This window comes from Tatumella sp. JGM94, from assembly GCF_018257595.1.
In the GTDB taxonomy this organism is placed as follows: domain Bacteria; phylum Pseudomonadota; class Gammaproteobacteria; order Enterobacterales; family Enterobacteriaceae; genus Tatumella; species Tatumella punctata.
On record NZ_JAERJN010000022.1, the window covers coordinates 1 to 57,671 of the forward strand.

The following is a 57,671-nucleotide window of genomic DNA, read 5'->3' on the forward strand; positions in this document are numbered from 1 at the left end:
AATGCGATCCGTGCCCTCAGTATGGACGCTGTGCAAAAAGCCAAATCCGGTCACCCGGGTGCCCCGATGGGCATGGCTGATATCGCCGAAGTATTGTGGCGTGATTTCCTGAACCATAACCCGCAGAACCCGTCATGGGCTGACCGTGACCGCTTTGTGCTGTCTAACGGCCATGGCTCAATGCTGATTTACAGCCTGCTGCACCTCACGGGTTATGACCTGCCGATCACCGAACTGGAAAACTTCCGTCAGCTGCACTCCCGTACCCCGGGCCACCCGGAATACGGCTATACCCCGGGCGTGGAAACCACCACCGGTCCGCTCGGCCAGGGCATTGCCAACGCGGTCGGTTTTGCGATTGCTGAACGCACTCTGGCGGCCCAGTTTAACCGTCCGGGTCACCAGATTGTTGACCACCACACCTACGTCTTTATGGGTGACGGTTGTATGATGGAAGGGATTTCTCACGAAGTCTGTTCACTGGCCGGGACCCTGAAACTCGGCAAACTGGTGGCGTTTTATGATGACAACGGCATCTCGATTGACGGCGAAATCGACGGCTGGTTTACAGATGATACCGGCATGCGCTTTGAGGCCTATGGCTGGCATGTGATCCGCGGCATCGACGGTCACGACAGCGAAGCGGTACGCCAGGCTATCGAAGAAGCCCGCCGCGTCACGGATAAACCGTCGCTGCTGATGTGTAAAACCGTGATTGGTTTCGGTTCGCCGAATAAAGCCGGTTCTCATGATGCTCACGGTGCACCGCTGGGTGATGAAGAGATCGCGCTGACCCGCAAACAGCTGGGCTGGAACTACCCGCCGTTCGAAATCCCNATCTATGCCGCCTGGGATGCCAAAGCCGCCGGTCAGAAAAAAGAACAGGACTGGGACAGCAAATTTGCCGCTTACCGTCAGGCATTCCCTGAGCTGGCGAAAGAGTTTATCCGCCGTACCTCAGAACAGCTGCCGGAAAACTGGCAGGCAGAATCACAGAAGTATATCGAACAGCTGCAGGCTAACCCGGCGAATATTGCCAGCCGTAAAGCGTCGCAGAATGCTATCGAAACCTTTGGTAAGTTGCTGCCGGAATACCTGGGCGGTTCAGCTGACCTGGCACCAAGTAACCTGACCATGTGGTCCGGCTCAACACCGATCAACGAAGATGCGGCCGGTAACTACATCCATTACGGTGTCCGTGAATTCGGTATGACGGCTATCGCCAATGGCCTGGCACTGCACGGGGGGTTCCTGCCGTACACTGCAACTTTCCTGATGTTTGTCGAATATGCGCGTAATGCCGCACGTATGGCCGCACTGATGAAAATCCGTCAGATCCTGGTCTATACCCATGACTCTATTGGTCTGGGTGAAGACGGCCCGACCCATCAGCCGGTAGAACAGATTGCCAGCCTGCGTACCACCCCGAATATGAGCACCTGGCGTCCGTGTGACCAGGTGGAGTCTGCGGTGGCCTGGAAATATGCTATCGAGCGTCAGGACGGACCTACGGCTCTGATTTTCTCCCGTCAGAACCTGACCCAGCAGCCGCGCAGCGCAGAGCAGCTGGCAAACGTGGCCCGTGGCGGTTATATCCTGAAAGACTGTGACGGTCAGCCGGAACTGATCCTGATTGCCACCGGTTCAGAAGTCTCCCTGGCTGTGGCGGCGGCAGATAAACTGAGTGCCGATGGCCGTAAAGTGCGGGTGGTTTCTATGCCGTCCACCGATGCGTTTGATAAGCAGGATGCCGCTTACCGCGAGTCAGTACTGCCGGCGGCAGTCAGCGCCCGTGTGGCCGTGGAAGCGGGTATTGCGGACTACTGGTATAAATATACCGGGCTGAACGGTGCGATTGTCGGTATGACCAGCTTCGGCGAATCCGCCCCGGCAGAGCAGTTATTTGCTGAGTTCGGTTTTACGGTTGACAATGTGGTGGCTAAAGCCAGCGCCCTGCTGTAAACGGTAGTCTGACGATCGGTTAAATATCACAGCATGGCAGCGTTCTGTCATGCTGTTTTTTTTTAGCTACACTAAAGGCTGACTGTGCTTTTTATGCACAATCGGTGGCTAAAAATGTGAAGCTGATCTAATTATTAGAATTGCAGTTGATCTCAGTCATTCCCGTGCCGCATGCCATGAACTATTCTCAGCTGAAGCGTTTCAGTTGAGCGATTGCAACGGCGAATGAACCGACAATGCAGTGGTAGTTAAACTGACAGCAGTGACGTGAATCACGGTTAACGTCACGGCAGGTAAGGGTAATCCGGGTAAAATGACCATCAGAATTGCGATAAATGGTTTTGGGCGTATTGGCCGTGGCGTATTACGGGCCTTGTATGAAACTGGCAGACATACGGATATTTCCGTGGTGGCGATTAATGAACTGGCCGACAGCCAGGGTATCGCCCATTTACTGAAGTATGACACCAGCCATGGTCGTTTTGCCTATGAGGTACGGCTGGAAGATGAAGTACTGAAAGTAGGCCGTGACAGCATTCGCTTACTGCACCAGCCACAGATTTCAGGGCTGCCGTGGCGTGAACTGGATATTGATATTGTGCTGGACTGTACCGGTAAATATGGCAGCCGGGCCGACGGTGAAGCGCATCTGGCGGCCGGGGCAAAAAAAGTGCTGTTTTCTCATCCGGGAGGCAACGATCTGGACGCAACCGTGGTTTACGGTGTCAACCATCAGCAGTTGAAAGCCGAAGACCGGATTGTCTCTAATGCTTCCTGTACCACAAATTGTATTATCCCGGTGATTAAATTACTGGATGATGCTTTCAGTATCGTATCGGGTACGGTAACCACTATTCATTCATCGATGCACGACCAGCAGGTGCTGGATGCGTATCATGACGACTTACGCCGTACCCGTGCGGCCAGTCAGTCGATTATTCCGGTCGATACCCGGCTGGCGGCCGGGATCACAAGGATACTGCCGAAGTTTGCCGATCGCTTTGAAGCCATCGCGGTACGGGTACCGGTAATCAATGTGACGGCCATCGATCTGAGTGTTACGCTGGAAACACCGGTGACAGCAGCACGGGTTAACGAAGTGTTGCACAACGCTGCGCAGGGGATATTTCGTGGTATAGTCGATTACACGGAATTACCGTTAGTGTCGGTTGATTTTAACCATGCTCCCCACAGTGCTATTGTCGATGGCACCCAGACGCGGGTCAGTGGTAAGCACCTGGTGAAAACCCTGGTATGGTGCGATAACGAATGGGGCTTTGCTAACCGGATGCTGGATACTACGTTAGCAATGTCTGCAGGTAATTTCAGGTAAGGCGTGATAGCGCCTGGCAAAACTTATGAGAGTTAACGAGAGGATTCACCATGTCTGTGATTAAAATGACCGATCTGGATCTTGCGGGTAAACGTGTACTGATTCGTGCCGATCTTAATGTGCCGGTAAAAGACGGGAAAGTAACGTCTGATGCCCGTATTCGTGCATCATTGCCAACGATTGAATCTGCCCTGAAACAGGGGGCTAAAGTCATGGTTACCTCTCACCTGGGACGTCCGACCGAAGGTGAATACAACGAAGAATTCTCCCTGTTGCCTGTGGTTAACTACCTGAAAGATAAACTGGGCGACACCAGCGTAAAACTGGCTAAAGATTATCTGGACGGGGTTGAGGTTCAGCCTGGTGAACTGGTCGTTCTGGAGAACGTCCGTTTTAACAAAGGTGAGAAAAAAGACGACGAAACCCTGTCGAAAAAATATGCCGAACTCTGTGATGTGTTTGTGATGGATGCTTTTGGTACGGCACACCGTGCCCAGGCCTCGACCCACGGGGTGGGTAAATTTGCCCCTATCGCCTGTGCCGGCCCGTTACTGTCTGCAGAGCTGGAAGCGCTGGGTAAAGCAATGAGTAATCCGGCCCGGCCGATGGTTGCAGTGGTCGGTGGTTCAAAAGTCTCGACCAAATTTGATGTATTACAATCACTGGTTAACATTGCCGACACGGTGATTGTCGGTGGCGGTATTGCGAATACATTTGTGGCTATCGACAACAAAGTGGGTAAATCACTGTACGAGCCTGAGTTTGTCGATGCAGCGAAAAAACTGCGCGACCAGTACGGTATCCCGGTACCGACCGATTCCCGTGTAGGGACTGAGTTCTCTGAAACGGCTCCGGCCACGGTTAAGCGCGTCAGCGAGATTAAAGACAACGAAGAAATTATGGACTTCGGTTACGAAACTGCCCTGGCGATGGCTAAAATTCTTAAAGAAGCCAAAACCATCCTGTGGAATGGTCCGGTCGGCGTGTTCGAATTCCCTAATTTCCGTAAAGGAACTGAAATTGTTGCCAACGCTATCGCTGATAGCGATGCATTCTCTGTGGCAGGCGGCGGTGATACCCTGGCGGCAATCGACCTGTTCGGTCTTGAAGATAAAATTTCTTATATTTCCACCGGCGGTGGTGCTTTCCTTGAGTTTGTCGAAGGCAAAAAACTTCCGGCGGTTGCGATGCTGGAAGAGCGCGCAAAACAGTAATTCAGCAGCAGATGTGGCCGTCAGGCCACATCGATTTTTCCCGATTGACGGGCTTCCGTATACGGCCAACGAAACAGGACAATGTTATGTCTAAAATTTTTGATTTCGTAAAACCCGGTGTAGTTACTGGTGAAGATGTTCAGAAAATCTTTAAAGTTGCCAAAGAAAACCACTTTGCTCTGCCTGCGGTAAACTGTGTGGGCAGTGACTCAATTAACGCGGTACTTGAAGCCGCAGCGAAAGTAAAAGCCCCGGTCATTATTCAGTTCTCTAACGGTGGTGCTGCTTTTATCGCCGGTAAAGGCTATAAAACTGACAAACCGCAGGGCGCATCTATTATGGGTGCGATTGCCGGTGCCCATCATGTGCATCTGATGGCTGAAGCTTATGGTGTGCCAGTGATCCTGCATACTGACCATTGCGCGAAAAAACTGCTGCCGTGGATCGACGGCCTGCTGGATGCCGGTGAAGCGCACTTTGCCAAAACCGGTAAACCTCTGTTCTCTTCCCATATGATTGACCTGTCAGAGCAGTCACTGGAAGAAAACATTGAAATCAGCAGTAAATACCTGGCCCGTATGGCTAAAATGGGTATGACGCTGGAAATTGAACTGGGTTGTACCGGCGGTGAAGAAGATGGTGTCGATAACTCACATCTGGATAACTCGGCTCTGTATACCCAGCCGGAAGATGTCGACTATGCTTACCAGAAGCTGAGCGCAATCAGCCCGAATTTCACTATCGCAGCCTCTTTCGGTAACGTGCACGGTGTTTATAAACCAGGTAACGTTCAGCTGACACCAAAAATCCTGCGTAATTCTCAGGACTATGTCAGCGAAAAACATGGTCTGCCGCACAATGCACTGAACTTTGTCTTCCATGGTGGTTCAGGTTCGACCCCGGAAGAAATCAAAGAGTCTATCGGTTACGGTGTCATTAAAATGAACATCGATACTGATACCCAGTGGGCTAACTGGCACGGTATTCTTGAGTTCTACAAAAAGAACGAAGGTTACCTGCAGTCGCAGTTGGGTAACCCGGAAGGTGCCGATAAGCCGAACAAAAAATACTATGATCCGCGTGTCTGGTTACGTGCCGCCCAGAGTTCAATGGTGGAACGCGTAGAGCAGGCATTCAGAGAGCTGAACGCTATCGATCGCCTGTAAATCGAGACTGTTATCGGAAAGCCCGCCGCCCGGCGGGCTTTTTTATTTCTGTCATCCGCGCGGCAGCAGGGGCTCACCTTATCCCGGGGCCAACGGGGCGGACTGTATTGCTGTACTTCCGCCGCCTGCCTCCGGCCGGTAAAACCGCGGATTATCAGCCTGGCGGCCACGGCCGTCGGACCGGTAATATCAGGTAACAGTGTCTTAAAAATCACCGTTCAGCGGTTACCGGATTTGGCATTCAGCCATTTATTGTTTACCCTTTGCGCTGAGCAGCTGGTAAATCAGCTACCCTTGATTCACTCAGGAATTTTTATTACAGGATTATTTGATGCAAGACATAAACGTCGTAGATAGCATTCATAATGCCGGCAGCTGGCTGGCACGTAACCAGGAACTGTTGCTGGGTTATGTCGTCAATATTGCGGCTGCCATTGCCATCCTCTTTTTTGGTTTTCTGGTTGCCCGCGTGGTATCAAACGCCCTGAACAAAGTTCTGCTGGCCCGCAGTATCGATCAGACGGTGGCCGACTTTCTGGCGGTACTGGTACGTTACGGTGTTATCGCCTTTACCTTAATCGCCGCCCTTAGCCGTGTCGGTGTACAGACCGCCTCGGTAATCGCTGTACTGGGTGCCGTTGGTCTGGCGGTGGGCCTGTCATTACAAGGTTCTCTGTCGAACCTTGCGGCAGGTGTATTGCTGGTTACCCTGCGTCCGTTCCGTGTCGGTGAATACGTGGACATCAACGGCGCTGCCGGTACCGTACTGAGTGTACAAATCTTCTCTACGACCCTGAAAAGCAGTGACGGGAAGATTATTGTGGTGCCGAACGGCAGCATTATTTCCGGCAAAATTATCAACTACAGCCGTGAGCCAATGAGCCGCAGCCAGTTTATTATCGGTGTCTCTTATGATGCAGATATCGACGAAGTGTTTTCGGTACTGCGCAAAGTGGTGGAAGCTGAGCCGCGTGTAATTCAGGATAAACCGATTGTGGTTGCCCTGAACGAAATGGGGGCGTCAACGCTGAATATCGTTGTTCGTTGCTGGACCACCTATAACGATCAGACCCAGACTTACTGGGACCTGATGGCCGGTTTCAAACGGGCACTGGATGCAAATAATATTGGTATCCCTTACCCGCAAATGGATGTACATATCGTGAATAATTCTGCGCCGGCTATCGACGGCAAACAGTAATTATGATGATGGCCTGCCGCCAGTTTTCTGGCGGACAGGCCCGCCAACTCCCCCCGGATTATTATTTTTTCTAATTATCGATAAGTTCTTTCCATTTCCTTTTCTGCCCGGAAATCGCCAGACTCTGCCCATTCATTAATCGGAGTTTGTCTATGTTATTCTATTTACAGGGAATTACCCTCGGGCTGGCACTTATTCTGCCACTGGGCCCGCAGAATACCTTAATCCTTAATCAGGGAGTTTTACGCCGTTATGCACTGATGGCTGCCAGCTTCTGTATCCTCAGTGATGTGCTGCTTATCTGTGCCGGTATTTTTGGTGGCAGTACAATTCTGCAGCAATCGCCGCTGGCATTGCAGTGTATTACCTGGGCAGGCTGTGCTTTCCTGCTGTGGTATGCCGCCGGTACACTTCGTCAGGTGTGGCGGCCTGTGGCTGAAAGCGCCGGACAGCCCCCGCTGGCACAGCAACGCGTTAAAATACTCTTAACCTTAATTGCCGTCACCTGGCTGAATCCCCATGTCTATCTGGATACCTTTGTAGTGCTCGGGAGCCTGGGCAGTCAGGTTCCGGCCCCGTCACGTATCTGGTTTGCGCTGGGGGCAGTGACGGCATCGGTCGTCTGGTTTTATGCTCTGGCATTACTGGCCAGCGGATTGTCACCGTTACTGAAGCGTGGCCGCCCCCGGCAGGTGATTAATTTGCTGGTGGCCGGGATGATGTTTTATCTGGCACTCCGCCTGGCTGCCGAAGGTCTGCTAATGCTGCGGGCAGACAGATAACAGCAGTGCCGCAGAACTTTCCGTATTCCCGTGACTCCAATCAGTTATCACTGCCTGTATTCACGGGCTGACATCCACAGACAGGAGCCGTATTGTGAAATTACAGTCGCTGGTTATCCCGGCTATCTTCGCTGCAGGGGTATCATCCCTGCCGGTTATTGCGGCCGAATCGCCCGATTCACCCCATATTGCGGTGACCGGTCAGGCGCTGGTAAAGGTCAAACCTGATATGGCTACCCTCAGTATTGATGTCCGGGTGACCGACAAACAGGCCGCACAGGCGAAAAAACAGGCCGACCAGCGGGTGGCGCTCTATTTCGATTTTCTGAAGAAAAACGGTATTGATAGTAAGGACATTGATGCCGCCAATATCTCCACCCGCGCGCAATATGATTACAGCAAACAGGGAACAGCACAGTTGACCGGTTACCAGGCAGAACGTCAGGTAAGCGTAACGGTGCGTCATATAGACAGGCTGAATACGCTGCTGGAAGGGGCCCTGAATTCAGGGTTAGATGAAATCCGTGCTGTCACCCCGGCAGTCAGCGACGCGGCACGTTATCAGCTGCAGGCACGGGATGAGGCGATAAAAGATGCTATCAGTCAGGCACAGGCGGTAGCCAAAGGTTTTAATGCACAACTGGGACCGGTCTGGAGTATCCGCTATCATGCTCAGCAACCTCAGCCACAGCCGGTAATGCGCTTCTACGGACTGGCAAAAGCCAGTGCAGAGACTAGCCCGGAAGAAACCTATCAGCAGCAGAGTGTCAGTTTTGATGACCAGCTAAGTGTCGTCTTCGAACTGAAACCGCAGCAGCCTGCGGTTCCCTGACTGAGCCTCTCCGGTGGCCGGGGCTGCTCAGTCAGCAAATTCGCCCTGGCGTAGTACGCCATGGCCGTGTTCCAGTAATGCATCCGTCACCCGGCGCATTAAACGGCTTTCCGGAGCGAAACGGTGCCAGTACAGCATCCGCCGCTGGAACAGGCCGGGGGTTAAATCCACCAGTTCACCGCGCGCCAGCTCGCCGCCGATCTGTAAATGCGGGATCATACAGCACACCGAGCCCTGCCTGGCCAGCTGAACAAAAGCCTCTGATGAATTGACAATATGGCAGGGCACACTGCCGGGAGGCAGGTCGAAATATTGCTGCAAAAACGCCTGATGCATATCATCCAGATGATCAAAGGCCACCGCCGGTGCTTTTAACAGGGCCGGGCGGGTAACCCCGTTCGGGAAATAGCGTCTGGCAAATTCAGGTGAAGCAACAAACAGATAATCCAGTGCCCCCAGTTGGTCAACCAGACAACTCGGCAGTGCCTGTGGCTGGATACTGACAGCACCGACCACCTCGCCGCGCCGCAAACGTTCCTGGGTACGGCTTTCATCTTCCACCTGTAAATTCAGCCGGACCGGTGAATCGGCCAGTACGTCTTTCAGTGCCGGCAGCAACCAGGTCGCCAGGCTGTCAGCGTTAACCGCAATCGACAGTAATAACGGAGTACTGCTGCCGCTTTCGTCTGCCAGCCATTGTTCTTCCAGCATTTCTACCTGATGCAGCAGGGCCAGTAATTTCTGGCCTTGTTCTGTCGGACGGGGCGGGACAGTTCTGACCAGCAGCGGCTGACCAAACAGGTTTTCCAGCTGTTTAATGCGCTGTGACACCGCCGACTGGGTAATGCAAAGCTTTTGTGCGGCACGCTCGAAGCCCCGTTCGCGGATAACGGCATCCAGTGCCTGAAGTGTTCGGTAATCGGGGCGTTTCATGGTTATTTTGCTCTCTGCTGCAGGGAGAATGCACCCTGTATTATTATGTTTGCCATGGTCAGTCAGCCGTAATGCCTGAAAAATCAGCCAGCTGGTCTGCAAAGCACGAAATCTGTCAGTAACACTAATTATTTTCCTGTAGCTTGTTTTATACTACGTTAACCAACAGAGCGTACAGGGTTAAACATATCATGAGCCAGGATGAACTAAAAAAAGCGGTAGGCTGGGCAGCGTTGAAATATGTGCGGCCGGGCAGCATTGTCGGTGTTGGCACCGGCAGTACGGCAGCCCATTTTATTGATGCATTGGCCACCATTAAACATGACATTGAAGGTACGGTTTCCAGCTCAGAAGCATCGACCAAAAAACTACTGGCTTATGGTATCCCGGTACTGGATCTGAATACGGTTGACCAGTTATCGATCTACGTTGACGGAGCCGACGAAATTAACCCGCAGATGCAGATGATCAAGGGCGGCGGTGCAGCCCTGACCCGTGAAAAGATCATAGCGGCAGTGGCGGATAAATTTATCTGTATTGCTGACAGCTCCAAACAGGTGGATGTACTGGGGCACTTTCCGCTGCCCGTCGAAGTGATCCCGATGGCCAGATCCTATGTCGCACGGCAGCTGGTGAAACTGGGCGGGTTACCAGAGTACCGGCCAAATGTGGTCACCGATAATGGCAATATTATTCTCGACGTTCACAACCTGAGTATTGTCAATCCGCGTGAACTGGAGATTAAGATCAACGCCCTGGCGGGGGTGGTGACCACCGGCCTGTTTGCTGCCAGAGGTGCCGATGTGGCGCTGATTGGTACCGACGCCGGAGTGATCACCCTGAATAAAGACGACTGAACGTCGTCTTTTTTTGTTGCTGCTTTTCAGTGATTTATATCACATTTCTGTTATTACCAGATTAAATATGCTTTCTGACAGCCAGAACAGAGACCGTTGTTACTCTGATCTGCTGCCTGTTGCGGGCAGGCAATAAACCGGCGCAATCGTTTTCTGTTGCCCGCAGCGTAATATTTGTTATTTTGACAGAAGAAATTCTTATATTCGTATCAACATCATTAACCATAAGGTCGGGCAATGGCAAAGGTATCACTCGAGAAAGACAAAATTAAGTTCCTGCTGGTGGAAGGTGTCCATCAGACAGCACTGGATAATTTACGGGCAGCCGGTTATACCAATATCGAATTTCATAAGGGCGCACTGGACACGGAATCCCTGAAAAATTCGATTCGTGACGCGCACTTTATCGGGATCCGTTCGCGTTCACAGCTCACTGAAGAAGTGTTCGCGGCTGCCGAGAAGCTGATTGCCGTGGGATGTTTCTGTATCGGAACTAACCAGGTTGATTTGGATGCTGCCGCTAAACGGGGTATTCCGGTCTTTAATGCACCGTTCTCTAACACCCGTTCAGTTGCTGAACTGGTGATCGGTGAATTGCTGTTATTACTGCGCGGTATTCCGGAAGCCAATGCCAAAGCCCACCGGGGTATCTGGAACAAAAATGCCAAAGGTTCCTTTGAAGCGCGCGGTAAAAAACTGGGGATCGTCGGTTACGGTCATATCGGTATGCAGCTGAGCGTGCTGGCCGAAAGCCTCGGGATGAATGTGTTCTTCTATGACGTGGAAGATAAACTGCCATTAGGTAACGCCACCCAGGTGAAGAAACTGCATGACTTACTGAATATGAGCGATGTGGTCAGCCTGCATGTGCCTGAAACGCCGGCAACTCAGAATATGATTGCGGCAGCCGAACTGGCGGCGATGAAAAAAGGTGGCCTGCTAATCAACGCCTCACGGGGCACGGTGATCGATATTCCGGCCTTATGTGATGCGCTGGCCAGCAAGCATGTTGGCGGGGCAGCGATTGATGTCTATCCTGTTGAACCGGCCACCAACAGCGATCCTTTTGTGTCACCATTATGTGAATTCGACAACGTTATCCTGACTCCGCATATCGGCGGCTCTACAGAAGAAGCTCAGGAAAATATCGGTGTCGAAGTTTCCGGTAAACTGATCAAATATTCTGATAACGGATCAACACTGTCAGCGGTTAACTTCCCGGAAGTGTCACTGCCGGCCCACGCGGCCAGCGCCAGCCGTTTGCTGCATATCCATGAAAACCGGCCTGGTGTACTGACAGCCATCAACCAGATTTTTGCCGAACAGGGTATCAATATTGTCGGGCAGTATCTGCAAACCACCCCGTATATGGGATATGTGGTGATTGATATTGACGCGCCGCAGGATGTGGCCGACAAAGCACTCGAATTAATGAAAAACATTCAGGGTACTCTGCGTGCCCGCCTGCTGTACTGATCCGCTAAATCCGGGGGGCGTTTAGTCCCCCGGAATCCTGCTTTTTCCGCCCTTAATCACGACCATTGCCAGATATTGTCCGGGGTTATCAGCGCCGGTAGCGGGATATCCCAGTGTTCCGCCGGCAGAGCGGTAACCTGCTGGCAGCTGTGAGCAATCCCCACCGGTAAACAGCCATGCTGTTGCCAGCGCTGCAGCGTCCGGTCATAAAAACCACCGCCCATTCCCAGCCGCTGTCCTGTCGCATCAAAGGCGACCAGCGGAACCAGCATCACGTCCAGCTGATCGAGGGTCGCCAGCTGGCGGATATCTAAAGGGGGCTCATCAATTCCCAGCCGGTTCTTTAGCAGCGGGGTCTCCGGCAGGTAGCGGAGAAATAACAGCTGTCCGGCAGAAAAAGGGTGCAGTACCGGCAGATAAACCTGTTGTCCCTGCTGCCAGAGCTGCCTGATTAATGGCCCGGTATCCAGTTCACCATCAAATGACAGAAACAGGGCAACTTTCTGCGCCTGTTGTATCGGCGGGAAAGCCATTGCCCGGCAGGCAGCCGCCTGTGCAGCCTGTTGCTGCTGTTCGCTGCTCAGGGCCTGACGTAAACGGCGAATTTCGGCACGGATCTGTTGCCGTGCAGCAACCGGAGAAAAAGAACTCACGTGACTGTCCGTAGTAATTATGGAAACGTTAATCCAGCACAGGGCTGGCGGTGGGAAATAACCATGACAGTGCAACGGTTATCTGTAAACAGACTACTACAGATTAGAAATAACCGGCAATAAAATAACCGGCAATAAAATATAACCGGATAAATAACAGGGGATAATACCGGACAGATAAAATACTGCCGATTAATTAAGCAGGAAAAAAACAATGCCGGAACAGGTGAAAAAAACTGTGTCGCATTGTGTTAAAAGGGGAGATCTCCGGGATGCCGCTGCAGGCTGTAACCCTTGAACCCTTGGTTCAAGGTGAACATGTCGTCATTATCATCAGGCTTCCCGGACGGACCGGGCATGCTCACAGTTAATGAGGCGCCACATTCTGTTTGGTATGAAATATCGGCTCAGGGGACTGGCCCGCTCGCAAACATCCCAGAGAAAATTTACTTCATGAATAGTCTAGCACAGGATTCATAAAGTGTTATTCGAATTTCGGTCCCTGATGGTCGGTAATCCGGCCCTGCTCGACTAGTGCCTGTTCAATAGTCTGCTGCAGCATGCGAATACGTTGTTCCATATTCGACGCGTAATCACGGGTTTTATTTTTTTCCTGTGCTAACTCATGACAGATGTTTAGCGCAGCAATAAATACTAATTGCTCAGTATTGTTCACCCGGGTGCGGACCTTCAGGTCCTGTAAGCGCTGGTCAAGGTCAGTTGCTGCCGCAGTGAGTGCTTCCTGCTGTTCCGGCGGACAGTTAACTCTTAACGAACGACCAAATATTTGTATATCTACTGGTTGCGCAGACATGCCACCTTCCTGACTGATTACATTACCCGCATCCGATGCTTTATCGGGGAACGGGGGCCACTATATAGACCTGAATTATAACTTACAACCCCTTTTCTGGAATCCTTCAGGCTGCTAGTGGTAGCATACCATGAACTTAACTTTCCAACATTGATGAATAACTATGTCCTTACAGAACGCACTACCTTCTTTCGACGCCTTATCTGCGACATTATCGTCACAGGGCGTAGGTATGACCGCCGCAGAAATGCACGGTTTAATCAGCGGCATTATCTGTGGTGGCAATCAGGATCACAGCTGGAAAACGCTGGTTCATGACCTGGCGAACGACGGCATGGCCTTTTCACAGCCCCTGTCGCAGCCGTTACAGCAGTTACATGACTCGGTTCAGCAAACCCTCGAAGATGACGGCTTTATGTTCCGCCTGTTAATGCCGGATGACAGCAATTCCACTGTTTTTGAACGTGCGGATGCGCTGGCCGGCTGGGTAAATCATTTCCTGCTTGGCCTCGGTGTTACCCAGCCTAAACTGGACAAAGTGACCGGCGAAACGGGCGAAGCCATCGATGATCTGCGTACTATCGCTCAGCTGGGCTACGATGAAGAGGAAGACCAGCAGGAACTGGAGCAGTCACTCGAAGAAGTGGTGGAGTATGTGCGGGTTGCCGCGGTACTGTGCTACGAAACATTTAATCGACCGCAGCCATCTGTGCCTGAAATACAGAAACCCACTTTGCATTAATGAAATCCCGGGCGTAAGCCACGCGGTAACAGGGAGCCTGATTATGATTACTCTGGAAAACTATCAACAGCGTCGCCGTAAACTGCTGGCGACAATGGCACCGGGCAGTGCGGCTTTATTTTTTGCCGCCCCGGAAGTCACCCGCAGTCGTGATACTGAATATCTGTACCGGCAGAACAGTGACTTCTGGTACTTCACCGGATTTAATGAGCCGGACGCTTTGCTGGTACTGATAAAAAGTGATGAAAATCATAGTCACAGTGTTCTGTTTAACCGGGTCCGGGACCTGAGTGCCGAAACCTGGTTTGGCCGCCGTCTCGGTCAGGAAGCTGCCCCGCAGGCTCTGGCGGTGGATAAAGCCCTGCCGTGGGATGAACTGGACCAGCAGTTATACCAGCTGCTGAACGGTCTGGACGTCATCTATCATGCCAGTGGCGAATACCGGTTTGCCGACCGGAAAGTCGCTGAAGCACTGGAAAAATTACGTAACGGCAGTCGACAGAATCTTCAGGCACCCTCCACCGTCACGGACTGGCGGCCGCGGGTACACGAAATGCGACTGTTTAAAGACGCGGAAGAAATTAATATTCTGCGGCAGACCGGCAAAATCTCAGCCCTTGCCCATCAGCGGGCGATGCAAAGCTGCCGTCCGGGAAAATATGAATATCAGCTGGAAGGTGAAATTCACTACGAATTCAGCCGTCATGGCTCGCGGGTACCGGCTTATAACACCATCGTTGGTGGCGGGGCGAATGCCTGTATTCTGCATTACACCGAAAATGAAAGTGAACTGCGTGACGGCGAGCTGGTACTGATTGATGCCGGCTGCGAACTCTACGGCTATGCCGGGGATATTACGCGAACGTTCCCGGTGAATGGCCGTTTCAGCCCGGCGCAGCGACAGATCTATGACATTGTGCTGGCCTCTCTGGAAAAAGCCCTGTCCCTGTACCGGCCGGGCGTCAGCATCCGTCAGGTCAATGACGAAGTTATCCGCATTATGGTCAGCGGCCTGGTGGCGCTGGGCATCATGCAGGGGGAAGTGGAGGTTCTGATCGCGGAGAATGCCCATCGCCAGTTCTATATGCATGGTCTGGGCCACTGGATGGGGCTGGATGTGCATGATGTCGGTGATTACGGTTCTGCTTCCCGCGAACGGTTACTGGAACCCGGCATGGTATTAACCGTTGAACCGGGGCTGTACATTGCGCCGGACGCGGATGTTCCGGCACAATATCGCGGTATTGGTATAAGAATTGAAGACGATATCCTGATTACTGAGCACGGTCATGAAAACCTGACCGATACTGTAGTAAAAAATGCAGACGATATTGAGGCACTGATGGCTGCGGCCAGTCAGTCACATCACCCATAGGCTAAATACTTCGCCATGAGCATAATAATTGCGGGGGGAGGGATGACCGGGGCCACACTGGCGCTGGCAATCTCTCACCTGACGGAAGGGAAACTCCCTGTCACCCTGATTGAAGCCACAGCCCCCGGCGAGCGCGGGCATCCCGGATTTGACGGCCGGGCGATTGCCCTTGCGGCTGGAACCTGTCAGCAACTGGATAATATCGGTGTCTGGTCATCGCTTGCCGATTGTGCGACGCCGATCACCGATATTCATGTCAGTGACCGCGGCCACCCGGGCATGGTGCGGATCAGCCATCGCCAGTATCATCTGCCGGCGTTGGGAAATGTGCTGGAACTCTATGATGCCGGACTCCGGCTGTTTTCACGGCTGAACAATGCTGCCGGGGTGCGGGTGGTGTGCCCTGCACAGGTCACACAGGTACAGCGTACCGCGCAGCAGGTCACGGTCAGCCTGGACAACGGTGAAACCCTGACCGGCAGCCTGCTGGTGGCTGCGAACGGCTCCGGTTCGTCTCTGGCCGCCGGTTGTGGTATCCGCTGGCAGAAAGAGGACTACCGGCAACTGGCGGTGATTGCTAATGTCACCACCAGCCAACTGCCGGCCGGCCGTGCTTATGAACGTTTCACCCCTTATGGCCCGCTGGCACTGTTGCCGATGTCCGGCCATCGCTTCTCGCTGGTGTGGTCGTTACCGGCTGACATGCGGCAGCAAATCAGCCAGTGGACTGACCGGCAGTTTCTGGAACAACTTCAGCAGGCATTTGGCTGGCGTCAGGGACGTTTTATTCATTGCGGTAAACGTGATTATTATCCGCTGGCCCTGCAACAGGCGGTTGATATCACTCATCACCGGCTGGCGCTGATCGGTAATGCAGCCCAGACACTGCATCCGATTGCCGGACAAGGGTTTAACCTCGGATTACGGGATGTTATGACCCTGGCTGAAACGGTGGCACAGGCGGCGGCTGCCGGAGAAGATACGGGCAGTCATCGGGTACTCAGCCAGTACCGCCAGCGACGTCTGCCGGATCGCCAGAAAACCATTGCCATTACTGACGGGCTGGTCAGGCTGTTTTCCTGTGAAGATCTGCCGCTGGTCGTCAGCCGCAACCTGGGGTTAAGCGTCATGGAAAAACTACCGTGGCTGAAAAATCAACTGGCCGGGCGTACCCTGGGCTGGGTAAAACGTTAATGAGAGAGTACTGATGCAGAGCTTTGATGTTGTCATCGCCGGTGGCGGAATGGTCGGGCTGGCTGTAGCCTGTGGGTTACAGGGCAGCGGTATGCGGGTCGCGGTACTGGAACAACATCCGCCGCAGGCCCCGGATTTACAGGCAGCCCCGGCGGTCCGCGTCTCGGCAATTAACCTCGCCAGCGAACGGCTGCTCAGCCATCTCGGGGTCTGGCAGGACATTCTGGCCATGCGGGCCAGTGCCTATCACGGTATGGAAGTCTGGGAGAAAGACAGCTTCGGCCAGATCCGTTTTGACGATCAGCCACAGGGCATCTCCAGCCTCGGCTATATTATCGAAAACCAGGTGATCCACCATGCCCTCTGGCAGCGTGCCAGCCAGTGCAGCGATATACAGCTGATTGCCCCGTCCGCCCTGCAACAGGTTGCCTTCGGCGATAACGAAGCCTTTGTCACCTTGCAGGACGGCAGTATGCTGACCGCCAGGTTGCTGGTTGCCGCTGATGGAGCGCAGTCCGCACTGCGCGAGAAAGCCGATATCCCGCTGGTCTTCCGCGATTATCAGCACCATGCACTGGTGGCGAATATCCGCAGCGTACAGCCCCATCAGTCTGTGGCACGACAGGTATTTTATGGTGACGGCATTCTGGCGTTTCTGCCATTGGCCGATCCGCACCTCAGCTCGATTGTCTGGTCCTGCGATCCGCAACAAGCCAGCCGCCTGCAGGGCATGTCTGAACAGGAATTTAACCAGCAGCTGGCGGTGGCCTTTGATATGAAACTCGGCCTTTGTCAGCTGGAAAGTGACCGTAAAACCTTCCCGCTGGTGGCACGCTATGCCCGGCAGTTTGCTGCTCACCGGCTGGCCCTGGTGGGAGACGCCGCCCATACCATCCATCCGCTGGCCGGACAGGGAGTTAACCTCGGTTTTATGGATGCGGCAGAACTGATCGGCGAAATCCGCCGTCTGCATCAGCAGGGGAAAGATATTGGTCAGCACCTCTATCTGCGCCGCTATGAACGCAACCGTAAACACAGTGCCGCGCTGATGCTGGCCTCAATGCAGGGGTTCCGCGATCTGTTTGCCGGTAATAATCCGGCCCGCAAACTGTTGCGTGACATCGGGCTGAAACTGGCAGACACACTGCCGGGAGTGAAACCGCAACTGCTGAAACAGGCAATGGGGTTACATGATCTGCCGGACTGGCTGCAAGACCGCTGAATAAGCGGGCTGGGCGGGTGACCGATGGCCGGGGAGAGATCCCCGGCCATTATTGTCTGGTGGCAGGGGTGTTTTGCCGGAAGCACCGCACGCTGGCTGATTGTCCGGCAGTCACGGCATCGCAGAAGGAGAGACACGCCGCGCCACAGGCCACCGAATATAGTGCTTTAAGTCTCTGAAACCGGAACCTATAATCAGACGACTCCCGCCCGGGAGGTCACTGTCTGTCCGCCGTTTGCCGGAGCTCCGGCGGCCAGTGACGGCAGTGTATTTGTTATAAGGGGACTCTGTTATGCCGTTATCAGCGACTTCAGCACCCGCAGCCGGTGTGGATCAGCACAGCGCATTGATTATTGTGGATGTTCAGAACTGCTTTGTCACCGGCGGAAGCCTGGCGGTGGACGGCGGCGAAACCATCATCCCGCTGATTAACCGGCTGGCAGCGCGGTTCAGCAACCTGATCCTCACCCAGGACTGGCATCCGGCGCAGCATATTTCGTTCGCCGCACAACATCCCGGCAAACAGCCCGGAGAATTTATCGACACCACTTATGGTCCGCAAATCCTCTGGCCGGTACACGCGGTGCAGGGAACCGAGGATGCGGCCCTGCATCCGGAATTACAGGTCGATCACGCGCAGCTGATTATCCGTAAAGGCTGCCATCCGCATATCGACAGCTACTCGGCCTTTACGGAAGCCGATCGCCAGACCACCACCGGGCTGGCAGCTTACCTCAGGGCCCGGGATATCCGTACTCTGTGGATTGCGGGGCTGGCGACAGATTTTTGTGTGGCCATGACCGCCATTGATGCCAGCCAGGCCGGATTCGACACCCGGGTGATCACCGATGCCTGTAAAGCCATTGATATCCGTGGATCTCTCGACGCAGCCCGGCAGCAGATGCTCGCCCATGGCGTCAGCCTTATCGGCTCTGCTGCGATTGTCTGACAATTCCCCTCTCAGTTACAGGAAAAAACTATGCCGGAACTGACCACTGATCTGCCACCACCCCGGCTGGAAATTAATAATCTGACGGTGCGTTATGGTGATGTAACAGCCTTAAATAATGTCAGCCTGCAGGTCGCTGAAGGAGAGTTTATCTGCATCCTCGGCGCATCGGGCTGCGGGAAAAGCACCTTATTCAATGTCGTCTCCGGACTGCTGCCGGCCAGTGAAGGCCATATCTTTTTGCAGGGAAAGGACGTCACTCATAAGCCCGGCCAGGTTGGCTATATGCTGCAAAAAGACCTGCTGCTGCCGTGGCGTACCGTTCTGGGGAATATCACCCTGTCGGCGGCCCTGACACGGGGTGTTCGTCCCGAAGATCGCCAGCAGGCCCGCCAGCTGGCGACCCGCTACGGACTGGGTGAATTTCTGGACTATTATCCCCACGCCCTCTCGGGGGGAATGCGCCAGCGGGTGGCGATGATGCGTACCCTGGCGGCGGGAAAAGAGCTGATGCTGCTGGATGAGCCTTTTGGCGCACTGGATGCCCAGACCCGGTTCAGTATGCAGGAATGGTTACTGCAAATCTGGCGCGATCTCAGGCGAACTATCCTGTTTGTGACCCATGATGTTGATGAAGCTATCTTTCTGGCGGACCGGATCGTGGTGATGACACCACGACCGGGCCGGATTGCCGAAATTCTGCCGGTCACTCTGCCACGGCCACGGCGACTGGATGATCTGACCGGTGACACCTTTATACAACTGAAACGACAAATCATGAGCAGGCTGTATCACGACGAGAAAAATAACGGAGGCCGCCATGAATAATGGTCAGCAACGTCCTGTTCGTGCGGTACTGGTGTGGCTGTTATCGCTGGTGATGATCCTGGTATTCTGGCAGTTGGTGGTCTGGGTTTCCGGGCTGCCGGGCTATGTTATTCCTTCCCCCCTGACAGCATTGACTACCCTGCTGGAAAATGGCCAGCGCCTGAAATTGCTGACCCTGCAAACCGTTACCGAAACTGCCATCGGCTATCTGCTGGGGGCCTGTGCCGGGTTTATCCTTGCACTGATGATGGGGCAGATCCGCATCATTCAGCGGCTGGTGATGCCGGCGCTGATTGTCTCCCAGGCGGTACCGATAGTGGCGATTGCTGCACCGCTGGTGATTATTTTTGGTTTTGGTATGTTACCGAAACTGATTATCGTGGCGTGGATCGTCTTCTTCCCGGTACTGGTGAATGTACTTGACGGGCTGGCGGCGATTGACCGGGATATGCTGAATCTTGCCAGACTGATGGGCGGCACACCGCTGCGGGTTTTTCTGCGGATTAAACTTCCGGCCTGTGTCGGACCGTTATTTTCCGGCCTGAAAATCGGTGCCACCTATGCGGTCACCGGGGCGGTGATCGGTGAATGGACGGCCTCGGCACAACAGGGGCTGGGGACTTACTTACTCAGCGCTAACGCGCGGATGGATACGGCAGGAGTATATGCCGCGATGATCCTGCTGACCGCGATCGGGGTAGGATCTTTCCTGCTGGTCCTCGGGCTGGAAAAAATCGCCACCCCGTGGCGCAGCAGCAACAAAGCCCCCCGTTATTTGCGTTAAGCCCGCTGAAAATTACCGTCACTATGCTGACTGACTGGAGATATACACAGTGAAAAAAACCATAACCGGTAGCGCCATTATCAGTGCATTACTCGCCGGTCTTTCTGCCGGCAGTGTTTATGCTGCTGCACTGACCCCTGTCCGTTTTGTTTATGACTGGTCTGCGGCCGACCATCAGTTGATCCCGCTGGTCGTCGGGCAGCAGAAAGGCTTCTATCAGCAGGCCGGGCTGGATGTCAAAGTGATCTTCCCGCCGGACTCCCAGACAACCGCACGTATGCTGGCCCTCGGTCAGGCCGATGTCGGGCTGAATGCCACCACTGATGTGGTCTTTGCTGCCGACCAGGGGCTGCCGGTGATCGCTGTTGGCCTGTATGCCCAGCATAACAACTGGGGGCTGTTTACCCGTCCCGGGGTACCTCTGTCCCTGCAGGATCTGAAAGGAAAATCCATCGCCATCTTTACCGACTCCTGGAGCCGGGCGATGCTGCCTTTTGTGCTTAAAGCCGCCGGTCTGCAGGAAAGTGATGTCAGATTTATTATTGCTCAGGACAGTGATATTCCTCTGCTGCTGTCCGGCAAAGTGGATATTGCCACAAATACCAATAACTTCCTGGTGCCGGATGTGGAACTGGCGGTCGGAAAATCGCCGGGAGAACTGACCGGCAAAGCCGCCGGGGTGCCGGATGTGCCGGTCTGGGCTTATACGGCGTCGACCCGTTATCTGCAACAGCACGGCGATGTGGCAAAAAAATGGATGCAGGCGACGATTAAAGCCACCGAGTGGGCCGCGGCTCATCCGGATGAGGCTGCGACTATGCTGCATAATGCCTATCCGGACAGTGGTTCAGTGGCACTGATCAGTAAAGCCTGGAAAATTATTTCGCCGGACATGAAAGGTGAACAGGGCTATATGACGCAGAGTGACAGCAGCTGGCTGCCGATTGCCCGCGCCTTACAGGCAACAGGACAAATCAAAACTGTCCTGCCGGCAGACAAATACTACACCCGTCAGCTACTGGAATAACCGCCGTCCCCGCAGATGCCGGAAGCACAGGGGCCGGAGACGGCCCCTGTGCTTGTGTGCAGGTATCACAGAATAACCAGCATTATTTTATGGTTCTGCCGCGGTTATATCAGTTTTTTCTCTTCAAACCCGCTACTTTTTTCCCGGTCACCCGCGCTCTTCTGACAGTGCACACTGCTGCTTACCATTATTCAGCCTGTGGTTAATTTTATCTTTCGGTGGTAAGTTTTTTAAGCAGGGCAGTATTTGTATGACGGCAGATACCGGCGCGCTCTTCAGGGTAAACCTCTTACTTACGGACAGGATGGGTTATGACTCAGCACACACCTTTGTTTGAACAGCATCAGGCCTGCGGTGCCAGGCTGGTCGACTTCCATGGCTGGATGATGCCACTGCACTACGGCTCGCAGATTGAAGAACACCTGGCGGTACGTCATTCGGCAGGGATGTTTGATGTCTCTCATATGACGATTATTGACCTGAAAGGCCCCCGCAGCCGTGAATTTCTGCGTTATCTGCTGGCTAACGATGTGGCAAAGCTGACCCGCCCCGGCAAAGCCCTGTACAGCGCAATGCTGACCGCCTCCGCGGGCGTGATGGACGACCTGATTGTCTATTACCTGGCCGGTGACCATTTCCGGCTGGTGGTTAACTCGGCGACCCGCGAAAAAGATCTGGCCTGGATCTCCCGGCATGCAGCCCCTTTTGCGGTCAGTGTACAGGCGCGGCCTGATCTGGCGCTGATTGCCGTGCAGGGGCCGCAGGCACAGCAAAAAGTCCGCAGCCTGCTTACCGACAGCCAGCGCAGCGATACCCGGCAAATGGCTGCTTTTTCTGCTGTACAAAGCGGTGATCTGTTTATCGCCACCACCGGTTACACGGGGGAACCGGGTTACGAAATTGCGTTGCCTGCTGAGCAGGCGGCCGGGTTATGGCAGCAATTACTCAGTGCCGGGGTAAAACCGGCAGGGCTGGGGGCCCGTGATACCCTGCGGCTGGAAGCCGGTATGAACCTCTATGGTCAGGAGATGGACGAAAGCATCTCACCTCTGGCAGCCAATATGGGCTGGACCATTGCCTGGCAGCCGGAAGAACGTCAGTTTATCGGCCGTGAAGCACTGCAGGATCAGCGTCAGCACGGCACAGAAAAACTGGTCGGACTGATACTGAAACAGAAAGGCATATTACGCCCGGCGCAGCCGGTATTGTTTACCGACAGTCAGGGGGTGCACCGGCAGGGGATCATTACCAGCGGTTCATTTTCACCGACCCTCGGTTGCAGTATTGCCCTCGCGCGGGTACCCGCATCCATCGGCCATCAGGCGGTGGTGCAAATCCGTCAGCGTGAAGTTCCGGTGATAGTCACTCAGCCGGTGTTTGTCCGTGCCGGTCAGCCGCTGAACTAACATTATTTTCAGGAGAGCATTTTTATGAGCAATATCCCGGCAGAACTAAAATACCGTGCCAGCCACGAATGGCTGCGTTATGCAGACGATGGCAGTGTAACCGTGGGCATCACCGAACACGCCCAGCAATTACTCGGTGATATGGTATTTGTTGACCTGCCAGCAACGGGCGCGCAACTCACCTGCGGGCAGGAGTGTGCGGTTGCTGAATCCGTAAAAGCCGCCTCTGATATTTATGCCCCGCTGGATGGCGAAGTGATTGCCGTTAACCAGGCGCTGGCAGAACACCCGGAGCTGGTGAACAGCGATCCTTACGGGGAAGGCTGGTTATTTAAGCTCACCCCGTCCGGCGGAGAGCAAGGCCTGCTGGATGCGGCCGCCTATCAGGCTTCGGTTGACGAGTAATCGCGGCCATCCCAGGCCCCTGCGCCGCTAAGCGGCGCTGTCCGACGCGGCAGGGCACTCTGTCCTGCCGTTATCTTTCCCGCCAGATTCAGGATGCACAGCATATGACACGGATCTTAAGCCAGCTGGAAAACCACAATGAATTTATCGCCCGCCATATCGGCCCCGATCGCCGGCAACAGCAACAGATGTTGCAGGTGATCGGCGCTGAATCGTTACCGGCGCTGATCGCAGATATTATCCCGCAGGCCATTCGTCTGCCGGAACTGCCCGCCACAGGCCAGGCGGTAACAGAGCAGCAGGCGCTGGCGGAACTGAAAGAGATTGCCGGACAGAACAAAATTTTTAAATCCTGGATTGGTATGGGCTATAGCGCGGTCATCACCCCGCCGGTGATCCAGCGTAATTTACTGGAAAACCCCGGCTGGTACACGGCCTACACGCCTTATCAGCCCGAGGTATCTCAGGGGCGGCTGGAAGCGCTGCTTAACTTCCAGCAACTGACCCTTGACCTGACGGGGATGGAGATTGCCTCGGCCTCGTTACTGGATGAAGCCACCGCCGCTGCCGAAGCGATGGCGATGGCAAAACGGGTCAGTAAACTGAAAACCGCCGGTAAATTTTTTGTCGCTGAAGATGTCCACCCGCAAACCCTTGATGTGCTGCGCACCCGGGCCGGTACTCTCGGTATTGAACTGATTATTGATCTGCCGGAACGTGCCGTCGAACATCCGCAGATCTTCGGGGTATTGCTCCAGTATTGCGGCACCCGCGGTCAGCTGCATGATCACCGTGCGCTGATTGCACAGCTGAAACAGCGCGACGTTATTGTCAGTGTTGCTGCCGAATTTATGGCGCTGGTATTGCTGGCCTCTCCGGGCAGCCAGGGGGCAGACATTGTGTTTGGATCTTCCCAGCGTTTCGGCGTGCCGATGGGGTACGGCGGCCCCTCTGCGGCTTTCTTTGCCTGCCGTGAGGCCTTTAAACGGGCGATGCCCGGCCGGATCATCGGCGTCTCGCGTGATGCCAGCGGTAACACGGCTTTACGTATGGCGATGCAGACCCGTGAGCAGCATATCCGCCGCGAGAAAGCCAACTCGAATATCTGTACATCGCAGGTATTGCTGGCCAATATTGCCGGGATGTATGCCGTATACCACGGGCCGCAGGGGCTGAAACGGATCGCCGGACGTATCCACCGGCTGACGGATATCCTGGCGGCGGCCCTGCAACAGCGCGGGCTGACACTTTGCCATCATCAGTGGTTTGATACCCTGATGGTCGAAGTCAGCGATAAAGCGGCGGTACTGAAACGCGCGGCACAGCAACAGGTGAATCTGCGCACCGATCTTCACCGGGCGGTGGGGATCACCCTCGATGAAACCACAACCCGCGATGATCTGCTGACCTTACTGGCAATCCTTGATGGCGGGCCGGCACAGGCTGATATTGAGGCGCTTGACCGTCAGGTTGCCACTGACAGCCAGTCACTGCCACCGGCGCTGTGCCGTAGCGGGACTATTCTCAGCCATCCGGTCTTTAACCGTTATCACAGCGAAACAGAGATGCTGCGCTACCTGCACCGGCTGGAAAAAAAAGACCTTGCCCTTAACCAGGCGATGATTCCGCTTGGCTCCTGTACCATGAAACTGACCGCCACGGCAGAAATGCTGCCGGTCAGCTGGCCGGAATTTACTGCGCTGCACCCGTTCTGCCCCCTGTCACAGGCCGCAGGGTATCAGCAGATGATAGCAATGCTTTCGCGCTGGCTGGTACAGCTGACCGGCTATGATGCTCTGTGTATGCAGCCGAATTCCGGGGCCCAGGGAGAATATGCCGGTTTGCTGGCAATTCGTCGTTACCATGAAAGCCGTCATCAGTCACAGCGCCATATTTGCCTGATCCCTGCATCGGCCCACGGCACCAACCCGGCGTCGGCGCAGATGGCAGGTATGTCGGTGCAGGTGGTGGCCTGTGATCCAAGGGGCAATATTGACCTGCAGGATCTGCGGCACAAAGCGGCGCAGGCGGGGGATCAGCTGTCCTGCATTATGGCGACCTATCCTTCAACCCATGGGGTGTATGAAGCGACGATCAGTGAAGTCTGCCGGGTGGTGCATCAGCACGGCGGGCAGGTCTACCTGGACGGAGCGAATATGAATGCTCAGGTCGGCCTGACGTCACCCGGCATTATCGGGGCGGATGTATCGCACCTCAATCTGCACAAAACGTTCTGTATTCCCCACGGTGGCGGCGGGCCGGGGATGGGGCCTGTCGGGGTAAAAGCCCATCTGGCACCCTTTGTGCCGGGCCACAGTGTAGTGCAGGCCGAAGGGGTATTAACCCGCCAGGGGGCTGTAGCGGCAGCACCTTTTGGCAGTGCGTCTATTCTGCCGGTCAGCTGGATGTATATCCGCATGATGGGGGCCGCAGGGCTGCGGCAGGCCAGTGAAATCGCGATCCTGAATGCCAACTATATTGCCGCCCGGCTGGCAGCGGCTTATCCTGTGCTGTACTCGGGGGAACAGGGGTATGTGGCCCATGAATGTATCCTCGATATCCGGCCACTCAAAGAACAGACCGGTATCAGCGAAATGGATATTGCCAAACGACTGATCGACTATGGATTTCATGCGCCAACCATGTCATTTCCGGTCACCGGTACCCTGATGGTGGAACCGACAGAGTCAGAAAGCCTGACGGAACTGGACCGTTTTATTGACGCCATGCTGGCTATCCGCGCTGAAATTGAGCGTGTGGCTGCCGGAGAATGGCCGGCAGATGATAACCCGCTGGTCAATGCGCCCCATACTCAGCAGGAAATCACCGGTGACTGGCAGCACTGTTACTCACGCAGCCTGGCGGTATTCCCTGCCGGCAGCGCAGACAAATACTGGCCTGCCGTAAAACGCCCGGATGATGTTTACGGTGACCGCCATCTGTTCTGTGCCTGTCCTGCCCTCAGTGATTATCAGTAATCGCCGCTGACAGGTGACGCGCCCTGCACCGGTACGGGCAGGGCTGCGGTGACTGACTCAGGCTGACCAGCATAGACGAACCTGTAACCCGTCAGGTAACAATATGCACTTATTAACTACTCCGCGGCTGACCGGCCGCCGGTTAACCGGCCGGGACTGGCCTTTTTTCTGCAACTGCATCAGCACCCGCAGGTGATGGCGTTTATTGCCGATCCTCTCACCGAACAGCAGATTCTGACCAGGTTCCGGCAGCGCCTGAAACCATGGAACACCGACAGCAGACACTGGCTGTGCCTGCTGCTGACCGAACGCACCAGCGCTCAGCCCGTCGGTCTGACGGGATTTTGTCTCAGGGAGCCGGGCATCGCCGAAGCGGGCTTTATGTTCAGCCCTGAGGCTCAGGGAAAAGGTTATGCCAGTGAATCACTGAATGCCCTGACGGCTGAGTATTTTAATCGCGGTTACGGTCACCGGATATTCACCCGTGTCAGCGCAGAAAATCATGCCTGTATACGTCTGATGCAGCGCTGTGGTTTTCAGCAGGAAGGCCGGTTAAGACAATGTTTTTTTCTGCACCGGCAGTGGCAGGATGATCTGCTGTTTTCGCGGCTGGCCAGTGATCCGGTCAGTGGCAGATAAAGGCACTGACAACGGCCTGCTGCGCCGGAGGCCCGGCGGCTAAACCGGCACAGAATCACCGGGTTACCTGAAAATAAATCAGTTACAGGCATTCACAAATTAATTTCAGCTTACACCTGTACACTGAAATTGATTATGGTTAGGCTGGAGGAGGTTTATCAGTAATCCGCTATCAGAAGATCAGGAAGTACACGATGACAAAACACCGTTTTTTCCCCAAAGGATATTCCGTTGGCGAAGAAATCGCTAACAGCCTTAGCCACGGACTGGGTTGCCTGTTCGGGGTCGCCGGGCTGCTATTATTGCTGAGCCGGGCCATAACATCCCATGCGGATGCCATCACCATCACCAGTTACAGCCTGTACGGTGGCAGTATGATCCTGCTGTTTCTGGCATCGACCCTCTACCATGCCATTCCGTCGCCAAAGGCCAAACCCTGGCTGAAAAAATTTGACCACTGTGCCATTTATCTGCTGATTGCCGGCACCTATACGCCGTTTCTGCTGGTCGGCCTGAAATCACCGCTGGCATACGGCCTGATGGTAGTTATCTGGCTACTGGCGCTGGCAGGGATTATCTTTAAATTATTTTTTGCCCACCGTTTTAAAATATTATCGCTGATCACCTACCTGCTGATGGGCTGGCTATCGCTGGTGGTGGTCTATCAGCTGGCGACACGTCTGTCGGCGGCCAGTGTCTGGTTACTGGCGGCTGGCGGTATCGTGTATTCTCTGGGGGTGATTTTTTACGTTTCGCGGCGAATTCCTTACAACCATGCCATCTGGCACGGGTTTGTACTCGGTGGTGCCATTTGCCACTTCTGTGCTATTTACCTCTACGTTCGTTAAAATCCCCGGCAGCAGTGCGGCTGCCGGGCGGTATTTAATCTTCGTCGGTCAGCGAATAAGGCAACGGCCGGGGTGTCAGTTCCGCCCCTTCATCGCCTGCGGGGCGTAATATCGCCCCGTCATCCAGATCATTATTCAGTACTGCCTGTACCGACAACTGGCCATCATTCCGTTTTACTGCCGCCAGGACGGTTCCGGTACGGCGCCATTTATCCCCCAGTTGTAATTCCAGCGCAGCCCCGGGCTGAGGTACCGATTCGCCGTTACCCAGCAGCCAGTAAAGGGCCCGTTTATTAGCACCACGGTATTTTGCCCGCGCCACCATTTCCTGACCGGTGTAACAGCCTTTCTTAAAACTGATCGCCTGCAGGGCCTGTAAATTGGTGGCCTGAGGGATAAATTCACCGCTGACCGCACTGTCGATCAGCGGTTGTCCGGCTTCGATATCCAGTGCCAGCCACTGCTGGCTGTCGGCGGTCTGCGCCTGGCTCAGGGCCTGGCGCAGGGCTGTGGTCTGCGGTTCGCCGGCAATCACCAGAAAACGTTCCGCAGGCTGGCCTTGCCACAGCAGCAGGGTATCGCCTGCCACCCGGCGCGGATTATCCGCGTCCGGCAACTCAGGGAAACAGGCGGCCAGCGCTTGACGTGCGCCGTTACCGGCCACCCCGGTCAGCTGACGACTGTCATCGGCAGCCAGGCTGACTTTGGAAAATACCGCATATTTTTTCAGTTCGGTCAGCTGATGCTCGCGAACCTCGCGGCGCAGCAGATAGGCATAGCCCTGTAAATCATGGAACAGGCGCAGGCTGCTCCACATTTTGCCTTTGGCATCACAGTGGGCAGCCAGCCGGTGGTCATTCTCTGCCAGCGCGGCCACATCCAGGGTGAGCTGCCCCTGTAAGTAACTGGTGCTGTCCGGTCCCTGAGCGGTGACCAGCGCCCAGTCATCCAGAGCGATAACGGTCAGAGGCAGGGCATGTGCCGCTGCCGGAGAAGAAGAAGTATGTGCGGGCATAAGGCATCCTGTGGCTGAAAGTGCCGTACCGGCCCGGCAAACCGCCTTGCCGGGTACGACAGAAAAACACTTCCGGCATTATTCACCAAAGCTGCGCTGCTGAAAAGAGCCGGACCGGGCAGGCAGAGCCTTTCCCCGACTTCTGTTCCGCGGCGGGCTGCGGGGAGCGGGGAACGGGTTTACATCCCGGGCCTGTGGATATTACGCCCGGCCGCGCATTTTTTTATCTGTCCGCGTCGGCCTGGTCGCCAGCCTGTCATTATCCGGGGTAAACTGGCGGTCTTCCCCTCAACAGTACAGGATGAGCTATGTCGGATCACACCACCCCGGGCATTGATGATAAATCGCGCATTCAGTGGGCATGCAGACGCGGTATGCTGGAACTGGATATGGCGATTATGCCGTTTTTCAAATATGAATATGACAGCCTGAGTGACCAGGATAAACAGTGTTTTATTCATCTGCTGGGTGCCGATGATCCGGACTTATTTAACTGGATGATGCAGCACGGTGAACCCGCCGATCCGCAGCTGAAGCGGATGGTTAATCTGATCCGTGAACGTAATGCACTACGCGGCCCGGTGGCACGCTGAGCTGACAGCCTCACGGCTGGCCCTGCGGATACAGACAGTATTGCAGGGGCTGGTCTTACTGGCGCTGCTCTGTTCCCCGTGGCCGCTGCCGTGGCTGCCGGTTAAATTACTGGCAGGCTGGCTGGTGTGGCGGGAAGGAAAACAGGCAAGACGGCGGCTGGCAGAACGCCACGGCCGGTTAGAGGTCGATGAGCAGGGTATCTGGTACTGGCAACATCAGCAATGGCGGACGCGGGGGAACCCCGGCTGGCTGCCTTGTGGCGTATTATTATGTCTGGAGAACAGCCGCCGGCAGCGGCTGAGATTCTGGCTGATGCAGGATGCGATGCCTGCCGGTGATTGGCGGGGGTTACGGATGCACTGGTTTTATTGCCGCCGCTTCCCCGTCGCATAACAGGCTGTTCAGAATAACGCCGCCATCTGGCTGAGGATTTGCTCACACCAGCGCTCAATTCGCTGGTCGGTCAGTTCAAACTGGTTAACATCATCCAGCGCCAGTCCGGCAAAATGCCTGCCGTCCGGCAGAACCGCTTTCTGGCTGATAAACCCGAAACCGTCCGTCGGCCAGTAACCGATAAAGCGCACCCCCATCGGTTGCAGTAAATCGTGCAGCATACCCAGAGCATCAAGGAACCATTCGCTGTAACCAATCTGGTCCCCCATCCCGTACAAAGCGACAATTTTACCGCGCAGCTGTAAATCCGGCAGCAGGGGCCACACCGCTTCCCAGTCTTCCTGTAATTCACCGAAATCCCAGGTCGGAATGCCCATAATCAGCACGTCATATTGCAGGGTAGCTTCTATCGGCCCGTCTTTGACATTATGTAATGTCACCAAATCCGCACCGATAAAATCACGGATTTTTTCCGCAACAATCTCCGTATAGCAGGTACTGGAACCGTAGAATAATCCGATTTTCATGCTGTCAGTGGCTCTGTTGATCGAAAATTTTGCCGTATGGTAGCAGAAAGCAGGCAGCGGGGATATTACGCCACGGCGCAGGGTCACCGGGAGATTCCCTTAGAAATCACCCGCCGATTTCGGCATAATAGTCCGTCGGGTAACCCCCGGCAGATCAGGTTTACCACAGGCGAAAAAACGGAGGCAAGGTGCAGGATAAACAGCCGGCTGATGAAAATACCAGCATTGTTGAACTGTTTCTCGACACTGTCTGGATAGAGCGTAACCTCGCACAGAATACCCTGTCGTCATACCGTCAGGACCTGCAACAGCTTACGGACTGGCTGGCGGCACATCAGTTATCTCTGCGGCAGGTGACTGCCGAACAGTTACAGGGTTTTCTTGCCGAACGCCTTGCCGGTGGTTGTAAAGCAAGCAGTTCGGCAAGGCAGCTCAGTGCCATGCGGCGGTTATTCCAGTACCTGTACCGAGAAAAGCAACGCAGTGATGACCCTGCGGCGTTATTATCGTCGCCGAAACTGCCGCAGCGGCTGCCGAAAGATCTCAGTGAATCGCAGATTGAACGTCTGCTGCAGGCACCCTGTACTGACATCCCCCTCGAACTGCGTGATAAAGCGATGCTGGAATTACTCTACGCCACCGGGCTGCGGGTCTCGGAGCTGGTGGGCTTATCCCTTAGCGATATCAGCCTGCGGCAGGGGGTGGTGCGGGTACTGGGCAAAGGGGACAAAGAGCGGCTGGTGCCGCTCGGTGAAGAAGCGGTTTACTGGCTGGAGCAGTACCTGGAATATGGCCGCCCGTGGCTGACCAATGGCCAGTCGCTGGACGTGATGTTCCCGAGTAACCGTGCCAGACAAATGACCCGTCAGACCTTCTGGCACCGGATAAAACACTATGCGCTGCTGGCCGGGATCGACAGTGAAAAGTTATCCCCCCATGTATTGCGGCATGCGTTTGCCACTCATTTACTGAATCACGGCGCAGATTTACGGGTTGTACAGATGCTGCTTGGGCACAGTGACCTGTCGACAACCCAGATTTATACCCATGTAGCCAACGAGCGGCTGCGACAGTTACATCAACAGCATCATCCCCGGGCCTGACCCGGCGGGTGAAAAGGACAGTATTTCCATGAAAAAAACACTTTTAGCAGTAACTCTGCTGTGGTCGGCACTTTCCGGTCTGGCACAGGCCGATGACTCAGCGATTCAGAACACCCTGCAACGGCTGGGCGTTAAAGTGACCGATATACAGCCGTCAACCCTGCCGGGCATGAAAACGGTCCTCACCGACAGCGGCGTATTTTATATCAGTGACGACGGTAAACAGATGATCCAGGGGCCGCTGTACGATATCAGCGGTCAGCACCCGGTGAATGTGACTTTCCGTCAGCTGGGCCAGAAAATGGAACAGATGGTCCCGCAGATGATTATCTATAAAGCGGCGAAACAGCAGCACGTGGTGACGGTATTTACCGATATTACCTGCGGCTATTGCCATAAACTGCACCAGCAAATGGCCGATTACAATGCCCTGGGGATCACCGTACGTTACCTGGCCTTCCCGCGTGAAGGAATGGGCGGTGAGGTCGCCAAAGCCATGACTTCCGTATGGTGTGCCGCCGACCGCAACAAAGCCTTTGATGCGGCGATGAACGGCAGCGCCCCGGCACCGGCCAGCTGTAATATTGACCTCAGCCGCCAGTATCAGCTCGGCCTGATGTACGGTATCCAGGGGACACCGGCGATACTGACCGAAAACGGCACCCTGATCCCCGGCTATCAGGGACCTCAGGAACTGAAACAGTATCTCGACAGCCAGTCAGCAGGGAAGTAACTTTTGGCCGGAAAACATGTGGCTCAACTGCGTCGTCGCCAGCCGGCCGATGAAACGCAACTGCCGGCCGAAATGCCGGCACTATTACGCCGTTTATATGCCCTGCGCGGGGTAAACTCGGCCAGCGAACTGGATCGCAGTGCCGCGGGGTTACTGCCCTGGCAGGGCCTGACGGGGATAGAAACGGCAGCCGCGTTACTGCACCAGGCCATATCCGAGCGGCAGCGGATTATTGTGGTCGGTGACTTTGATGCAGACGGGGCCACCAGCACCGCTCTGTCGCTGCTGGCGTTACGCAGCCTCGGGGCAGAAAACCTTGATTTTCTGATCCCTAACCGCTTTGAAGACGGTTATGGCCTGAGTCCGGAAGTGGTGGAACAGGCACGGGCCCGCGGCGCGGAATTGATCCTGACGGTGGATAACGGAATTTCCTCCCATGCGGGGGTGGTACTGGCCAGCCAGTACGGTATTCCGGTGGTGATTACCGATCATCACCTGCCGGGGGAAACCCTGCCGCCGGCGGCGGCTATCGTTAACCCTAACCTCAGAGACTGTGCTTTTTTGTCCCGTTCGCTGGCCGGGGTCGGGGTGGCGTTTTACCTGATGCTGGCCCTGCGGGCGCGGCTGCGTCAGCACGGCGGGTTCGGTGACCGGCCGGTGCCAAACCTCGCAGAGCTGCTCGACCTGGTGGCCCTCGGTACCGTGGCGGATGTGGTTCCCCTCGACGCCAATAACCGTATCCTTGTCTGGCAGGGGCTGCAACGGATCCGCGCCGGGAAATGCCGTCCGGGGATCCGTGCGTTACTGGAAGTGGCAAACCGGCAACCGGCCAGGCTGGTCGCCAGTGATCTTGGTTTTGCCCTCGGGCCGCGTTTAAATGCGGCCGGGCGGCTCGACGATATGTCTGTCGGGGTCTCCCTGCTGCTGTGCGACGACACCCAACAGGCGCGGATGCTGGCCAGTGAATTAGATGCCCTGAACCAGACCCGTAAACAGATAGAGCAGGGGATGCAGGCCGAAGCATTAAGCCTGTGTGATTCGCTGGAACAGGCTGATGAGCAACTGCCCGGCGGGCTGGCATTTTATCATCCTGGCTGGCATCAGGGCGTGGTCGGCATTGTCGCCTCGCGTCTGAAAGAGCGTTTCCACCGGCCGGTATTTGCTTTTGCCCCGGCCGGCGACGGAACCCTGAAAGGTTCCGGCCGTTCGGTCAGCGGGCTGCATCTGCGTGATGTACTGGAACGGCTGGACACGCTGCACCCGGGGATGATGCTGAAATTTGGCGGCCATGCCATGGCGGCGGGCCTGTCACTGAATGAAGACCAGTTTGAACACTTCCGCCAGGCATTTGCAGAGCTGGCCGGTGAATGGCTGGATGAGCAGCAGTTGCAGGGCGTGGTCTGGTCTGACGGTGAATTATCCGGCCATCAACTCAGCCTGCAGACGGCGGAAATACTGCGTGAAGCGGGGCCCTGGGGGCAGGCTTTCCCGGAACCGTTGTTTGACGGTCAATTCCGCATCCTCCGGCAACGGCTGGTGGGCGAACGTCACCTGAAACTGATGCTGGAACCGGTGGGCGGCGGCCCGTTACTGGATGGTATCGCCTTTAATATTGATACCGCCCTGTGGCCGGACAACAGCGTACAACAGGCCGAAATTGCCTATAAGCTGGATATTAACGAATTCCGCGGTCAGCGTAATCTGCAGCTGTTAATTGAACATCTGTGGCCGGTGGCCTGATTAGCGGCAATGTTCTGTGCAACAATAGCACTGTTGCTACTGTGCAGGGGATACCCGAAACATCACCTTTACGGTACACTGTGGGGCCTTAACTGAGCCAGTTACCGACCAACTAAAAGAAATATTAAGCCATGTTTGAGATTAATCCGGTAAGAAACCGTATCCAGGACCTCTCTGAGCGCAGTAATGTGCTTCGGGGGTATCTTTGACTACGATGCTAAAAATGAGCGTCTCGAAGAAGTTAATGCTGAACTAGAGCAGTCCGATGTCTGGAACGAACCTGAACGCGCTCAGGCGCTGGGTAAAGAGCGTTCCTCACTGGAAGCCATAGTCAATACCCTGAACCAGCTGGCACAGGGGCTGGAAGATGTCAGCGGCCTGCTGGACCTGGCAGTGGAAGCGGACGACGAAGAGACCTTCAACGAAGCGGTTGCTGAACTGGACGATCTGGACAAAAAGCTGGCCGAACTGGAATTCCGCCGTATGTTCTCCGGCGAGCACGACAGCGCTGACTGTTATATCGATCTGCAGGCCGGTTCCGGCGGCACTGAAGCCCAGGACTGGGCCAGTATGCTGCTGCGGATGTACCTGCGCTGGGCCGAAGATAAAGGCTTTAAAACTGAAGTGATCGAAGAGTCGGATGGCGATGTGGCTGGCATCAAATCGGCCACCATCCGTATCTCCGGCGAATATGCGTTCGGCTGGCTGCGTACCGAAACCGGGGTGCACCGTCTGGTGCGTAAAAGCCCGTTTGACTCCGGCGGTCGCCGTCATACCTCTTTCAGCTCGGCGTTTGTCTATCCGGAAGTGTCTGACGATATTGATATCGACATTAACCCGGCCGACCTGCGGATTGACGTTTACCGCGCCTCCGGGGCCGGTGGTCAGCACGTTAACCGTACCGAGTCTGCGGTGCGTATTACCCATATTCCGACCAATACTGTCACTCAGTGTCAGAATGACCGCTCCCAGCATAAAAACAAAGACCAGGCAATGAAGCAGATGAAGGCCAAGTTATACGAGCTGGAAATGCAGAAAAAGAATGCCGAAAAACAGGCGCTGGAAGATAACAAATCCGATATCGGTTGGGGCAGCCAGATCCGTTCTTATGTACTGGATGATTCGCGGATTAAAGATCTGCGTACCGGCGTGGAAACACGCAATACCCAGGCAGTACTGGATGGCGACCTGGACCGGTTTATTGAAGCAAGTTTAAAAGCAGGTTTATAAGGAAACCCCATGTCTGAACAACAACCACAGCAAACGGATGCCAGTCAGGATCTCAATAACGAACTGAAAAGTCGTCGTGAGAAACTGGCAGCCCTGCGCCAGAACGGCGTGGCATTTCCGAATGATTTCCGTCGTGATTCACTGTCTGACCAGCTGCACCAGCAGTTTGATGATAAGGACAGCGAACAGCTGGAAAGCACCGGAATCGAAGTCAGCGTGGCCGGCAGAATGATGACCCGCCGTATCATGGGGAAAGCTTCCTTTGTCACCCTGCAGGATACCGGCGGACGTATCCAGTTATATGTATCGCGTGATGACCTGGCGGAAGGTTACTACAACGAGCAGTTTAAAAAGTGGGACCTCGGGGATATCCTCGGGGCGCGCGGTAAACTGTTTAAAACCAAAACCGGCGAACTGTCGATCCACTGTACAGAACTGCGTCTGCTGACCAAAGCATTACGCCCGTTGCCGGACAAATTCCACGGCCTGGCGGACCAGGAAACCCGTTACCGTCAGCGCTATCTGGATCTGATTGCTAACCAGCAGTCGCGGGACACCTTCCGGGTACGTTCAAAAATCATGGCCGCGATCCGCCAGTTTATGGTGGAGCGTCAGTTTATGGAAGTGGAAACCCCGATGATGCAGGTGATCCCCGGTGGCGCATCTGCGCGTCCGTTTATTACCCATCATAATGCGCTGGACATTGATATGTACCTGCGTATTGCCCCGGAACTGTACCTGAAACGGCTGGTGGTGGGCGGTTTTGATCGGGTTTTCGAAATTAACCGTAACTTCCGTAACGAAGGTATTTCGCCGCGCCATAACCCTGAGTTCACCATGATGGAACTCTATATGGCCTATGCGGACTACAACGATTTGATCGAACTGACCGAAAGCCTGTTCCGTACCCTGGCAGAGAAAGTACTCGGCCATACCAAAGTCACCTACGGTGATCAGGTGTTTGATTTTGGTCAGCCGTTTGCCCGCATGACCATGCGTGAAGCGATTAAAAAGTACCGTCCGGAGACCGAACTCAGCGATCTGGATGACTTTGATAAAGCGGTGGCAATTGCCGGCTCACTGGGGATTAAGGTTGAGAAAAGCTGGGGGCTGGGCCGTGTGGTGACGGAAATTTTCGAAGAAACCGCCGAAAGCCAGTTGATTCAGCCAGCTTTTATTACCGAGTATCCGGCCGAGGTTTCGCCGCTGGCACGCCGTAATGACCAGAACCCGGAAATCACTGACCGTTTTGAGTTCTTTATCGGCGGACGGGAAATCGGTAACGGCTTCTCAGAGCTGAATGACGCGGAAGACCAGGCGGAACGTTTCCGGCAACAGGTTAATGCCAAAGACGCCGGTGATGACGAAGCCATGTTCTATGATGAAGACTATGTGACCGCCCTGGAACATGGTCTGCCGCCAACCGCCGGACTGGGTATCGGTATTGACCGGATGGTAATGCTGTTTACCGACAGCCACACCATCCGTGATGTGATCCTGTTCCCGGCCCTGCGCCCGGAAAGCAAATAATTCCGCGTCAGCGGACAGTCATCTTGTCAGCTTTTAACGCCCGGCCAGTGCCGGGCGTTTTTACAGCGGCACCAGACTGCTCCCTTCACCGTCACTGGCAGGACTGCACTTTGCCGCCCGGCCCCGGTTCACTCTCTGCCGTGCCTCATTACTGACAACTCCGCCTCACAACTGATTATTTCAGCAGCGTTAATCTATCCTTTACCTGAAGACTTCTTATTTTTCCGGTGCGGAAACGGCCGCGTTTAGGCTGCCCGAAACCACAGGCAGGCTTAATTGTCAGCAACAGTAAAAAACCCGGAATTTATCTATATATTTAGCCTGATTATTTCTTAATAATTGGCAAATATTGCTGGAATGATTTAGCAATTGTTGAGAAATTATCCGCGATTGCGCCCGGAACTGGTTCCGCAATGCGCCATATAACCCCATTTGCGCAGGGCATCTGCCCGCGGAAGTTGCTGTCCTGCGTACAGTGCACTGGTAGCTGCAAGCCAGGGGCGGTAGCGTGCCTGTAAAATATTTTTGAATGATTTTGTGAATAAAACGCTTTCTGATCAGTAATCTTTGCTATCTTCAGGCTTCCGGAACATATCAGTCTGCCACGGCAGAGCCTGTTACCGGAGCATCACAGTGACGATTATGACCGCGAATAATCACCGGCAGTAGTCCCCGCCGGCGACCTGTCGGATTGTCCGGCATTCTGATACTAAGAACAGACATGACTTCATTATAGCTTATATTTTACCTGCTGCAGGCCCGGAACACCCTTCAGTTTGTGCGGCCCGCGGGACAGGAGAGGAGACAGCACTGATGCACAACGCCTTAAGCAAGGCTGAACAGACGCCGCCAGCCCATCCCCGTCGCGGAGCAAAAAAAAGCCTGATGGCGATGATGGTCGGGCTGACACTACTGCCGGCCGCCAGCAGCTTTGCCGGTGGCCTGGTATTACCGGACAGTGATTTACGTTCTGACCTCAGCTGGCTGGCAGACCGCGGGGTGATCCGCCTTAGCCTCAGCACCTGGCCCCTGAGTGAAGATGCAATAGAAGCCGCACTGGAGAAAGCCCATCCGGCCTATTCTTCGGAACAACTGGCGATTGAGCGGGTACAGCAACGGTTGCGGACCCTGAAATCGGATGTGCGGATCAACGGATATACCTCGACCGGTGGTTCCGGCCAGCCGAAAGCCTTTGCACAGTCAGTAACTGCTGATAACCGGTTATCGGTAATCTCCAGCAACAGCGGTGACTGGTGGGACATTAATCTGCAGGGCAACCTTGAAGCGGGAGAGCAGATCCAGTCGCCTTCCCGCGCCAACCTGAATAACAGCTACGCTGCGGTAAAAATCTGGGGCCAGTGGTTGTCTTTTGGTCAGACTCCCCAGTGGTGGGGGCCGGGTAACGAAGGCAGCCTGATCCGCTCTGATGCCGCCCGGCCACTGACCGGATTTATGTTACAGCGTGACCGCCAGACCGCCCCGGATATCTGGTGGCTGAACTGGGTCGGCCCGTGGCAGTACCAGATCTCTGCCGCCCAGGAAGCCCAGTATACGGCAGTGCCCCATACAAAGATTATCGGTATGCGCCTCAGTGTTTCCCCGTGGCAGTCACTGGAACTGGGAGCCAGCCGGATAATGCAGTGGGGCGGCGAAGGACGTCCTCAGTCGTTAAATAATTTCTGGGACGGTTTTGCCGGTAATGACAATACCACCGCCAATGACCCTAACGAGCCGGGTAACCAGCTGGCCGGGTTTGATGCCCGGCTGAAACTGGAACCGACCCTCGGTATCCCGGTCAGTATCTACGGTCAGCTGATTGGGGAAGACGAAGCCGGTAAACTGCCGTCGTCGAATATGTACCTGCTGGGGATCGAAGGGCATCAGAGCCTGGGGAAAAATGCGGTTAACTGGTATCTGGAAGGCCATGATACCCGTACTGATATGAGCCGCACCAACTACAGTTATACCCACCATATCTATAAAGACGGTTACTACCAGCAGGGTTATCCGCTGGGCGACAGCCTGGGGGGCGATGGCCGGTTACTGGCGGCGAAAACCGAGCTGGTCACCGAAGATAACCAGCGCTGGAGTGTGCGTATGTTCTACGCCAGAGTAAACCCGGAAAATCAGCGTATTAACCGTGCCTTCCCCCATGCGGATACCCTGAAAGGGGTACAGCTGGGCTGGGGAGGCGCAGTCTATAAATCGGTACGGCTGAATCTGAGTAGCTGGTATACCGATGCCAGCCATAATGATAATAACGATTTAGGTGCCAGCGCGGCACTGGAAATCCCGTTTCAGCTGTAACTAATCACTGACGTTGTATGGCCGTATCAGACGGCCGGGGCAGGGAGGCCCGCAGTATCCGCCGCGGAAGGGCAACAGTCAGCAGTGTCTACTTTTAACTGATGAAATAAATTGATGAAAACAACCGTACTGAAACTGACAGCCGCGGCAGCCCTGGTGGGGCTGCTGAGCGGTTGTACCATGATCCCCGGCCAGGGGCTGAACAGCCTGCGTAAAAATGTGGTGGAACTGCCGGACAGTGACTATGACTGGGATAAACTGGTAAATGTCTACCCGATGACCCCGGACCTGATCGACCAGCTGCGTCCGGCACCGATACTGGCCCAGCCTAACCCGCAGCTCGACAGCCTGCTGAGCAGCTACCAGTACCATATCGGCCGCGGCGATGTATTAATGATCACCGTCTATGACCACCCGGAACTGACCACCCCGGCCGGCACCTACCGCAGTGCCAGTGATACCGGTAACTGGGTCGGGGCCGACGGCACTATTTTCTACCCTTATATCGGTAAAGTGTATGTGGCCGGTAAAACCCTCGACCAGGTACGGGTGGAAATTGCCCGCCGGCTGGCGACCTATATCGAAAGCCCGCAGGTGGATGTCAGTGTGGCGGCTTTCCGTTCCCAAAAAGCCTATGTCACCGGTGAGGTGACCCGCTCCGGCCAGCAGGCGATTACCAATGTGCCGTTAACCATTATGGATGCGATTAATGCGGCCGGCGGATTATCGGCCGATGCGGACTGGCGGCATGTGGTACTGACCCATAACGGTAAAGACATTGTGCTGTCCCTGCAGGCCCTGATGCAGAAAGGGGATCTGTTAGAAAACCGGTTACTCTATCCGGGCGATATTTTGTTTGTGCCGCGTAACGACGACCAGAAAGTCTTTGTGATGGGCGAAGTCGGTAAACAGAGCACCCTGAAAATGGACCGCAGTGGTATGACCCTGGCCGAAGCCCTTGGCAGCTCTGACGGGATTAACCAGCAATATGCTGATGCCTCGGGGATTTTCGTGATCCGTAAGATCCCGAAAGATAAACAGGGGCGGATTGCCAATATCTATCAGCTGAATGCCAAAGATGCCTCAACGATGGTCATGGCCAGCGAATTCCAGCTGCAGCCTTACGATATTGTCTATGTGACCACCGCACCGCTGGTACGCTGGAACCGGGTGGTATCTCAGTTATTACCGACCATTACCGGTATCTATAATATGACCGAAACAGCGAATTATTACGGAAATCTGAAATAATTATGTTTAATTCAATCCTGGTGGTCTGTACCGGTAATATCTGCCGTTCGCCGATTGGCGAACGGCTGCTGCGTCAGGCGTTACCGGACAAAACAATTGACTCTGCGGGGGTCGGCGCATTGGTTGATCATGAAGCCGATAGCTCAGCGATTGCTGTTGCCGGACAGCATCAGTTATCGCTGCAGGGCCATAAAGCCCGCCAGTTTACCGGCCGGCTGGGGCGGCAGTATGACCTGATACTGGTAATGGAAAAACACCATATCGAACAGGTGACCAGAATTGCCCCCGAAGCGCGCGGAAAAACCCTGTTAATCGGCCACTGGCTGGAAAATAAAGAGATCCCCGATCCGTACCGGCAGAGTATGGAAGCATTTGAATTTGTCTATCAGTTACTGGACCAGGCTTGTCAGCGCTGGGCCGGGAAACTGGGCGGTTAACCTTAGGAAGTCAACATGTCACCGACAGCGAAACATACCCCGGCCAGTCCGGACTCTGATGAAATCGATCTGGGACGCCTGCTTGGCGAACTGATCGACCACCGTAAACTGATTATCAGTATTACTGCGGTTTTTACCGTGCTGGCAATACTCTATGCCCTGTTTGCCACCCCCGTTTATCAGGCGGATGCGCTGGTACAGGTGGAACAGAAGCAGGGCAATACCCTGTTAAACAGTCTTAGCCAGATGCTGCCCGACAGCCAGCCGGCATCAGCCCCGGAAATTGCTCTGTTACAGTCACGGATGGTGCTGGGTAAAACCGTCGACGACCTGAACCTGCAGGCGCAGGTCAGCGAAAAATACTTTCCGCTATTTGGCCGCGGCTGGGCGCGGTTAACCGGCCACCCGCCGGGCACCCTGACTGTTGGCCGTATTTATGTGGCTGCACAGGACGGCAAAGTACCGGCCCTGACGGTTACCGCGGGTGACAATGGTCATTATCAGTTATCCGGTGGCCCCTATCATTTACAGGGCCATATCGGTCAGTTGCTGGAAGCAAATGGTTTATCCCTGTTAATCAGTGATCTGCAGGCCCCGGCGGGCACAACATTTACCATTAATTATCTGACCCGGCTGGAAGCAATAAATAATCTGCAAAAGTCGTTTTCGGCGGTTGATCAGGGTAAAGATACGGGGATGTTAAATCTGACCCTGAGCGGCAGTGACCCGGCGCTGATCCGGCAGACCTTACGCAGCATCAGTGATAACTACCTGGCACAGAATATTGCCCGCCAGGCGGCGCAGGACAGTAAAAGCCTGGACTTTCTGGCCCGGCAGTTACCTGAGGTACGGGCGGAGCTGGATGCGGCCGAAGATAAGCTGAGCGCTTACCGTAAACGCAGTGATTCGGTTGATTTAACCATGCAGGCCCGTTCGACCCTTGACCAGGTGGTGAATGTCGATAATCAGCTGAACCAGTTGACCTTTCGTGAAGCGGAAGTGTCGCAGCTGTTTACCAAAGACCACCCGACCTACAAGGCGCTGCTGGAAAAGCGTAAAACCCTGCAGGATGAAAAAGCCCGTTTAAATAAACAGGTCTCGGCGATGCCGGCCACCCAGCAGCAGGTACTGCAGTTAAGCCGCGATGTGGAATCAGGCCAGGCGGTATATATGCAGTTACTTAACCGCCAGCAGGAACTGAATATTGCCAAAAACAGTGCTATCGGCAATGTGCGTATTATTGATGATGCGGTAACCGAACCGAAACCGGTAAAACCGAAAAAATCATTGATCGTACTGATTGGTATTGTACTGGGCGGGGCAATATCTGTCGGGCTGGTGCTGCTACAGGTATTTTTGCGCCGCGGGATTGAATCGCCGGAGCAGCTGGAAGAGCTGGGGATTAATGTCTATGCCAGTGTGCCGGTTTCTGAGTGGATGGCCCGCCAGCAGCCGAAACGGTCACTGAAAGGTAAACATAAACGTAAAGAAAATACCCGTTTCCTGGCGAAAGATAACCCGGCAGACCTGGCCATCGAAGCGATCCGCAGCCTGCGCACCAGTCTGCATTTTGCCATGATGGAAGCCAGAAATAACGTGCTGATGATTTCCGGGGCCAGCCCCAATGCCGGTAAAACCTTTATTACCACCAACCTGGCGGCGGTAATTGCCCAGAGCGGCCAGAAGGTGCTGTTTATCGACGGTGATATGCGTAAAGGCTATGCTCATCAGATATTTAACCAGACCACCGACCATGGCTTATCGGATATTCTGTCCGGTAAATCACAGATACCGCAGGCGGTAAAAAGCGTGGCGAACGGCAGCTTTGACTTTATTGCCCGTGGTGCCATACCGCCCAACCCGGCGGAGCTGTTAATGCACCCGCGTTTTCAGCAGCTGCTGGACTGGGCCGGCGAACACTATGACCTGGTACTGGTGGATACCCCGCCGATTCTGGCGGTCACCGATGCGGCAGTGATTGGCCGTTATGCGGGGACCACCCTGCTGGTGGCCCGTTTTGAACAGAACACCGCCAAAGAGATTGAGGTCAGTATCCGCCGCTTTGAACAGAGCGGGGTAGAGATTAAAGGCTGTATTCTGAACGGGGTGGTGAAAAAAGCCAGCAGCTATTATGGCTACGGTTACAGCCACTACGGCTACTCTTACGACGATAAACAGCAATCATAATTCCGTTATTCTAACACTCAGTGCGGGGCACATAGCTGTGCCCCGGCATTCCCTCCGCAACCTCTTTATTAACACCACCCGCACAGGGAGATGGTGAGGAAACCATGACGCGTTTAACCCGAAATTTGTGGGTCAGCGGGCTGCTGATCCTGTCAGATTTTATCGGCTTTACCCTGGCGATTTATATTGCGATGGGCATTTTACAGCTGACCCTGAGCCATTTTCATGACCGCATTCCTGAGGTGCCGACCGAAGGCTGGATCAGTCTGCACTGGATGCTGGCCTGCTGCTGTATCGGATGGTTTGCTGTCCGGCTGCGCCATTACTTTTACCGTAAAACCTTCTGGTTTGAACTGAAAGAGATCCTGCGCACTCTGCTGATTTTTGCGGTATTTGAAATAGCGATAGTGGCTTTTGCCAAATGGTATTTTTCCCGCTACCTGTGGGTACTGACCTGGCTGCTGGTGCTGCTGCTGGTCCCCGCCCTGCGGATGCTGACCAAAAAACTGCTGGATAAAGCCGGCCTGTGGCAGCGGGACGCGATTATTATCGGCAGCGGTAAAAATGCCATTGACGCTTACCAGGCGATTACCAGCGAGAAAAACCTTGGTTTCCGTGTCACCGGGTTTATTAATACCGAACCGGCTCTGGCCGGGCAGCAACAGTTGCAGGGAATCCCGTTATTAGACTGTAATCCCGGCTGGCTGGGTAATGGCGTAGATCGGCGTCAGCAGTTTATTGTGGCGGTGGAAAGTCAGCAGGCCGAACTGCGGAATAGCTGGCTGCGGGAAATGATGATTAAAGGCTATCGTTATGTATCGGTAATCCCGACATTACGTGGTATGCCCCTCGATAGCACCGATATGTCATTTATTTTCAGCCATGAAGTGATGATTTTCCGTGTCCATCAGAACCTGGCAAAGTGGTCATCACGGGCACTGAAACGCGGTTTTGATATCTGTGCCTCGCTGGCAATTATTATTCTGCTAGCGCCGTTACTGCTGTATATCCGCAGTAAAGTCAGAAAAGACGGGGGGCCGGTAATCTATGGTCATGAACGTATCGGCCAGCATGGCAAGCCGTTTAAATGCCTGAAATTCCGTTCTATGGCGGTTAACTCCGGACAGCTGCTGGAAGAGTTACTGGCCAGCGACTCTGAAGCGAAAGCCGAATGGGATGCCACCTTTAAACTGAAAAATGACCCGAGGATCACCAAAATCGGCGATATTCTGCGCCGCACCAGTATGGATGAATTACCCCAGCTGTTTAATGTACTGAAAGGGGAAATGAGCCTGGTCGGGCCGCGGCCAATTATCCAGCAGGAACTGGAGCGTTATCATGAGCAGGTCGACTATTATCTGATGAGTAAACCGGGTATGACCGGACTCTGGCAGGTCAGCGGCCGCAGTGATGTGGATTATGAAACCCGCGTCTATTTTGATGCCTGGTATGTCAAAAACTGGTCAATGTGGAATGATATTGCGATTTTATTTAAGACTGTCGGGGTGGTTTTGAAAAAAGATGGAGCATACTAAGAAAATGAAAATTCGGAGTGATTATATAATGACGAATTTTTTAAATAAAAAATATAATGGGGTGCTATATTTCATTATATTATCTTTTTTTTTCTGTTGTTTTTTAGTGTCTCCATTGTTGTCATTTTTTGGCATTATAATTTTATTCGCTATAGTTGAGGTGAGGAATAAGTCATTCAGATATCCACTGACTGTTTTAGCATTTTTTTCTGGGGCGGTGATATACTCATCAAGAGTTGTCGGTAATATTTATGGTGATGATTTTGCTAATGAATATTACCCCCTTTATAATGGAATTTATAAAGGGGAAGGGATACTTGATGGTGATTTTGGTGGGGGGGTTGAAATTGGGTTGTCTTCATATTTTAAATTATTATCAATAATACTACCTCATTTGTCAGAATCAGGAGTCATGCTATCAGTATCATTATTATGCACGATGCTATTCTATTTTTGGATAGAGTTCTTTCTATTTAAAGATTATAAATTAAAAAATGAAACATTATTTTTAGCTTCGGTTCTTTTGTTTTTTGGTTATTTCGTAACAACTCAATTAATGCGACAGGCTATATCGACAGTATTTATTTTATATTCTTTGTCATATTGGGATAGAGGTTGTAAATTTAAATCTGTAATAAGTATATGTATTGGCGGCATATTCCACCTAACAGCAATCCCATTGGTTTTTATATTCCATATTTTAATGGGTGAAAATAGAAAGCTTAAAATATGGTTAGTGGGTATTTTTTTTGCATTTGGCTTTCTTTTTACAACCGTCCTTAAAATCATATCAGGTAGTGGAATTTTCTTTGGGGTCGTAAGTAAATTTTTGTATTACCTAACAAATACAGAGAGTGGGTTTGCAACTGCATATTATTGGAAGTTATTATTACCAGTCATCATCATTAGTTTTTTTATTTCTAAAGATGAAAGTCCAAAGCTTAAAAGTCTTCTTTTTTATGGGGTGATGAGTTATCTGTGTTTAATAGAAATACCATTTGCATCTGATCGTGTATTTATGCTCATGAATATATACTTATTAGGTGGGATAGTCTTCGTAGCATTTAGTAAGTTTCTTAATGGTTTTAGATTGGTTGTTATTTCTTTATGTATAATGCGATTCATTTTATTAGGCCCATACTATAATTTTGAATGTGGTAACACAGTATTATGTCTTTGGGGGGCATATCCATGGTTAGGGAGTTTCCTTTAGGTAATGAGGGGAAAAATATCATAGTAACAGTCTATGTAACAACACAAAATAGACCGGAGCTATTAGACAGAGCATTACATTCTCTTCATGAACAAACGTTCTCAGATTTTGAGGTAATTGTATGTGATGATTGTTCAAACCACGAAAATCACCTGAAAAATATGAAAGTGATCGAAAAACATAAAGGCATCCTATCGAGTTTAAAATACTTACGAAATGATCAGGTAAAAGGTGCTTGTTATAGTCGGAATTTAGCTATTTCTCATGCTAAAGGAGAGTATATCACTGGTTTGGATGATGATGATTTATTTCACCATAAGCGTCTGGAGTTATTTTTACAGGAAGTTAAAAAAGGTTCTTATTCATTTTTATGTGCTAATTCTAAAAAATATACAGGTACTATAAATGAGCCATTGAAAAGTGGTTGTAATGAAATAACATTTGAAGAAATGAAGAAGTATAATGCTGTAGGAAATCAGATTTTTGTCCGGACAGCGTTAATAAAATCAGTAGGTGGATTTGACGAAAAAATGCCAGCCTGGCAAGATTATGATACCTGGTTCAGGTTAATATATAAATATGGAACTGCCCTGAAAATAAAAGCATGTACGATGTATTTAGATGATAATGACAACAGAATAAGAATTACAACTTCAAGTAAGGCTTATAAGGGATATTGTAAATTTATAGCTAAGCATGAAAGTTTTCTTAACAAAAGTGAACTGGCTAGCCTATATTATCTTGATAAGATAAACAGGAAGGAAAATTTTAATGTTTTTAAGGCGTGCTTGAGATTAGATATGCATTCGTTTATCAAAGTTTTTAAATACTCTTTAACCTATAAATATCCTGCTGCTTATAGGATATATGAAAAAACATTCAAATAGTGTAGGAATACTTTTAGGGAAGACAGGTAGTTAGAATGGAGCTATATTTTTTAGTAAAGTAAGTTTTTAATGGTGAATATTAGATGGTATGAATACTCTTATGTAGAAACTTTAACTCATCTGTTTCTAATAGCACAGTGCCTTTAACTGTAGTGTTATTTATATTATGTGGTTTATGGTATCACTTAGTGAGAATAATATCTGATTGTGGAGTGCAGGATGCATGCTATATTTTACTGGTTGTTGTTAATTAACATTATAAATTGAACCTCAATGGAAAGCTAAACACTTATGTTATGGCATTTTGTTTAAATAGAGTATTTTTATATTAATCAGGTGGTTTATGAAGAAGATACTTACAATTATTCTGTTAATCTCTATTCCTTTATCATGTGGTGCTAAGTCAATTTTTAAGGCTGGTAGTGATTTTTATGATGAAAACCACAATATTATTAATGCACATGGAGCAGGATTTCTTAAGATAAAAGATACTTATTATTGGTACGGGGAGCTAAGAACTACACACCAGGATAATACAGGTAAAGTTAATGTTTATAGCTCTAATGATCTCTATAAGTGGAAATACAGAGGTGTTGCATTAGATTTGTCAGGAAAAAAAGATAAATATTCGATTGAAAGACCAAAGGTTATTTATAATGATAACACGAAGAAATATGTTATGTGGTTTCATGTTGAATTGCATGGCCACTATCAGACAGCTATTGCAGGTGTAGCACAGTCAGATAGTCCGGCTGGTCCATTTGAATTTATAAATATAACATGGCCAAATAAAAAATCATTACCTGTTTTTTCTGACATCCATAATATTAAAGAATCATGGTACATTAAAAATGTAGAAAGAGGAGAGCAGGTATTTAAAAGAGATTTTAATCGAGGTCAGGCATTTAGAGATATGACTTTATTTAAAGATGATAATGGAAAAGCATATTTAATTTATGCATCTGAAGATAATCTATCACTTCATATATCAGAGCTTGATAAAACATATACTCAATTAGATGGCAACTTCTCTCGGGTGCTTGTAGGGCTTAAGAATGAAGCTCCAACTATCTTCAAGCACAATGGGTTATATTATCTGATAACGTCTGGGCTCAAAGGATTTTCTCCGACAGATGCGAGAAGTGCTGTAAGTAAAAATATTTTTGGCCCATGGACTTTATTAGGAAATCCTGTGGTGTCTAATAATGCAGAAGATAAAAGGAATACGTTCAGTTCTCAAGGGACTTATGTATTAAAGGATCCTACGGGGAAAGGTTTTATCTTTATCGCTGATCAATGGAATCCAGGAAACCTAATTAATAGCAAATATATTTGGTTGCCTATAGAATGGCAGGGTAATAGACCAGTTATTAAGTGGAAAAGTGAATGGAGCTATTGATGAAATTGAATCATTCTAATTCAAAAGTTGGAATTATAATGCCGATGTATAACGCTGAAGCAACCATTGAGCGCGCTATCGAATCGGTAATAAATCAGAAATATAAAGAATGGATTCTATATATTATTGATGATTGTTCCACTGATAATTCTCATGTTTTAATTGAAAAATATTTATCTGATGATCGTATTGTTTTACTAAAGAATGATTGTAACATTGGAGCTGCGAAGACCAGAAATAACGGCTTAATAGCTTCAAATGAAGAATTTATTTGTTTTTTAGATAGTGATGATGAATGGCTTCCTGAGAAACTTTTTATACAAAAAAATGAAATCGGCACGAATGATTTTTTTTCAATAACAAACTATAACTATATTTCACAAGGAAATAGCTTCCCTATTATAGCTAATAAATTGTTTTTAAATAAGCATGATTTGCTTTCCAAAAAATATAGAGTTTGCTTTTCATCTCTAATGATTAAAAGGAAAGATAAAGAAATGGTTTTTGAAAATATCGGGCATGAGGATTTTTTATTTCTTCTTGGTTGCTTAAAAGAGAACAGAGTGATAAAGATAGTTAATAAACCCCTGGTTAATTATCATGCACAGCCAGTATCTCTATCTTCAAATAAGAAAAAAGCTATAATCTGGCACTATAAAATCCTAAAGAATTTATATCCATTTAATCTAATCAAACGATGTTATTATATGCTTTGTTATGCTTATCAAGGTGTTATGTTTTCAAAAAAAATAAGGTAATAATTGAGTGCGTAAAATTGCTATAGTTATCGAAAATGCATTTTTATATGCCGGGACTGAGAATATATGTAACTTCATGTCTGAATGTTTTGGGGATAAAAATGAAGTAGACATAATATCTCTTAATGGTACCCCCCCCTCATTTTATCCATTCTCATTTGCAAATAATATTATAACATTTCATAGTAGTAAATATAGGTTATTAGGTGTTATAAAACATTTGAAGTCAAGCTCATACGATCGTGTCTATGTGATTACTATGGGAAAACTAAGTGTGTTATTTTCTATTTTAATGAAAACATACCTTTTGGATTCATCGAGAATAATATCATGTGAGCATGTTTCTTTAGCGTCTTTTAATAACATAGTTAAGTTTTTGAAGTTTATTTCTTTGCGTTTTTATCGTGAGGTTGTAGTACTGACAGATAAAGACAGTGTTATCTTATCCAGGTGGGGGGTAAAAAATAGAGTCATTAAAAATCCTATTGTTTTTAGAGGGTATGAAAGAACATTAACTTATAAAAGGGCTTTGGCAATAGGCAGGCTATCACCTCAGAAAGGATTCGATCGTCTTTTATATATTTGGTCAGAGTTTGTAAAAAACAATAAAAATTGGGTGTTACAAATAGCAGGTGATGGTCCTGAATTAAATAATTTAAAAATGATAATTTCTAAATTAAATTTGGAAGGCAGTGTTGCACTCCTTGGTAAAGTTAAAGAAATTAATGAATTATATAAGAATAGTGATATTTATCTTATGACTTCAAGGTATGAAGGCCTTCCTTTAGTTTTATTAGAGGCGAAATCCTGGTCCTTACCTGTTATTTCTTACGATTGTCCTACTGGTCCGGCAGAGATTATCAATGATGGTGTTGATGGTTATCTTATAGAAGATGAAAATTCATCGGAATTTATTGAAAAAATGACACACCTCATTTCTACACCAGGGCTTCTGGTACAAATGTCAAACAATTGTAAAACAAGTTCACTAGAGTTTTCATCAGAAAAAATATCTCAGCAATGGTTGAAAACACTGGAAGATAATTAAATAATACTGTTATTAATTATCTTCCATTTAAATGGTTTTTTTAATTTGTAGTTTAATTTATAGTTTACTTTATGGATTAATGGTTTTCTCGGTATTTATTATTTTAAATAATGTGTAGGTGATAATTTTAAAGTGGATATTGTTAATTACTCTAACGATAGATGTAAATTTATTATTTAATAAGTTTGTGATCTTTATTGTAAATGTATAATGGGCTCTTAAAATAAATCACCCATCATTGAATTTAATGTGATCATTAATATTAAAAATCTATAAGTAATTACTACTAATAAATGTTTACCCTGGTAAATAATAAAATTTTAATAAAAATTACATTTAGTTCTGTTTGCATTAAGCCATCATGGCTATTATTGTTAAATTATAAAAAATAATCAAAAACTGTTTTTTACATGTACTTCTTGTAGGGGATGGTAACGCATTTTTATTAAGGATTTAATATGAACCACGCATTTTGTATTCTGGCTCATAAACCATCAGTTTCACTTTTCTATACTGTAAAATATTTATCTAAGCATCCGACTAATCGGGTTTTTATTCATTTAGATAAAAAAGCAAATATAAAAGACTTTTGTGAAATTAATGGGGGGAATGTTCATTTTATCGAAAAACGGTTTAATATAGAGTGGGGGGGGGCTAATATGGTTAGAGCAACTCTTGCACTTCTTGATGCTGTGAATGTTGATGGTTATTGTACTCTGCTTTCGGGAGATGACTTTCCTTGTGTTAGTTTTAATACTTTAAATGCATTTTTTGACTCTCTGGGTGGGACTAATCTTATCCACATTCAGGATTTTAGAAATAATAAAGTCGATCCTTACGCCAGGTTTAAATATTTTTATCCAAAGTCTTTCTTTAAAAAAGAACGAAGTTACATCGATAAAGTCATTTGTATGATCTATAGAGTATTACCATTTCATATAAATAAAGCAGGGATTGAATTTTTAAAGCGTAAAAATATATCTTTATATAAAGGTACTCAGTGGTTTAGTTTGAGTGCAGATGCATTGGGTAAAATTAAAGAGTTTATCAGAACTGAGCCAGACTTTATTTCTATATTTGATGGTACTTTTTGCCCTGATGAAACATTTTTTCAGACTTTAGCTGTTCATTTGAAACTACCAATTTTTAATGATGAAAGTACTCCAAATAACTGCTTAAGATATATAGACTGGAAGTCAGGCCCTGATTTTCCAAAAAATTTAGATTTAAATGATGTGGAATCAGTGAAGTTATCGAGTTGCTTATTCGCAAGAAAAGCATCGGCTGGGCTTTCTGAAGATGACCTGAGGCTATTTATTCGTGATTAATAAACACTTTAGAAATATTATTGTTTTAAGAACTAATATTTACTCCGCTCGTTGGGATACTATCTTTTCAAAACTCCCATCGAATGTAAAAATTATGGTCGTTGCAGATTGCAGAAATGAAAATTTTGTATTTAATAATGGTATTTCTATAGGTTATAATATTGATAACGTATCATGCTTAAAATTACCTTTAGCAGATGATATGCAGTGGAGATTTGGAGACTATGCAATTTATTTAGCTGATGATTATCTTAAAAATAATGAGATTACATATGATTACATATGGATTATTGAACCGGATTTTCATATAACGATTGATTTTTATTCTTTTATTTGTGGTTTTGATAGTAATGATGCTGATTTTATAACTACTTATTTTGAACCAGCTGATGATAGTTGGATGTGGTCTAAATATAGCAATGAGATGGGTTACCAAAAAGTTTATAAAACATTTTTTCCGTTTGTTAGATTAAAGTCTAACCTGGTTTCTGAGTTGCTTGATAGAAGAATAAAGTATCCTAGTCTTGCTAATGATGAGAGTTTTGTAGCCTCATTTATTGGTAATAATAATTTTAAGTTTGATTTATTTTCTAATTACATTAAATATAATAGAAATTCATTCTCCTATAGATTACCCCATTACATTCCGTTTATAAGATATTATTTGCAGGCTAAATCTGATATTTATCATCCTGCATTTGACCGTTTTTTAGACTACGCCGAGCATCTGAAGAAAAGATCTTCATGGAAGAAGGTTTTAAAGAGAGTGCTATTAATTAATAATTATGATTGATTTTTTATTCAGGGGTGGATATGAAAGTTTCTTTCTTAGTCGTTCTTTTTAATAAGGAAATATATGAATCAAAAACTTTATCTACTCTTGTTGATTTAAATGATAATGATATAGATTTGGTTATTTTTAATAATGGACCAAGTTCTATTTCAGATTTAGATAAAGACAATATTTACATTTCTCTTGTTGAAAAACTAGGTTCCGTGACATTTCTTGAAGATTGTAATAATATTCCGCTTAGTGTAATTTATAATAGGTTCCTCTCTATCAAAAACAGTTCAGATGCTTATGTTTTGTTCGATGATGATAGTGCTGTTCCTGCTGATTATGTTACGAATATTTATAAAAATCAGTCGCTGTTTCCTGCTGACTTAATTATCCCAAGGATATTTAGTTATAAAGATAACACCTATCATTACCCTAGATTTAACGGTAAGGTTATAGAAACTGATATCGTAATAAAGGGATGTGATACGGGGAATGTAATGTCTATTGGTTCAGGTATCATTTTATTTGATTCATTAATTAGAAAGTTAAAGTCGCAAGGGCTTTTTGTCTTCGATGAGCGATATGCATTGTATGGTGTCGATTATAGCTTATTCAGGTCTATTAAAAAATATAATTTAAATAAAAGTGATATTTGTATTCGGGTTGCGGGTGATTTAATTCATGATCTATCAAGTGGTTCTGCGGTTCAGGAGCCATGGAGAGTAAAAGAGCGTATTATTGACCATGTTTTATCTGTTAAGTATTACTCACCAACTTTTATACATAAAGTTTATGGGCTAATGAGGCTTATTGCTAAAGAATTATCTAACTTCAGATTTAAAAATGTTTTTTTTGTCCTCTGCATTTATTTTAAAGGGAAGCACCCCAGATGTTAGTTTCTATTTTTCGAGGTTGCCAATGAAAATTTTTATCACCGGTGGTGCCGGGTTTATCGGTTCCGCAGTAGTACGTAATATTATAGAAAATACTCAGGATCAGGCGATAGTCATTGATAGTCTGACCTATGCCGGTAACCTGGAGTCTCTGGCCGGGGTAGCAGACAGCCCGCGTTATCATTTTGAACAGGTTAATATCTGTGACCGTCAGGCTCTTGATGCGCTATTCAGCAAGTATCAGCCGGATGCGGTAATGCACCTGGCGGCAGAAAGCCATGTCGACCGTTCTATCGATGGCCCGGCGGCATTTATCGAAACCAATGTGGTCGGCACCTATACTCTGCTGGAAGCGACCCGCCACTACTGGAATACCCTCGACAGTGCAGCAAAACAGGCTTTCCGTTTCCACCATATTTCCACCGATGAAGTCTATGGTGACCTGGAAGGGACCGATGATCTGTTTACTGAGACTACCCCATACGCACCGAGCAGTCCGTATTCAGCCTCTAAAGCTTCCAGTGATCATCTGGTCAGGGCCTGGCTGCGTACCTATGGCTTGCCGACCATTGTCACTAACTGCTCAAATAACTACGGCCCGTATCACTTCCCTGAAAAACTGATTCCGCTGATTATCCTTAATGCAATGGCCGGTAAACCGTTACCTGTCTATGGCAATGGCAGCCAGATCCGTGACTGGCTGTATGTCGAAGATCATGCCCGCGCCCTCTATACTGTGGTAACTAAGGGGGAAGTCGGCGAAACCTATAATATTGGTGGCCATAATGAACGCCGTAATATCGAAGTGGTTAAAACTATCTGCGGCCTGCTGGAAGAGCTGTTACCGAATAAGCCACAGGGTGTAAGCCACTATGCAGATCTGATCACCTATGTTCAGGACCGTCCAGGCCATGATCTGCGCTATGCAATCGACGCGTCGAAAATTGAACGTGAACTGGGCTGGACTCCGGCAGAAACCTTCGAAACCGGGATTCGTAAAACCGTCGAATGGTATCTGAATAACCCTGTCTGGTGGCAGCGGGTGCTGGATGGTTCTTATGCCGGCGAACGACTGGGTTCACTTTAATTAACAGGAAACAGAGTCAATGAAAGGTATTGTGTTAGCCGGGGGTTCCGGTACCCGTTTATATCCGATTACTCAGGGCGTTTCTAAGCAGCTGATGCCCATTTATGATAAGCCGATGGTGTTTTACCCGATTTCGGTACTGATGCTGGCCGGGATCCGTGAAATTCTGATTATCTCCACCCCCGAGGATATGCCAGGCTTTAAACGTCTGCTCGGTGATGGCAGTCAGTTTGGTGTCAGTTTCTGTTATGAAGTTCAGCCGAGTCCGGACGGGCTGGCACAGGCTTTTATTATCGGTGAAGAGTTTATTGATGGTGACAGCTGTGCGCTGGTGCTGGGTGATAATATTTATTTTGGTGAAAGCTTTGGCCGTAAGCTGGAAAATGTGATGCAGCGTACGCAGGGGGCGACCGTATTTGGTTACCAGGTGCTGGACCCTGAGCGCTTCGGGGTGGTGGAGTTTGACGAAAATAACCGTGCTATCTCACTGGAAGAAAAACCGGCGACACCTAAATCTAACTGGGCGGTAACCGGTTTATATTTCTACGATAAAGATGTTGTGGAAATGGCAAAGCAGGTAAAACCTTCGGCGCGCGGCGAACTGGAAATTACCACCCTTAATGAGATGTATCTGCAGAAAAATGCGCTGCATGTCGAAAAACTGGGCCGCGGTTTCGCCTGGCTGGATACCGGTACCCATGACAGCCTGCTGGAAGCGTCATCATTTATTCATACTATCGAAAAGCGTCAGGGCTATAAGGTCGCCTGTCTGGAAGAAATTGCCTATAACAAAGGCTGGCTGAGCCGTGAGCAGGTGCAGCGCCAGGCAAAATTATTAGCTAAAACCGGCTATGGCCAGTATTTGCAGCGTATGATTGAAGAGGAATAAAATGCAGGTTATTGATACTAAAATCGCTGATGTTAAAATTATTCAGCCAAAAGTGTTCGGCGATGAACGTGGTTTTTTCCTCGAAACCTTTGAGAAAAAACGTTATCAGCAGATGCTGAATATCGACTTTGATTTTGTGCAGGATAACCATTCCCGTTCGTCGAAGGGAGTATTACGCGGCCTGCATTTCCAGACCAAACATGCCCAGGGTAAGCTGGTACGGGTAGTACGTGGCGAAGTCTTTGATGTGGCGGTGGATATCCGTAAAGATTCACCGACCTACGGCCAGTGGGAAGGGGTGATTCTTTCGGAAGAAAATAAAACCCAGTTCTGGATCCCGCCGGGCCTGGCCCATGGTTTTGTGGTACTTTCTGATATTGCTGATTTTGAATATAAATGTACCGATTACTATACCCCGGGGTTTGAAGGCTGCCTGGCATGGAATGATCCCGAGGTAGGGATTCAGTGGCCGATTGATTTTGAACCTGTTTTATCAGAAAAAGATAAAGCAGGGCTTAGTATTAATTTGATTTAGGTTATTTGTTAGTTAATAAAACACGCTAACTGATTGTTTTTATTTACTGAGCTCTTTTTATTTAAACAGAGCTCTTTATTTTAAATTTTGGTGCTTTATGATTTGGTATTTCCTATGAATCTTATCTCAAATGCAAAGTGGAATGCTTTCTCACAATTGTTTAAAATAATAATTCAGCTTTTAAATCTGATTTATCTGGCAAAGATAATCCCTCCTTCTGAATATGGGTTAATGGCAATGACAGCCGTAGTTGTTAACCTGGGGACGTTACTTAGAGATTTAGGAACTTCAGCAGCATTAATTCAGAGGAAAGAATTAAATGAAAAGCTTAAAAATACAATATTCTGGATAAACTTAATTATGGGGGTTGCGATCGCAATAGCTATTTGTTTATTGTCTCCCGTCCTGTCAGCGGTCTATAATCAACCTGAATTACTTTTAGTATTTATCCTTATTAGTGTGATTTTTCCATTATCCAGCTCAGCTGCAGCTCATCTTGCTCTGATGGAAAGAGCATCTCAGTTCAGAAAAATATCATATATTGAAATTACGTCTTCAGTTTTTTCCGTAATTGTTGCTATCATTATGGCAAATTTAGGCTACGGTGTTTTCAGTCTGGTCGGTCAGGCCATAACCCTTAACTTAATCTCAGCGATACAGTTCTGGAGAGCATCAACCTGGAGGCCATCAATAAAAGAGTTTATTTGTAAGGAAGAATTAAGGAATGTATTTGGCTTCAGTGCTAATTTATCAATGTTTAACCTGATTAACTACTTATCCAGGAATGGGGATAGTTTTATTATTGGTAAGTATATGTCAGCAGCGATATTAGGAAGTTATAATTTAGCATATAGGATTATGTTGTTTCCATTGCAAAGTCTGACTTTTGTTGCTTCAAGATCACTTTATCCAATATTGAGCAGGCAGCAGGATGATAATGAAAAAATAAATAAAACCTATAATGATTGTGTTTTTGTTATAGTGTTAATTACAGCGCCGCTTATGACGGGGATTGCACTATTAAGTCATCCTTTCATTAATTTGACCTTTGGCAATCAGTGGGGGGTTACAGCCGACGTGCTAAAATGGTTAGCGCCTACCGCTATTATCCAATCAATATTAAGCACGACGGGTTCAGTATTTACTGCCAAGGGGCGTACTGATATTCTTATGCGGCTTGGGATATTAGGGACAGTTTTGCAGTTTGGTTCTTTTTTAATTGGCGTTCATTTTAGTATCGTTACTTTCGCTTTTTGTTATCTTATTGCTAATATCCTTAACTTTATACCGGTAATGCTGTCTTTAATGTATGTTATTTCCGGTAGCTTTTTGATTTTTATTCGCCAGCTTGTGCCGATAATAATATCAACACTGGTTATGTTTTTCTTAATAAATCTTTTTGGCCATTATTTTATACCGATAAATGATATAAGTAACTATTGGCAGTTGATTTTAACTTCAGTTGTGGGTGCTGTAATATATGTAATATCCATGCTAACCCTGTCATTTAAAATAAGATTTTTTATATTTAATAAATTATTTAAGGTGAAGTCATGAAAATCCTCCTTACTGGTGCTAACGGTCAGCTGGGCCGTTGCTTCCGGGACCTGGTGTCCGAAACTGATACTGTTTTAGCTCTGGGATCACAGGAGCTTGATATCAGTAATCGACAGGAAGTGATTGAAACCGCTAAACAGTTTCAGCCTGATATCATCATTAATGCTGCTGCCTATACGGCGGTAGATAAGGCAGAAAGCGAACCTGAACGCGCGGCGGCGGTAAATAGCCATGGGCCGGAAAATCTGGCGCTGGCGGCAAAAGCGGTTGGTGCAAAACTGGTGCATGTCTCTACCGATTATGTATTTGATGGCGCAGGCAGTACGCCTTACCTGGAAACAGATGCAGTAAACCCATTAGGCGTTTACGGGCAGACTAAACTGGCCGGTGAGTTACTGGTGCGCAGTATTCTTCCGGACGCGATTATTGTACGTACTGCCTGGGTGTTTAGCGAATACGGCAATAATTTCGTTAAAACGATGCTGCGGCTGGCAAAAGACCGCTCTGAACTGGGTATTGTTGCTGATCAGGTTGGCTGCCCTACCTATGCGGGTGATATCGCAACAGCTATCCTGAAAATGCTTAAGGGAAATGCAGCAGGTGGTATCTATCATTATTGCGGCGATCGTAGTCTATCCTGGGCCGAATTTGCACAGGTGATTTTTTCTGAAGCAGAAAAGGCAGGTATTCTTAGTCAGTCACCGAAAGTTAATTTTATTACTACCGACCAGTATCCTACGCCAGCACCTCGTCCCGCTTACTCGGTAATGTCTAATGAGAAGGTTTCAGATTATTTTGCAGCTTCTGACTGGCTTGTTTCTTTAAGGAGATATTTAAATCAATATTAATTTAAATATATTATTATTTATTTTTTTCTCTGAAGTTTAACTTTAAACTATTAAACATAACGCAGGGTGGATAATGGAAAGTAATAATATTGCAATCATTATAACAGCATATAAAGACCTGGAAAATATCTGTAAGTTATTAGACAGGCTTAAAGAGTTCCCTGTGTATATACATATAGACAAGAAAAGTAGCTTACTTAAAGAGATAGGAAAAATAACTGATTATGCGAATGTGAATTTTGTTGA

53 protein-coding genes and 1 other RNA gene (1 of these 54 running past the window's edge) are annotated in these 57,671 nt (G+C 50.1%); 48 read left to right on the forward strand and 6 right to left on the reverse strand.

Translation table 11 applies throughout. The features are described 5' to 3' along the window. The 7 genes from tkt to JK216_RS14325 all read left to right on the forward strand — a co-directional run. Positions 1-1,962, forward strand: a 1,962-nt coding sequence (tkt, locus tag JK216_RS14295) for a transketolase (protein WP_212715385.1), incomplete at its 5' end; no start/stop codon positions are given. A 313-nt stretch (positions 1,963-2,275) separates the two neighbouring features. Continuing rightward, entirely contained in the window at positions 2,276-3,295 is a 1,020-nt protein-coding gene (epd, locus tag JK216_RS14300) for an erythrose-4-phosphate dehydrogenase (protein ID WP_212711152.1), read from the forward strand. Between the two features lie 50 nt (positions 3,296-3,345). Next, a complete protein-coding gene (gene pgk, locus JK216_RS14305; RefSeq protein WP_212711151.1) occupies positions 3,346-4,509 on the forward strand; it encodes a phosphoglycerate kinase in 1,164 nt (387 codons plus the stop codon). An 86-nt stretch (positions 4,510-4,595) separates the two neighbouring features. After that, positions 4,596-5,675: a class II fructose-bisphosphate aldolase gene (gene fbaA, locus JK216_RS14310; RefSeq protein ID WP_212709710.1), complete on the forward strand. Its 1,080-nt coding sequence runs from the start codon at positions 4,596-4,598 to the stop codon at positions 5,673-5,675. A 331-nt stretch (positions 5,676-6,006) separates the two neighbouring features. Next, on the forward strand, positions 6,007-6,876 hold the full coding sequence (mscS, locus tag JK216_RS14315) for a small-conductance mechanosensitive channel MscS (RefSeq protein ID WP_212709157.1): 870 nt from the start codon (positions 6,007-6,009) through the stop codon (positions 6,874-6,876). 152 nt (positions 6,877-7,028) lie between these two features. Beyond that, positions 7,029-7,658, forward strand: coding sequence for a LysE family transporter (locus JK216_RS14320; RefSeq protein WP_212711150.1), 630 nt, complete (start codon positions 7,029-7,031; stop codon positions 7,656-7,658). Between the two features lie 94 nt (positions 7,659-7,752). Then, positions 7,753-8,490, forward strand: coding sequence for an oxidative stress defense protein (locus JK216_RS14325; protein ID WP_212711149.1), 738 nt, complete (start codon positions 7,753-7,755; stop codon positions 8,488-8,490). A gap of 27 nt (positions 8,491-8,517) precedes the next feature. Here JK216_RS14325 and JK216_RS14330 read toward each other — a convergent pair whose 3' ends face one another. After that, on the reverse strand, positions 8,518-9,423 hold the full coding sequence (locus JK216_RS14330) for a LysR family transcriptional regulator ArgP (RefSeq protein WP_212709154.1): 906 nt from the start codon (positions 9,421-9,423) through the stop codon (positions 8,518-8,520). A gap of 191 nt (positions 9,424-9,614) precedes the next feature. Between JK216_RS14330 and rpiA the strand changes: the two genes are divergently transcribed. Beyond that, entirely contained in the window at positions 9,615-10,280 is a 666-nt protein-coding gene (rpiA, locus tag JK216_RS14335) for a ribose-5-phosphate isomerase RpiA (RefSeq protein ID WP_212710750.1), read from the forward strand. 237 nt (positions 10,281-10,517) lie between these two features. Next, on the forward strand, positions 10,518-11,756 hold the full coding sequence (gene serA / locus JK216_RS14340) for a phosphoglycerate dehydrogenase (RefSeq protein WP_212711148.1): 1,239 nt from the start codon (positions 10,518-10,520) through the stop codon (positions 11,754-11,756). Between the two features lie 56 nt (positions 11,757-11,812). Here the strand turns inward: serA and JK216_RS14345 are convergent, their stop codons facing one another. The 3 genes from JK216_RS14345 to zapA form a co-directional block, all read right to left on the reverse strand. Next, positions 11,813-12,409: a 5-formyltetrahydrofolate cyclo-ligase gene (locus tag JK216_RS14345; RefSeq protein WP_212711147.1), complete on the reverse strand. Its 597-nt coding sequence runs from the start codon at positions 12,407-12,409 to the stop codon at positions 11,813-11,815. Between the two features lie 260 nt (positions 12,410-12,669). Next, positions 12,670-12,854, reverse strand: a non-coding RNA gene (gene ssrS / locus JK216_RS14350) — 6S RNA. 39 nt (positions 12,855-12,893) lie between these two features. Further along, positions 12,894-13,223, reverse strand: coding sequence for a cell division protein ZapA (gene zapA, locus JK216_RS14355; protein ID WP_212709150.1), 330 nt, complete (start codon positions 13,221-13,223; stop codon positions 12,894-12,896). Between the two features lie 163 nt (positions 13,224-13,386). Here zapA and JK216_RS14360 point away from each other — a divergent pair, with 163 nt between their 5' ends. The 13 genes from JK216_RS14360 (at position 13,387) to JK216_RS14420 (ending at position 27,620) form a co-directional block, all read left to right on the forward strand. Continuing rightward, on the forward strand, positions 13,387-13,965 hold the full coding sequence (locus JK216_RS14360; RefSeq protein ID WP_212709149.1) for a YecA family protein: 579 nt from the start codon (positions 13,387-13,389) through the stop codon (positions 13,963-13,965). 43 nt (positions 13,966-14,008) lie between these two features. Continuing rightward, positions 14,009-15,340 (forward strand): Xaa-Pro aminopeptidase, encoded by a 1,332-nt coding sequence (pepP, locus tag JK216_RS14365; protein ID WP_212711146.1) that lies wholly within the window; start codon positions 14,009-14,011, stop codon positions 15,338-15,340. 15 nt (positions 15,341-15,355) lie between these two features. Next, on the forward strand, positions 15,356-16,534 hold the full coding sequence (gene ubiH / locus JK216_RS14370; protein ID WP_212709147.1) for a 2-octaprenyl-6-methoxyphenyl hydroxylase: 1,179 nt from the start codon (positions 15,356-15,358) through the stop codon (positions 16,532-16,534). 13 nt (positions 16,535-16,547) lie between these two features. Then, positions 16,548-17,756 carry an FAD-dependent 2-octaprenylphenol hydroxylase gene (ubiI, locus tag JK216_RS14375; RefSeq protein ID WP_212709146.1) on the forward strand — a complete coding sequence of 403 codons (1,209 nt, stop codon included), beginning with the start codon at positions 16,548-16,550 and terminating at the stop codon, positions 17,754-17,756. Positions 17,757-18,048: 292 nt separating this feature from the next. Beyond that, positions 18,049-18,705 carry a bifunctional nicotinamidase/pyrazinamidase gene (gene pncA, locus JK216_RS14380; RefSeq protein ID WP_212709145.1) on the forward strand — a complete coding sequence of 219 codons (657 nt, stop codon included), beginning with the start codon at positions 18,049-18,051 and terminating at the stop codon, positions 18,703-18,705. Positions 18,706-18,735: 30 nt separating this feature from the next. Beyond that, a complete protein-coding gene (locus JK216_RS14385) occupies positions 18,736-19,533 on the forward strand; it encodes an ABC transporter ATP-binding protein (RefSeq protein WP_249213026.1) in 798 nt (265 codons plus the stop codon). After that, a complete protein-coding gene (locus JK216_RS14390) occupies positions 19,526-20,317 on the forward strand; it encodes an ABC transporter permease (RefSeq protein ID WP_212711145.1) in 792 nt (263 codons plus the stop codon). Before JK216_RS14385 ends, JK216_RS14390 begins: the two co-directional genes overlap by 8 nt. A 49-nt stretch (positions 20,318-20,366) precedes the next feature. Continuing rightward, positions 20,367-21,344, forward strand: a complete 978-nt coding sequence (locus tag JK216_RS14395; RefSeq protein ID WP_212709143.1) for an ABC transporter substrate-binding protein — start codon at positions 20,367-20,369, stop codon at positions 21,342-21,344. A gap of 311 nt (positions 21,345-21,655) precedes the next feature. After that, complete coding sequence (gene gcvT, locus JK216_RS14400) at positions 21,656-22,750, forward strand: glycine cleavage system aminomethyltransferase GcvT (RefSeq protein ID WP_212710757.1); 1,095 nt, start codon at positions 21,656-21,658, stop codon at positions 22,748-22,750. 24 nt (positions 22,751-22,774) lie between these two features. Then, a complete protein-coding gene (gene gcvH / locus JK216_RS14405; protein WP_212709141.1) occupies positions 22,775-23,155 on the forward strand; it encodes a glycine cleavage system protein GcvH in 381 nt (126 codons plus the stop codon). A 104-nt stretch (positions 23,156-23,259) separates the two neighbouring features. After that, on the forward strand, positions 23,260-26,133 hold the full coding sequence (gene gcvP, locus JK216_RS14410; protein ID WP_212711144.1) for an aminomethyl-transferring glycine dehydrogenase: 2,874 nt from the start codon (positions 23,260-23,262) through the stop codon (positions 26,131-26,133). Positions 26,134-26,307: 174 nt separating this feature from the next. Next, positions 26,308-26,772, forward strand: a complete 465-nt coding sequence (locus JK216_RS14415; RefSeq protein ID WP_283092847.1) for a GNAT family protein — start codon at positions 26,308-26,310, stop codon at positions 26,770-26,772. Positions 26,773-26,966: 194 nt separating this feature from the next. Then, positions 26,967-27,620, forward strand: a complete 654-nt coding sequence (locus JK216_RS14420) for a hemolysin III family protein (RefSeq protein ID WP_212710760.1) — start codon at positions 26,967-26,969, stop codon at positions 27,618-27,620. A 34-nt stretch (positions 27,621-27,654) separates the two neighbouring features. Here the strand turns inward: JK216_RS14420 and ygfZ are convergent, their stop codons facing one another. Continuing rightward, a complete protein-coding gene (gene ygfZ / locus JK216_RS14425) occupies positions 27,655-28,635 on the reverse strand; it encodes a tRNA-modifying protein YgfZ (protein ID WP_212709137.1) in 981 nt (326 codons plus the stop codon). Positions 28,636-28,943: 308 nt separating this feature from the next. Between ygfZ and sdhE the strand changes: the two genes are divergently transcribed. After that, a complete protein-coding gene (sdhE, locus tag JK216_RS14430; protein ID WP_212710762.1) occupies positions 28,944-29,228 on the forward strand; it encodes an FAD assembly factor SdhE in 285 nt (94 codons plus the stop codon). Further along, complete coding sequence (locus tag JK216_RS14435; protein WP_212711142.1) at positions 29,200-29,622, forward strand: protein YgfX; 423 nt, start codon at positions 29,200-29,202, stop codon at positions 29,620-29,622. The genes sdhE and JK216_RS14435 overlap by 29 nt, the downstream gene beginning before the upstream one ends. Positions 29,623-29,630: 8 nt before the next feature. Here the strand turns inward: JK216_RS14435 and fldB are convergent, their stop codons facing one another. Then, positions 29,631-30,149 carry a flavodoxin FldB gene (fldB, locus tag JK216_RS14440; RefSeq protein WP_212709134.1) on the reverse strand — a complete coding sequence of 173 codons (519 nt, stop codon included), beginning with the start codon at positions 30,147-30,149 and terminating at the stop codon, positions 29,631-29,633. Between the two features lie 188 nt (positions 30,150-30,337). Here fldB and xerD point away from each other — a divergent pair, with 188 nt between their 5' ends. The 24 genes from xerD to JK216_RS14560 all read left to right on the forward strand — a co-directional run. Then, the gene (gene xerD, locus JK216_RS14445; protein ID WP_212711141.1) at positions 30,338-31,252 is read left to right on the forward strand and encodes a site-specific tyrosine recombinase XerD; all 915 of its coding nucleotides are present in this window, start codon (positions 30,338-30,340) and stop codon (positions 31,250-31,252) included. A 28-nt stretch (positions 31,253-31,280) separates the two neighbouring features. Then, positions 31,281-31,985 carry a bifunctional protein-disulfide isomerase/oxidoreductase DsbC gene (gene dsbC, locus JK216_RS14450; protein ID WP_212709132.1) on the forward strand — a complete coding sequence of 235 codons (705 nt, stop codon included), beginning with the start codon at positions 31,281-31,283 and terminating at the stop codon, positions 31,983-31,985. Positions 31,986-32,003: 18 nt separating this feature from the next. Then, entirely contained in the window at positions 32,004-33,725 is a 1,722-nt protein-coding gene (gene recJ / locus JK216_RS14455) for a single-stranded-DNA-specific exonuclease RecJ (RefSeq protein ID WP_212711140.1), read from the forward strand. A 131-nt stretch (positions 33,726-33,856) separates the two neighbouring features. Further along, positions 33,857-34,955, forward strand: a protein-coding gene (gene prfB, locus JK216_RS14460; RefSeq protein WP_212709130.1) for a peptide chain release factor 2 whose coding sequence is annotated in 2 segments (ribosomal slippage) — positions 33,857-33,931 and positions 33,933-34,955 — 1,098 coding nt in all. Because the reading frame shifts where the segments join, the coding sequence is not laid out codon by codon here. Positions 34,956-34,964: 9 nt separating this feature from the next. Further along, on the forward strand, positions 34,965-36,485 hold the full coding sequence (gene lysS / locus JK216_RS14465) for a lysine--tRNA ligase (protein WP_212710767.1): 1,521 nt from the start codon (positions 34,965-34,967) through the stop codon (positions 36,483-36,485). A gap of 885 nt (positions 36,486-37,370) precedes the next feature. Continuing rightward, on the forward strand, positions 37,371-38,792 hold the full coding sequence (locus tag JK216_RS14470) for a capsule assembly Wzi family protein (RefSeq protein ID WP_249213033.1): 1,422 nt from the start codon (positions 37,371-37,373) through the stop codon (positions 38,790-38,792). A 114-nt stretch (positions 38,793-38,906) separates the two neighbouring features. After that, positions 38,907-40,043 (forward strand): polysaccharide export protein, encoded by a 1,137-nt coding sequence (locus tag JK216_RS14475; protein ID WP_212709128.1) that lies wholly within the window; start codon positions 38,907-38,909, stop codon positions 40,041-40,043. 2 nt (positions 40,044-40,045) lie between these two features. After that, positions 40,046-40,480 (forward strand): protein tyrosine phosphatase, encoded by a 435-nt coding sequence (locus JK216_RS14480; RefSeq protein WP_212709127.1) that lies wholly within the window; start codon positions 40,046-40,048, stop codon positions 40,478-40,480. 15 nt (positions 40,481-40,495) lie between these two features. Then, positions 40,496-42,667, forward strand: a complete 2,172-nt coding sequence (locus JK216_RS14485; protein WP_212711138.1) for a polysaccharide biosynthesis tyrosine autokinase — start codon at positions 40,496-40,498, stop codon at positions 42,665-42,667. A 104-nt stretch (positions 42,668-42,771) separates the two neighbouring features. Further along, positions 42,772-44,202 carry an undecaprenyl-phosphate galactose phosphotransferase WbaP gene (gene wbaP / locus JK216_RS14490; RefSeq protein WP_212711137.1) on the forward strand — a complete coding sequence of 477 codons (1,431 nt, stop codon included), beginning with the start codon at positions 42,772-42,774 and terminating at the stop codon, positions 44,200-44,202. Between the two features lie 28 nt (positions 44,203-44,230). After that, the gene (locus tag JK216_RS14495) at positions 44,231-45,415 is read left to right on the forward strand and encodes an EpsG family protein (protein WP_212711136.1); all 1,185 of its coding nucleotides are present in this window, start codon (positions 44,231-44,233) and stop codon (positions 45,413-45,415) included. After that, positions 45,394-46,302 (forward strand): glycosyltransferase, encoded by a 909-nt coding sequence (locus JK216_RS14500; protein WP_212711135.1) that lies wholly within the window; start codon positions 45,394-45,396, stop codon positions 46,300-46,302. The genes JK216_RS14495 and JK216_RS14500 overlap by 22 nt, the downstream gene beginning before the upstream one ends. Positions 46,303-46,645: 343 nt before the next feature. Beyond that, the gene (locus JK216_RS14505; protein WP_212711134.1) at positions 46,646-47,701 is read left to right on the forward strand and encodes a glycoside hydrolase family 43 protein; all 1,056 of its coding nucleotides are present in this window, start codon (positions 46,646-46,648) and stop codon (positions 47,699-47,701) included. Beyond that, a complete protein-coding gene (locus tag JK216_RS14510; RefSeq protein WP_212711133.1) occupies positions 47,701-48,459 on the forward strand; it encodes a glycosyltransferase family 2 protein in 759 nt (252 codons plus the stop codon). The genes JK216_RS14505 and JK216_RS14510 overlap by 1 nt, the downstream gene beginning before the upstream one ends. A gap of 7 nt (positions 48,460-48,466) precedes the next feature. After that, the gene (locus JK216_RS14515; RefSeq protein ID WP_212711132.1) at positions 48,467-49,507 is read left to right on the forward strand and encodes a glycosyltransferase family 4 protein; all 1,041 of its coding nucleotides are present in this window, start codon (positions 48,467-48,469) and stop codon (positions 49,505-49,507) included. Between the two features lie 458 nt (positions 49,508-49,965). Then, the gene (locus JK216_RS14520) at positions 49,966-50,835 is read left to right on the forward strand and encodes a beta-1,6-N-acetylglucosaminyltransferase (RefSeq protein WP_212712165.1); all 870 of its coding nucleotides are present in this window, start codon (positions 49,966-49,968) and stop codon (positions 50,833-50,835) included. Beyond that, a complete protein-coding gene (locus JK216_RS14525; RefSeq protein WP_212712164.1) occupies positions 50,828-51,628 on the forward strand; it encodes a hypothetical protein in 801 nt (266 codons plus the stop codon). The genes JK216_RS14520 and JK216_RS14525 overlap by 8 nt, the downstream gene beginning before the upstream one ends. 20 nt (positions 51,629-51,648) lie before the next feature. After that, complete coding sequence (locus JK216_RS14530) at positions 51,649-52,512, forward strand: hypothetical protein (protein WP_212712163.1); 864 nt, start codon at positions 51,649-51,651, stop codon at positions 52,510-52,512. A 22-nt stretch (positions 52,513-52,534) separates the two neighbouring features. Then, positions 52,535-53,596 (forward strand): dTDP-glucose 4,6-dehydratase, encoded by a 1,062-nt coding sequence (gene rffG / locus JK216_RS14535; RefSeq protein WP_212712162.1) that lies wholly within the window; start codon positions 52,535-52,537, stop codon positions 53,594-53,596. Positions 53,597-53,615: 19 nt separating this feature from the next. Continuing rightward, the gene (gene rfbA / locus JK216_RS14540; protein WP_212712161.1) at positions 53,616-54,485 is read left to right on the forward strand and encodes a glucose-1-phosphate thymidylyltransferase RfbA; all 870 of its coding nucleotides are present in this window, start codon (positions 53,616-53,618) and stop codon (positions 54,483-54,485) included. 1 nt (position 54,486) lies between these two features. After that, complete coding sequence (gene rfbC, locus JK216_RS14545) at positions 54,487-55,020, forward strand: dTDP-4-dehydrorhamnose 3,5-epimerase (protein WP_212712160.1); 534 nt, start codon at positions 54,487-54,489, stop codon at positions 55,018-55,020. Positions 55,021-55,134: 114 nt separating this feature from the next. Then, a complete protein-coding gene (locus tag JK216_RS14550) occupies positions 55,135-56,577 on the forward strand; it encodes a lipopolysaccharide biosynthesis protein (protein ID WP_212712159.1) in 1,443 nt (480 codons plus the stop codon). Beyond that, complete coding sequence (rfbD, locus tag JK216_RS14555; protein WP_212712158.1) at positions 56,574-57,425, forward strand: dTDP-4-dehydrorhamnose reductase; 852 nt, start codon at positions 56,574-56,576, stop codon at positions 57,423-57,425. The genes JK216_RS14550 and rfbD overlap by 4 nt, the downstream gene beginning before the upstream one ends. 73 nt (positions 57,426-57,498) lie before the next feature. Next, a protein-coding gene (locus tag JK216_RS14560; RefSeq protein ID WP_212712157.1) for a beta-1,6-N-acetylglucosaminyltransferase crosses the window boundary here: on the forward strand, positions 57,499-57,671 show its beginning. It continues 682 nt past the right edge of the window; the window shows 173 of its 855 coding nt (coding positions 1-173); its start codon is at positions 57,499-57,501; its stop codon lies beyond the right edge, outside the window.

Excerpts from the sequence above, each read along its gene's own strand:
- JK216_RS14420 (WP_212710760.1), top strand. The coding sequence starts at position 26,967 with ATGACAAAACACCGTTTTTTCCCCAAAGGATATTCCGTTGGCGAAGAA.
- ubiI (WP_212709146.1), top strand. The coding sequence starts at position 16,548 with ATGCAGAGCTTTGATGTTGTCATCGCCGGTGGCGGAATGGTCGGGCTG.
- fldB (WP_212709134.1), bottom strand. The coding sequence starts at position 30,149 with ATGAAAATCGGATTATTCTACGGTTCCAGTACCTGCTATACGGAGATT.
- JK216_RS14495 (WP_212711136.1), top strand. The coding sequence starts at position 44,231 with ATGACGAATTTTTTAAATAAAAAATATAATGGGGTGCTATATTTCATT.
- JK216_RS14510 (WP_212711133.1), top strand. The coding sequence starts at position 47,701 with ATGAAATTGAATCATTCTAATTCAAAAGTTGGAATTATAATGCCGATG.
- JK216_RS14330 (WP_212709154.1), bottom strand. The coding sequence starts at position 9,423 with ATGAAACGCCCCGATTACCGAACACTTCAGGCACTGGATGCCGTTATC.
- JK216_RS14530 (WP_212712163.1), top strand. The coding sequence starts at position 51,649 with ATGAAAGTTTCTTTCTTAGTCGTTCTTTTTAATAAGGAAATATATGAA.
- rffG (WP_212712162.1), top strand. The coding sequence starts at position 52,535 with ATGAAAATTTTTATCACCGGTGGTGCCGGGTTTATCGGTTCCGCAGTA.
- gcvP (WP_212711144.1), top strand. The coding sequence starts at position 23,260 with ATGACACGGATCTTAAGCCAGCTGGAAAACCACAATGAATTTATCGCC.
- JK216_RS14435 (WP_212711142.1), top strand. The coding sequence starts at position 29,200 with ATGCACTACGCGGCCCGGTGGCACGCTGAGCTGACAGCCTCACGGCTG.
- ygfZ (WP_212709137.1), bottom strand. The coding sequence starts at position 28,635 with ATGCCCGCACATACTTCTTCTTCTCCGGCAGCGGCACATGCCCTGCCT.
- JK216_RS14360 (WP_212709149.1), top strand. The coding sequence starts at position 13,387 with ATGTCCTTACAGAACGCACTACCTTCTTTCGACGCCTTATCTGCGACA.
- gcvH (WP_212709141.1), top strand. The coding sequence starts at position 22,775 with ATGAGCAATATCCCGGCAGAACTAAAATACCGTGCCAGCCACGAATGG.
- JK216_RS14505 (WP_212711134.1), top strand. The coding sequence starts at position 46,646 with ATGAAGAAGATACTTACAATTATTCTGTTAATCTCTATTCCTTTATCA.
- JK216_RS14550 (WP_212712159.1), top strand. The coding sequence starts at position 55,135 with ATGAATCTTATCTCAAATGCAAAGTGGAATGCTTTCTCACAATTGTTT.
- rfbC (WP_212712160.1), top strand. The coding sequence starts at position 54,487 with ATGCAGGTTATTGATACTAAAATCGCTGATGTTAAAATTATTCAGCCA.
- ubiH (WP_212709147.1), top strand. The coding sequence starts at position 15,356 with ATGAGCATAATAATTGCGGGGGGAGGGATGACCGGGGCCACACTGGCG.
- rfbA (WP_212712161.1), top strand. The coding sequence starts at position 53,616 with ATGAAAGGTATTGTGTTAGCCGGGGGTTCCGGTACCCGTTTATATCCG.
- rpiA (WP_212710750.1), top strand. The coding sequence starts at position 9,615 with ATGAGCCAGGATGAACTAAAAAAAGCGGTAGGCTGGGCAGCGTTGAAA.
- fbaA (WP_212709710.1), top strand. The coding sequence starts at position 4,596 with ATGTCTAAAATTTTTGATTTCGTAAAACCCGGTGTAGTTACTGGTGAA.
- JK216_RS14385 (WP_249213026.1), top strand. The coding sequence starts at position 18,736 with ATGCCGGAACTGACCACTGATCTGCCACCACCCCGGCTGGAAATTAAT.
- JK216_RS14500 (WP_212711135.1), top strand. The coding sequence starts at position 45,394 with ATGGTTAGGGAGTTTCCTTTAGGTAATGAGGGGAAAAATATCATAGTA.
- JK216_RS14520 (WP_212712165.1), top strand. The coding sequence starts at position 49,966 with ATGAACCACGCATTTTGTATTCTGGCTCATAAACCATCAGTTTCACTT.
- rfbD (WP_212712158.1), top strand. The coding sequence starts at position 56,574 with ATGAAAATCCTCCTTACTGGTGCTAACGGTCAGCTGGGCCGTTGCTTC.
- JK216_RS14485 (WP_212711138.1), top strand. The coding sequence starts at position 40,496 with ATGTCACCGACAGCGAAACATACCCCGGCCAGTCCGGACTCTGATGAA.
- JK216_RS14470 (WP_249213033.1), top strand. The coding sequence starts at position 37,371 with ATGGCGATGATGGTCGGGCTGACACTACTGCCGGCCGCCAGCAGCTTT.
- mscS (WP_212709157.1), top strand. The coding sequence starts at position 6,007 with ATGCAAGACATAAACGTCGTAGATAGCATTCATAATGCCGGCAGCTGG.
- epd (WP_212711152.1), top strand. The coding sequence starts at position 2,276 with ATGACCATCAGAATTGCGATAAATGGTTTTGGGCGTATTGGCCGTGGC.
- pgk (WP_212711151.1), top strand. The coding sequence starts at position 3,346 with ATGTCTGTGATTAAAATGACCGATCTGGATCTTGCGGGTAAACGTGTA.
- dsbC (WP_212709132.1), top strand. The coding sequence starts at position 31,281 with ATGAAAAAAACACTTTTAGCAGTAACTCTGCTGTGGTCGGCACTTTCC.
- JK216_RS14320 (WP_212711150.1), top strand. The coding sequence starts at position 7,029 with ATGTTATTCTATTTACAGGGAATTACCCTCGGGCTGGCACTTATTCTG.
- zapA (WP_212709150.1), bottom strand. The coding sequence starts at position 13,223 with ATGTCTGCGCAACCAGTAGATATACAAATATTTGGTCGTTCGTTAAGA.
- JK216_RS14390 (WP_212711145.1), top strand. The coding sequence starts at position 19,526 with ATGAATAATGGTCAGCAACGTCCTGTTCGTGCGGTACTGGTGTGGCTG.
- pepP (WP_212711146.1), top strand. The coding sequence starts at position 14,009 with ATGATTACTCTGGAAAACTATCAACAGCGTCGCCGTAAACTGCTGGCG.
- gcvT (WP_212710757.1), top strand. The coding sequence starts at position 21,656 with ATGACTCAGCACACACCTTTGTTTGAACAGCATCAGGCCTGCGGTGCC.
- lysS (WP_212710767.1), top strand. The coding sequence starts at position 34,965 with ATGTCTGAACAACAACCACAGCAAACGGATGCCAGTCAGGATCTCAAT.
- sdhE (WP_212710762.1), top strand. The coding sequence starts at position 28,944 with ATGTCGGATCACACCACCCCGGGCATTGATGATAAATCGCGCATTCAG.
- pncA (WP_212709145.1), top strand. The coding sequence starts at position 18,049 with ATGCCGTTATCAGCGACTTCAGCACCCGCAGCCGGTGTGGATCAGCAC.
- JK216_RS14475 (WP_212709128.1), top strand. The coding sequence starts at position 38,907 with ATGAAAACAACCGTACTGAAACTGACAGCCGCGGCAGCCCTGGTGGGG.
- wbaP (WP_212711137.1), top strand. The coding sequence starts at position 42,772 with ATGACGCGTTTAACCCGAAATTTGTGGGTCAGCGGGCTGCTGATCCTG.
- serA (WP_212711148.1), top strand. The coding sequence starts at position 10,518 with ATGGCAAAGGTATCACTCGAGAAAGACAAAATTAAGTTCCTGCTGGTG.
- JK216_RS14480 (WP_212709127.1), top strand. The coding sequence starts at position 40,046 with ATGTTTAATTCAATCCTGGTGGTCTGTACCGGTAATATCTGCCGTTCG.